Genomic DNA, 54,712 nt, shown 5'->3' on the forward strand with positions numbered 1-54,712 from the left:
TGCCCACCAGCGGCGGTTCGCGGGCGGGGCGGAACGAGCAGACATGATCACTCCTTCTTACCCCTAGGGGGTATCTGTGGAATGGGGCATACCCTAGGGGGGTATAGATCAAACCGCAACCCCCGGATCGCCGGAAATGATCCTCATCGTGTTGGTCGGGCGGCCCGCAGGCGCCTGCGCGACGCCCATCCGGAGTGCGTGCACGAGAGAGCCTCGACTCTCACGCCGTCAACGACGCTTTGACCGCCGTGCTCGGGGCGCAGCCGCCCATGGCGGATTCGCGGCGGGACCGATACCGATCCTCTACCTGCTGTCGAGCCAGGGTGTCGGAGCACTGCCGCGGCTGACGGCCGAGGCACCCTCATCAGTCTGGCGTTCATCACCAGCGCGGCACCCCTCTGGTCGGTCACCGAACGAGGAGTCGCCACCGAGCATCCAGGACCCTCGCCGAGCATGGCGCTGACCTTCAGGTTGCTCGTGCCCGCCGCACTCATCGCACGCCGCACTCTGGGAGGCGTCCGCTGACGCTGTGCGGCATCACCGCGACGAAGACGCCTGCATACCCGTACGGGGTATCTGTACGATGGGTGCATGACGACACCGAAGGCGCCCGCGCCGACTCGCGGGTACACGGCGACCAAGGAGCAACTTCAGGCCCGCCTGCGCCGAATCGAAGGGCAGGTGAGGGGGGTCCAGTCGATGGTGGAGGAAGACCGCTACTGCATCGACGTCCTCACCCAGATTTCCGCGATCCAGGCGGCGCTGGACAAGGTCGCGCTCGGACTCCTGGACGACCACGTCGGGCACTGCATGAGCCACGGACGGAACGAAGGGCGTGAAGACGAGGTCAGGACGGAGATGATGGCGGCCGTCGGTCGGCTCATGCGTAGGGGATAGCTCGCATCGCCGGCGCTTCTCCGCGCTCGTCGAGAAGATCAACCGTTCGATGGTGCGCCCTGCCGGAGTGTCTCCTACGACGTGTAGGTTCCCCTTGCACGGAACGGTCCGGGGGCTCGGAGCTCCCCGGGTCAGATTTGGACGGAGTACTCCATGAGCACGCACGACCAGCATTTTCCGCCGTCCGAGGTCGGGCGCCCAGGCGAGACCGGGCAGCACGGCCATGCGGGAGATCACCACATGGAGCACGATCACCATGCCGAGCACGGCGGAGGCGCAGGGCACGGTCACGGTGGGACGGTGTCCTGGGGCATGGCCGCGCAGGCGACCCTGCACTGCCTGACGGGCTGCGCGATCGGCGAGGTGCTCGGCATGGTGATCGGAACGGCGCTCGGCTGGCCGAATCTCCCCACGATCACCCTGGCCGTGGCGCTCGCGTTCTTCTTCGGCTACGCGCTCACCATGCGCGGCGTCCTCAAAGCCGGGCTCACGCTGCGCGCGGCGTTCAAGGTCGCGCTGGCCGCGGACACCGTCTCGATCGCGATCATGGAAATCCTGGACAACGGGGTCATGCTGGTCGTGCCGGGGGCGATGCACGCCGGGTTGGCCAGCCCTCTCTTCTGGGGTGCGCTGGCGTTCGCCTTCCTCGTGGCGTTCGTGCTCACGACGCCCATCAACCGCTGGATGATCGGCCGCGGCAAGGGACACGCCGTGGTGCACCGGTACCACCACTGAACGTGCGAACCGGCGGGTTCGGGCCCGACGCATCGGCCGCTCTCCTCCTCGCTCATTCGGCAGAATGGCAGCGAGATCGAGGTGATCGTGTGGAGGGACTCGGCGGCTCGCTCGAGCGCGCCATCATGGACGTCCTGTGGGCCGAACCGGAGCCCCTGCGCGTCCGGGAACTGCTGACGAGGCTGAATGAGAACCAGCGGAGGCCGCTCGCCTACAACACCGTCCAGACGGTGGCGGAGCGGCTCGCGCGCAAGAACATGCTGGCGAAGATCCCGGACGGCCAAGCGTTCCGCTACGGCCCGACGCGCACACGGGAGGACTACGTGGCCGAGGTGATGATCGACGCCCTGACCGGGACGACGTCCGACCACGGCGCCGTCCTGACCCGCTTCGCCGAAGGCGTGCCGCCCGAGGACGCGCGGCGCCTCCTGGAGGTGCTGCGCCGCCGCGCGGCCGGCGAGCCCGGCTCCTGACCTGATGCCGGTCCTCCTCGGTGCCCTGCTCGCCACCGCGCTCCTCCTCGGCTGGGGACCCGGTTCCGTCTTGGACCGGCTCTCTTCGGGGAGCGACCCGGGCACCGCGATCGTCGGTTGGCTGGGCGCTGTGGCCGGAACCTTCGTCGCAGCCACCGGGGCGGTGATGATCGCCCTGCTGTGGCCGCCGACTCCGGGACACGGATTCGTCGAATGGCTGCACGGCTGCCTGCCGCATCACCGGACGGCGGCCACGGTTCTGGCCGGTGTTATGAGCGTGCCGCTGCTCTACCTGTGCGGATTCCGGCTGATGCGCACGGTCCCTCGTCTTCGGGAAACGCTGCGGCGACGACGCGACCACCGCGAGATGCTCCACATGGTGGCGCACGAAGACGAACGCCACGCAGACGTTCTCCTTCTGGACCACCCGATACCGGTCGCGTACTGCCTGCCGTCCCGTGGACGGCCTATCGTCCTGTCGACCGGTGCTCAACGCAGGCTCACCACGCGCCAGTTGTCGGCCGTGCTCGAGCACGAACGGGCACATCTGCGCCGGCGCCACCACCTAGTTCTGCTCCTGCTCGACGCCGCCCACGCGCTGCTGCCGTGGTCGCCGACCGTTCGACGAGCCGAGTCGCGCGTGCCGCTCCTGCTCGAGATGGCCGCCGACGACGCAGCCGCACATACGGCGGGACGCCGGACGCTCGCCAACGCCCTGCGCCAGGTCGGCGGCGCACCGGAGTTCGCGGGCGCGCTCGCCGCCTCCGGCCCGAACGGCGGAACGCTGACGAAGCGGCTGGCCCGGCTGGAGGGGCAGACGCACCGTCCTGGCCGGGCGGGACGCCCCTTGGCGTGGGCACTTTCGGTCTGCGCGACCATCGTGCCCCTGTTCACGGCGGCCGCGGCCGTGGGGCAGCTCATCCTCCCCTGCTGACCGAGGGTCGCGGTGGTGCGGGTCCGGACGTTCGTGCGGCGGGTCAGTGCGCCGTAGCAGGCGTTCGACATCCACGGCGGGACCCCACCGGCACGTGGGCCGTGAGGCGATCGTGCGTCGGCTCGCCGGACGTCCGGAGACCGCCGGTCATGGCCAATGCCGGATTGGTGTTAGATCTGATCAACGTGGACATTCAGCGGATCAGGCCGTTGCCATCGCGCTCGCCGAAGGCAAGACGGCGGTGGCCGAGGTCTCGCCTCGTCCTCGCGGCTCTCGCCGGCGCGGGCACCGGTTCGAGACCGACTCCGACACCGAGGTCGTGCTGCGCGGATACCTGGAGTGGGGCGCGGCCGTCGCCGAGCGTCTCAACGGCATGTACGCGTTCGCCATCTGGGACTCCCGCGAACGCAAACTGGTGATGATCCGGGACCGGATGGGCATCAAGCCGTTCTACTACTACCCGACCGAGGACGGCGTGCTCTTCGGCTCGGAGCCGAAGGCCATCCTCGCCAACCCGATGGTGGAGCGGACGGTCACCCTGGAGGGGCTGCGCGAGCTGCTCGCGTTCATCAAGCCCCCGGGCAGCGCCTTCTGGGAAGGCATGCGCGAGGTGCGGCCGGGCACGGTCGTCACGGTGGACGCCGGCGGCGTGCGCGAAACCGTCTACTGGAGCCTGCGGACCCGGGAGCACCACGACTCCCGGGAGGACACCGTCGCACACGTCCGCGAGCTGCTCGACGACATCGTGCGCCGCCAGCTCGTGGCCGACGTGCCGCGCTGCACTCTGCTGTCCGGCGGCCTGGACTCGTCCGCGATGACCGCGATCGCAGCCCGGCAGCTCGAACGGGCGGGCGAGACGGTGCGCAGCTTCGCGGTCGACTTCGTCGGCCGCACCCAGAACTTCGTCCCCGACGAGATCCGCGAGACGCCGGACGCGCCGTTCGTCCACGACGTGGTGGAGAAGTCGAAGACCGAGCACCGCGACATCGTCGTGTCGTCCGCCGACCTCGCCGACCCGGGCCTGCGCGCCGCGGTGGTCCGCGCCCGCGAACTGCCCGCGGGCTACGGCGACATCGACACCTCGCTCTACCTGCTGTTCAAGTCGATCCGCCAGCACTCCACGGTCGCGTTGTCCGGCGAGTCCGCCGACGAGGTCTTCGGCGGCTACAAGTGGTTCTTCGACCCGCTGGTCCACGAGCTGCCCACGTTCCCGTGGCTGGTGCAGTACATCATGACCGCCGGAGACAGCAAGCCGATCCTGCGGCAGCCGGTACTCGACGCGATGGACCTGTCGACCTACATGTCCATAGCGGTCGGCCTGGAGGTCCGGGTGCCGTTCTGTGACCACCGCCTGGTGGAGTACGTGTACAACGCGCCGTGGGAGCAGAAGACCTACGACGGCAAGGAGAAGTCGCTGCTGCGCGGCGCGTCCCTGGACCTGCTGCCCACCTCGGTCGCCGAGCGCGTCAAGTCGCTCTACCCGTCCACCCAGGACCCGCGTTACGCGCAGGCGCTCCAGGTGCAGTGCAAAGACCTGCTGGCCGACCCGTCGCACCCGGTCTTCGAACTGATCGACAAGGACGTACTGCGCGCTTCCGCCACGGCGGACTCACCCCAGATCACCGAGGGCTCCCGCGGCATGGAACGCGCGCTGGACATGGCCGTCTGGCTGGACATCTACTCCCCGAACATCAAGGTGGCGTGACGTACCGGTGACGCGCCCGGCCGTCGCCCTCGAGCGCGGCGGGTCGCGATCGGTGAAGACCCTAACGCCGTCCGGTCACAACCGTGCAGGAGGAACATGCGCACCGGGCGGTTTCGCAAGGGGACCGCCCACGACAAGAACCGCCCCTGGAAGGCGGCGGCCCCTGCCGGTCGCCAATGCGCCGGGCACCTTCCAGGGCTTCCTGCGCCAACCCATCATCGTTGGGGCAGCAGACCACGCCCGGGGAGAAGCGAGCATCTCGCCAATGGACACCGCCCGCATCCCCACGGGTCATCTGATCGGTGGATGGCGCTTCCGAAGCTCCCCTCTGATCATTGATCATATGAACAAGAGCACCTGCCACCTCATTCTGGCGGTCATCACCGGCCTCTACCTCATGACGGTCCTGGCCCTGACCACCTTGAAGGTGGGCTTCCTGGACCTGTTCGCCGCCACCGGCGGCGTGGCGATCGGCACTCTGTGGGGCTCTGCGGCGATCGTGTACAACCGCGGCTCCCGGTGACCGGCCGAAGCAAGTCGTAACTTCAGGTGCGGAAGGATCTCGCAGGTGGCCAGCCGACCGGGTCAGGACCATGCCGACCGATCGCATGCGAACGCGGGGCACTCCCTTGCCTGCCGGATCCGTCGCCTTCAAGATGTCCGACCCGACGGTCACCATGGCCAATTGACCGGCACCACGAGTCGGCCGCGGACTTCGGAGGCGAGTCATGTTCTTTCCTGCACTTCCCACGCCGGTGGACGGCGAGGTGCTGCTGGTCTGCACCTGCTATAGGGACGGCAAGGCGCTGCGGGGCGGCCTGCTCGACGAGATCGGGGCGCGCCGCGACGGCGATGGGTTCGTCATCGAGGGCAGCGAGGTGCGGATCCGTTTGGTCGAGAACACCGGATGGGACTTCATGCACGGCGGGAATGTGCCGGCGCTCGTCCCGGCTGGTGGGTCGGCAGCGTCGGTCGTCGTGTTGGTGGACAGTTCGGTGGCGTACGGCGGTGGCGGCCCGCTGCTCGTGGATCTGGCGGTGATACCCGGCCGCGGTGTCCGGGTCCCGTCGGCCCGTCTCGGCGAGATCCTGGCCGCGGTGCTGGGCGGCGAACTCACCTTCGACCATCTGGTGCAGGACATGGATGTGGACGGGATGTATCAGGGCGATGGGGGCCGACCGGCCTTCCCGGCGCCGGTGCGGCTTCCGCGCCGGACCTTCCCGGCATTGCCCTCCACGGTTGCTCCTCTGCTCGTCCGTACCTCCTTCGACGATGAGGAAGCCTGGCAGGCCCTGCTCGCCGAGTTGGACGCGGCTGGTGGATTGGACCCGGATGAGATCGATGTGGAGCACTACCCGCTGGACGCCCGGGCCGTCGACGACCGGGCCTTCGAAGACCTGCAGCCGGGCCAGGTCCCCGCACTGGTCCCTCCCGAGAAGCACACCACGCTGGTCGCGCTCGCCGACAGCAGAACCTTCACCGAGGCCGAACGGCCGCTGACCGTCGTGGACCTGTACGACACGCCGGGGCAGGCGGCCGTGCTTCCCTTCCGCATGGTCGGATCGATGGCCTGCAACCTGGAGATCGCCAACATGGACTTCCGCGAGTTCGTCGCCCACAAGGACACCCGGCCATGGTGGGAGGACTCCTGAAACAGGGGCCGTTTTCCCAGCACACGGTGCGCTGCAGCCCGACCGCACTTGGACACCGGGGCGATCGTTACGCCGAGAGGCTGTGCGAGCTTTCGCGGTGTTGTGCGGGGCCGCGGTCATGCGGGGGCTCCGAGGTCGAGCCGGTCACCGAGTGCGGCGGTCTGCCGTCCCCAGCGAGGTGGCGCCGAGCTATCACGGGTTCCGCTCTTCGGCGGACCGGTGTCGCCGCCAGGTGTTACGCAGCGCCTGGAGTTCGGTGTGGGGGAAGGGGGATCCCCAACGGGCCTGGTATGCGCTCTCGCCGTACCTGGTCATGGTCTCGTCGAAGCCTCGGATGATCGATCGGGCCAGGGCGTCGATGGTCTGCCGACTGGACCAGATCTCCACACCGGCCTCGTCGGGCTCTCCGCTGTCGGCGAGGTGGAGGAGTTGGAGCCGTACCTCGTCGTCCTCACGATGGAAGATCCATCTGTAGCCGTTCGGCTCCGCCTCGAACTGGGCTCGCGTCTGCTTCTCACCGGCGATCAGCCGGGCGACGGCGGTCAGTAACTCTTCCGGCGCGGCGGCTATATAGGACGCGATGGCTTTTGCCTGCGCCGTGGCGTCGGCAATGGTGCAGGTGACCCATCCGTGTCCCGACAGGATCCAAGTGAAGGACATCCCGGTCGCGGACTCGTTCTGATCGCCGTGGCCGAGGCCGGGTTGCGACTCGCCGTTGTTGTGGAGGGTTGCCCGGTATTCGCCGTACTCGTCACACGCAAGGCCATGGTTCGTCCACTTGGCGGGGTCGGCGCCGAGTTCGCGTTCGGCGACTTCGATGGCTTGCTCCGGGGCCGTGACCACGGTGACCAGGCCCCAGGTCTCATCATCAGGGTCCAGGGGAGGGAACTCGGTAAGGTCCCAGAAGGTGGCGGTGCCGATGTCTTCGACCTCGTGCAGGTAGACACCGATCCCTTTGTGGCCGGGGCTCAGGGAGATCCAGCGGATGCCCTGGCGTTCCTCTGTCCGGATGCCCCCGAGGAACTGCTCGATTTGTCTACCGCGGCGCAGGGCCGTGATGGCGAACCGTGGGGTCAGATAGCGCACGTCAGCTCCGCTTCGGTTGTTCGGGCAGGCGAGGTAGATCATGACGCTTTTGGCGGACATCCCGAAGACGGCGGCGACGAAGCAAAGTGACACCACGGAGGGCGTGCTGAACATCGGAGAGGGGGCTGGGAATGCGGCTGGAGGACGAGTCTCAACCGGCGAGCGAACACCGGGCTGGGACTCGTACCCACAGCCTACGGATTAAGCGAAGCTCCGCGGGTCGTTCGTCGCCACGACCTCACGGCCCAGCGGTGTCAGCGAGACGGGGATCAGCTTGAAGTTCGCGATGCCCAGCGGGATGCCGATGATCGTGATGCACAGCGCGATGCCGGTGAAGATGTGCCCCAGTGCCAGCCACCATCCGGCGAAGATCACCCAGATGATGTTGCCGATGGTCGACGCTACGCCCGCGTCCGTGCGCCGGACCAGCGTCCTGCCGAACGGCCAGAGCGCGTAGTTGGCGATCCGGAACGACGCGATGCCGAAGGGGATCGTGATGATCAGGATGCAGCAGATGATGCCAGCGATGACGTAAGAGGCGGCCATCCAGATTCCGGCCAGCACCAGCCAGATGACATTGAGTAGGGTGCGCATCGACATACCGTAGCGAACTTGACGCACACAGGTGTGTCTCGACGTGAGGGGCCGGCCCGGTGGTATCGGGCATTGAACGGCTCGGGAATCGGCGTGGGCGGGGCGGCATAACCGTAGAAAGCACTCGTTGTTCTGGTCGACAATGTCGTCGGTTCTGGCTGCTCTACCGGGCCGCGCCGCTCCTGAACGGCCGTTACTCGACGGCGTTGCGCCTGGGGGACGCACCGGCGTTCCCGACCTAGCTGGGAGACCAGCTCCACGTCCGCTACGGCCACTCGCGAACGCGAGCTCTGCCGGCTCCTCGGACGGGTAGCGGCGGGGCTTCGGCCGCCGCCACCCGTGTGAGTCGCCCGGCATGTCGGGGGCGGGCGCCGGCTCACCCGGTTCACACCGGATCAGCCATCGGTGGCTTTACTTTCCCTTCCAGTCCGGGGCGCGCTTTTCCATGAACGCTGCCGCGCCTTCCTTGGCGTCTTCGCTGGAGAAGACCAGGGCCTGCAACTTCTTGTTGCGGTCGGCGGCCCGGGCGGCGTCGGTGGCACCGAGCCGGACCAGTTCCTTGATCGCCGCCAGCGCCAGCGGGGCGTTCCCGGCGATCCGGCCCGCGAGGTCCATGGCGGTGTCCAGGACTTTGTCCGGTGGGACGACGGCGTTGACGAGGCCGAGTTCGTAGGCGCGGCGGGCGTCGACGGGGTCGCCGGTCATCGTCATTTCGAGTGCGATCGCGAGGGGGATGTGCGGGTGCCGAGGTCGAGGCTGGCGTTGGGCGGGTACAGGCCGCGTTTGACCTCCGGGAGTCCGAACCGGGCGTTTTCGGACGCCACGATGAGGTCGCAGCCGAGCAGCAGTTCGAAGCCGCCGCCGACCGCGGTGCCACTCGCGGCGCCGATCACCGGCACGGTCAGCTCGCCCTTCGAGAGCCGGGCGAAGCCCGCCATGCCCTCGTCCGAGGCGTGACCGGCGCCGCCGTCGGCGAACTCCCGCAGGTCCATCCCGGCGCAGAACACGCGGTCGCCGGTGGCGGTCAGCACCACGGCCCTGATCCGCGGGTCGTTCTCGGCGTCGGTCACCGCGCGGCCCAGCCCGTCGACCAGCGCGGCGTTGAGGGCGTTGCGGGCCTCCGGGCGGTTCAGCCGCAGGACCAGCACCGTGCCGTGTTGTTGTTCGACCAGTTCTTCTGTCATGACCTGTATCCGCTCGTTTCGGCCAGTTCGGCGGCGCCCTTCATCAGGTCCAGCACGATCGGGCCGAACGCCTGCAGGGTCTCGTCGTCGCCGGCGCGCTGGTAGCCCTGTTCGAGCACGACGGCGAGTTTCCATCTGGCGAGGACGATGTAGTAGTCGATGTCGTCGACCTGCCGTCCCGACACCTCGGCGTAGTGCGCCAGGAGCCGGTCGCGGGAGGGCATTCCGCGCAGGTCGACGTAGCCGGCCTCGGACGCCTCGGGGGCGTCGGTGTCGTCGGGCCAGCTCTGGATCATCCAGGCCAGGTCGAGCTTGGGGTCGCCGACGGTGCCCATCTCCCAGTCGACGAGCGCGGCCAGCCGCGCGGGCGCGCCGTCCCGGTACATGACGTTGGCGAACTGGTAGTCGCCGTGCATGATGCCGGGAATGTAGTCGAGGGGGCGGCGCGCGCGCAGCCAGGCGGCGGCCTCGTCGAAGCCGGGGAGTTCGCGGCCCTTGATCCGGTTCAGGAAGCGTGTCCAGCGGTCGACCTGGCGGTCGTGGAATCCGTCTGGACGGCCGAGGTCGTGCAGCCCCCTGGCCCGCCAGTCCACTTTCGACAGGAGCGCGATGCCTTCGGCGAGCTGATGGCCGAGTCCCGCCCGCGCTCGAAGGTCGGTGTCGAAGGGGGCGGGCCAGGTCGTGCGTCCCATCGGGGACCAGCCTTCGACGAACCCCATGAGGTAGAACGGACGGCCGAGCACCGAGGCGTCCGGGCAGACGGCGACGGCCTCGGTGTGCGGGACGTCCGTTCCGTCGAGCGCCTCGATGATGCGCCACTCGCGCAGGATGCCCTCGTCTCGGTCGGCGGGCGCCTCCGGCGGGGGGATGCGGATGACGCAGCGTTCGTCGCCGCGGACGATCTCGTAGATCTCGTTCTGGGTTCCGCCGGACAGGAAGCGGTGCTCGATCGGGGCACCCTTGCCGGGCAGCCCGGTGTCGTCCATCCAGCGGGCGAGCCGTTGAAAATCGATCACAGGTTCCCCACCTCGTGTTCGATGTGGTCGGCGAACTTCTCCCTGGCCGCCTCGATCTTCCGCGGGATCCATTCGGTCGGCCACACGTCGTCGCTGGGCCGGTGGTCGCGCAGCACCTGCTTGGCGACGGTGACCTTGTGCACCTCGGTCGGACCGTCCGCGAGACCCATCACGCCCGCCCCGTGGATCATCTGGAAGAACGGCATCTCGTTCGTGGTGCCGAGCGCGCCGTGGACCTGCATGGCCCGCCAGGCGATGTCGTGCAGCACGGTCGGCATGACGACCTTGGCCGTGGCGATGTCCTTGCGGACCTTCTTGTAGTCGTCGTACTTGTCGATCTCCACGCGGTGTAGAGCACGAACAGCCGGAACTGGACCAGCTGTGCGTAGGAGTCGGCGATGTAGCCCTGGACGAACTGCTTGTCCGCCAGGCGGCCGCCCTGGGTCTCGCGGGACAGTGCGCGCTCGCACATCATGTCCAGGGCCTTCTGCGCGAGCCCGATGGTGCGCATCGCGTGGTGGATGCGGCCGCCGCCGAGCCGGGTTTGCGCCACGGCGAACGCCCGGCCCTCCCCGCCGAGCAGCGACGCGGCGGGCACGCGGACGTCGTCGTAGCGGATGAGGGCGTGAAAGCCCTCGTTCATCGGCTCGCCGTACAGGCCGACGTTGCGCTCGATCTCGATGCCGGGTGTGTCGGTGGGCACCAGGAACATCGACATGCCCTCGTACCGGCTCACCTCGGTGTCGGTCACCGCCATCACGATGAGGAAGGAGGCCGTCTTGGCGTTGGACGAGAAGTACTTCCGGCCGTTGATGACCCACTCGTCGCCGTCCTTGACGGCCCGGCAGGTGAACCGGGTCGGGTCGGCCCCGGCGTGCGGCTCGGTCATCGAGTAGCTGGAGAAGATCTCGCCTTCCAGCAGCGGCCGCAGGTAGCGCTCCTTCTGCTCCTCCGTGCCGTAGTGCGCGATGATCTCCGCGTTGCCGGTGTCCGGTGCCTGGCACCCGAACACGTGCGAGGCCCACGGCGAACGACCGAGAATCTCGTTCAGCAGTGCGAGCTTGAGCTGACCGAACCCCTGCCCGCCCAGCTCCGGGCCTAGATGCGTCGCCCACAGACCCTGGGCGCCGGACCTCCGCCTTGAGCGGCTCGAGGATCTTGCGCTTGGACTCGTCCCGCGGCACGAAGGTCTCGTTGCCCCATAGCTGGTCGAGTGGCTCCACCTCCTCCCGCACGAACTCATCGGCCCAGCTCAGCTTTCTCTGGTACTCGGGATCCGTCTCGAAGTCCCACCCCCTTGTTCCTCCTCTCGTGAGGTGAGAATAAGCTTCTTGTGATAAAGAATGCAATTCTGAATCTGGTGCGGACGATCGCGCCGCCGCTCGCCTGCCGAGGCGAACGATGATCGTGAGCACCGAACGACGGGATGCCGTCACCGTCGTGACCCTCGACCGGCCCGAGCGGCGCAACGCCGTCACGATCGAACTGTGCGAAGAGCTGCATCGCACGCTGCTGGACGTGGCCGCGAGCGACGCCCGCGCGGTGGTGCTCCGCGGGGCGGGCGACCACTTCTCGGTCGGTGCCGACCTGGACGGTCCGCACTCGGATGCGGGAACGCTCGAACGGCTGGGGCCCGTCTACCACGCCGCGACGCTTCTGCACACGATGCCGCAGGTCACCATCGCGGCCGTCCACGGCGGATGCGCCGGCGCCGCGATGGGGTGGGCCTGCGCCTGCGACTTCCGCTTCGCGTCGACCGGTGCCCGCTTCAACACGGCGTTCCTGCGCGTGGGCGTCTCCGGAGACATGGGGCTGGTGTGGTCGCTGAGCCGCCTGGTCGGCGGTGCGCGGGCGCGCGAACTGCTGTTCTTCCCGGAGAAGATCGGTGCCGGCGAGGCGTTGCGCCACGACCTCGTCACCCGCGTTTTCGAGCCGGACGCGCTGCACGCCGATGTGCTGGCCATCGCCCACCGGCTGGCCGCCCACGACTCCTTCCCGTTGCGGATGATGAAGGCGAACGTGGTGTCGGCGGAGACGAGCGCGATGGCCGAGTACGTGGAGATCGAGTCGGCCCGGCACCTGCACGTGATCGCCGATTCCGCCCGCGGCGGGTTCGCGAACGCTACGGGTCGCTCCCATGCACGGTGAGGACAAGGTCCGCCGGTGAGGCGAGGGCGTGCTCTGCCAGACGCGCGAGGAGATCGGCACGAACACGCGCGGCATCCAGTGGAACGCGGGCGCGGTGAGCGAGCTCCACGCCGCCCATCGCCGGCAAGCGTCTCGCCGAGCCGTTCGGCGGCCTCGGCGGCGCCGACCCGCGGGCCGACCGCACGTCATGAACCTCGCGCCGCGCCAGATTGCGAAAGGGCGGCGCGGCGTGCACGTTCCGCTGCACGGCGACAGACGTGGCCGTGGAAGAGAGGAGGCGCCGATGACCGGGCCGCTCGAAGGGGTTTGGGTTCTCGAGGTGTCGATGTACGGGTTCGTCCCGTCGGCCGGCGCGGTGCTGGCCGAGTGGGGCGCCGAGATGATCAAGATCGAGCACGCGGTCCGCGGCGACCCGCAGCGGGGTCTGCGGCAGATCGGCACGATCAAGGTCGAAGGCCTCCCGAACCCGAACGTCGACCACGCGAATCGCGGCAAGCGCAGTGTCGGGCTCGACATCTCGGTTCCCGCGGGCCGGGAACTGCTGCTCGAACTGGCGGAACACGCCGACGTGTTCCTGACCAGCTTCCTGCCGCCGCACAGGCGGAGATTCGGCATCGATGTGGACGACGTCAGGGCGGTGAACCCGCGGATCGTCTACGCGCGCGGCAGCGGGATGGGCCCGCGCGGTCAGGAGGCCGACAAGGGCGGCTACGACATGACGGCCTTCTGGTGCCGGGCGGCGGTCTCGGCCAGCATCACCCCGCCGGGCAATGCCGGCGTGGTCCCGCCGCCTGGGCCCGCGTTCGGCGACACCGTCTCGGGGACGAACCTGGCGGGCGGCATCGCGGCCGCGCTGTTCAAACGGAAGGAAACCGGCGAATCGTCCGTCGTGGACGTGTCGCTCCTGTCCAGCGGAGTTTGGGCGATGGGTCACGGAATCGGGCTGTCCCTGCATGTCGGGGAACCTCTGGTCGCGCCGCCGTTCGGTTCGCACGGCTCGCTCGCGAACCCGCTGTCGGGCATGTACCGGACCGCCGACGACCGCCACATCGCCTTCACGATGCTCCAGCCGGGAAAGTTCTGGGCCGACGTGTGCCGGCACATCGACCGTCCGGAACTGGCGGACGACCCGCGGTTCGCCGATGCGCCGAAGATCTCTGAGAACACCGAGGCCGCGGTGGAGATCCTGCGGGACGCCATCAGTGCGCGCACACTCGCCGAATGGACGGCGAAGTTCGCGACCCTCGCCGGACCGTGGGCGCCCGTCCAGGACACCCTGCAGGTCGGCGACGACGCTCAGGTGCGCGCCAACGAGTACTTGATCCGTGCGGGCGAACTGGAACTGGCGGCCAACCCGGTGCAGTTCGACGTCACCGCCCCGGAACCGGGAGCCGCCCCGGAGTTCGCGCCGACACCGAGGAGGTCCTCCTCGAACTCGGTCTGGACTGGGAACGGATCATCGCGCTCAAGGAAGCCGGTACGGTCACCTGATCGAACCGGCGCTCTCCGGAGCGAGTCGCGGATTCGGGCGGCACGATCCCATGCCGCCCGAATCCGGGCGACCGCCGCGTCGCCCCGCAATCCGAGTACGTGCCGTTCCGCACGGCGCGCACCCCCGAACGTCCGCGGAGAAGTCCCCGCGGCATACAACGCTGATTGTGGCCCATGGTGAAACCATTTCCACTGGTCGGAGTGCATCCGACGGCGACCGACCTGTCAATGCCGATCATCGAACTCGCCCGCGAAGCCGAAGCTCGCGGTTTGCGCGCGATCAGCCTGCCCGAGCACACCCATATGCCGGTCGTCTCCGCGGCCCTTGTGCCGGGATGGCCGATCGCCCGGCAGTATCAGCGCACCCTCGATCCGTACATCGCGTGCGCGTTCATCGCCGCGACGACTTCCCTGGAAGTCGGCACCGCGGTGTCCCTGCCGGCCCAGCACGACGCCATCGCTCTGGCGAAGGCCATAGCGACGTTGGACCATCTCGCGCAAGGCCGGGTGATCCTGGGGTTCGGTTTCGGGTACAACAAGCAAGAGATCATCGACCACGGGATCGTCCCGGACCGGCGCTTCGGCGTGGTCGAGGAAGCCGTCGCCCTGATGCGCGCCCTGTGGACGGATGAGATCGCCGAGTTCGACGGACGCCATCACCGGCTGTCGCGCTCTTGGGCGTGGCCGAAGCCCCTCCGTCCGGGCGGACCGCCGGTACTGCTCGGCGGCCGGGCGACCGAGCGCAATCTGGAACGCATCGTCACCTGGGCGGACGGATGGCTACCGGCGGGGATCGGCGCAACGGCCCACGATCTCCCTTCGTCACTGGCCGAGCTCCGCGTCCGCTGGCGGGACGCGGGACGCGAGCGGCCACCGGAGATCTGCTGCTTCTTCGGCCCGGGTTCCCGGGGCGACATGGGCCGCGAACTCGAACGTGCGGCGGAACTCGGGATACAGCGGCTGCACCTACGCCTGGAGGACCGGCCGAGGGATCTCGTCCTGCCCGTCCTCGACGACCTCGCGGCCGTGCCCCGTCCTGAGGCGCGTGGCCGCGCGGCCGCCGGGCCCGAACGTTCGAGCCCGGCGGCCGGCGCCGGTCGTCAGCCGAAGCGCACGGCCAGCCGGTCGATCCATGCCTCGTAGTCGGTGGACTTGGATCCCAATGACTCCTGCCCGACCGGCGAGTCGACAATGAGAAAGTGTTCCTGATCGATCGCCTGAACGAGTTGATCGGCCACCTGCCCGGGTGTTCGCGCCCGCTGGATGACGGGGTGGTCGTCCGGGTAATCCTCGGCCCTGAGCATCGAGGTCAGCATGGGGCCGGGGCAGAAACACGATACTTTGCTGCCCTTGCGGCGATAGTTGACCGCCAGCCATTCGGCGAGCGCGAGCGCCGCGTGCTTGGTCACCGAGTAAGCCGCCTTGTCCGCCTCCGTGGCCATCGCGATCAAGGAGGCGGTCTGCAGGAGATAGCCGTCACCGCGTCTCAGCATGGCGGGCAGCACCTCGCGCACCGCGTACACATGACTCATCACATGCACGCCCCATAGCGATTCCCACAGTGCGTTGTCCGCCAGGTCGGCGGGCAGCGAGGGGCCGGTCCTGCCCGCATTGCTGAACCACAGATCGATCTCGCCGTAAGCGTCGCGGGCGAGGGCGGCGACCTCGCGCACGTTGTTCTCCACGGAGATGTCCATCCGCGAGGCCGACCGCGTCGAGCTCCGCGCGGACACGTTCCACGCCCGCCGGACCGATATCGGTGACGACGACTTTCGCGCCCTCGGCGGCGAACCGGCGTGCGCACGCCTCTCCGAGACCGCTTCCCGTGCTGGTACGGCCGGGCGGGACGGGCGAGCTCCAGCCGGTCCTCGACGCGCTCCGGCCGCGCGCGATGATCAGCTTCGGTGAGATGTACGCCGACGGCAACGCCTTCGACGGAGGGTGGGTCGACGGGCTCGCCGCGCACATCGAGGTCCAGATCCGGCACCTGGTCGGCCGGGGCCACCGGGAGATCGCGCTGGCGCTGCCCGACGACGGTCCGCTCACCGGCGTCCACCGCCGCCACGTGACCGAGGTGGCCGCCATGCTGGGGATCCCCGCGCTCCGGCCCGTGCTCGTGCCGCCCGCCCGAGCCGGGGCTACCGCCGCGCTCCGCGCGTTGCTGGCCGAGCACCCGGACGTGACGGCCGTCGGCGCGTTCGGGGACGAGGCGGCACTGCGCGTCCTCGCGGCCGCCCACGACCTAGGCATTCCCGTGCCGGACCGGCTCGCCGTCATCGGCCTGGACGACAGCCCGCAAGCACAGCTGGCCGTACCGGCGCTGACGAGCGTGCACATCGACGCACCCGCCTACGGGCGCCGCGCGGCCCGGCAGGCGCTCGGGCTCCGGACCGACGACACGACACCCGAGCCTTCCCGCGTCGTGCTGCGGGAATCCACCTGATACCGAGAGTTCTGCAGGCGCCGGGTGCCCGGCTGGTGGGGCACCCGCGAGAGCCGGGAGCCGAAGCTAGGCGATCGCGGGCATGATTTCTTCGGCGACCCATTGGGTGTAGTCGAAGTACTCCTGGATGTGCTGGATCTGGGGAATGGGGACGGAACTGATCGTCACGCCCAGTTCGGAGAACCAGCCGAGGCGGTCGATGATCTCCTGCTTGGTCATGCCCGGCCGGGCGCGTGGGTCGTCCCGCACGGCATGCCCTTCCCCGACCCGCGAGGTGGCGAAACCGTAGAAGACTTCCGTCAGTCTGCCTGCGTAGTCGGGCTGGGATCTGATGAACTCCAGCCGGGCGGGAATGTCCTCGGGTTCGGTCAGGAACGGCCACCAGCCCGATGCGTAGCGGCCGACGCGCTTGAGCACGGGATCGGCGTCGCCGCCGAACCACACCGGCACGTGCGGAGACTGGACGGGCTTGGGTTCGAACGCCACATCGCGGAAGGAGACGTACCGGCCCTCGAACTGCGGCTCCTCCTTGGTCCACAACTCGATGATCGCCTGGATGTACTCCTCGCTCATCGCGCCGCGCTCGTGGAAGGGCACGCCGAGCAGGTCGAACTCTTCTTTCAGCCACCCGACCCCGAAGGTGACCGTGACCCGGCCGCCCGACAACCAGTCGATGCTGGACAGTGCCTTGGCCGTGACGATGGGGTGCTGCGCCGGCAGGATCGCGATGCAGGAGTTGACCCGGATCCGCTCGGTCGCCCCGGCCAGATATGCCATCGTCGGATAGGCGCTGAAATAGTGAGGGCCGGACAGTTCGAGGTGGGCCCGCGGAATGATGTGGTGCTCGGGTACGCTGATCATGGCGTAGCCCAGCTTCTCGGCCCACTTCGCCAGGCGTGTCTGGTCGGCGCCGGTCACCGCGGCCTCCCACGGTTGGCAGGTCGCCTTCAGCCGCAGCAGATGCGGCATCGCGAACCCCAACTTCACGTTGCCTCCTTTCGTCGCCGGTCGTGTTCACGGCACGAGGGCGGTGGCGTCGCGAAGCACCGCGGTAATCGGCTCGACCGAGCCCACGTGTCTCTCCCGCTTCACAACCCGGACGTTGAAGGCGGGCGCCCACGCCCTTCCGCCGTAGGGGCGGCCGGTCGGCGGCGCTGTGACGTTCACCCGACCTCCGCTCTCGAATATTGGATGAGATTAGCATTCTCCAAATTAAGAATGCTACTTCCGGCAAGGTGGCGTGCTCACCGCCCCGGTGGCGGCCTGGAGCGCCTACGTCCGCGCCGTCGACTGTTCAGGATCTGCGGAATGCTGGGTGATCGTTCTGCTTCCGCGTTCGAGGAGATGACATGGCCGGGCCTGTCGCCGACGTGTTGTTGCGCGCCACTCTGACCGGTGGGGAGGCGACGGCCTTCGACGCCTGGCGGGGGGAGGCGTTCGAGTCGTTCGGGGACGACCTGTGGGGCCTCCGGGAGCCCGCCATGATCGGTGCGCCGCCGGACGCTCTCGTCTCGGGCTCGTTCGGCATCGACCGCGAGCCCTGGACGGACGACCCCGACTCCCCGGAGCTGCCCCGCGTGATCGGCTACCGGCCCGCCGAGGTGATCAGCATCTATGCGATGGCCAATGGGGACGGCGACCACCTCGTCCTGGGCCGCCTGTGCCTGACGCTGGCCCGCCGATTCGATGCGCTCATCGACTTCTGCGGGGCCCTGATAGCGGGCCCCCTCCCGTCCGGCGTGCCCTACCTCGAACCCGACGCGGGACAGAGCGAGGTACTGCTGGCGTCCATCGATACCGCGATCGGCGCACTCCCCGGAACCCTGCACGGGCTGCGCTACCAGACGGCGCGGGAGACGCCCTGGGTGCAGCACATCGGCGACGCCGAGTTCCTCGCCGCCTGGCTGGAGCATCCCCGCTTCCGCATGATCAAGTAGCTGCCGGAGCGGTGATCGGCGTTTCGCGCCGTAAGGCAGCGGGCCTTACCTGCGGTGACGCCCATATCGGAGGACGACCGTCCCGGAGCTCACCTGGTCTCAGGTGGATTCGCGCGGCACGATCCGGGGGTCGAGCTTCGTGCTTTCGATGACCTCTCGGCCGCCGGAGAGCTCGGCCACGATGGCCATGGCCCGACGCTCGACCGCCTGGTCCATGTCGAAGGCGACCGTGGTGAGCGGGGGCGAGGTCAGGCGCGCCGTGGGGATGTCGTCGGCGCCGACGACCGCGATGTCCGCGGGGACGGCCAGGCCGTGTTCGCGCATCCCGGCCAGGACCGCGATCGCGGTCTCGTCGTTGAACGCGCACACACCCGTCACCGAGTGCTCGCGCCACTGCGCGACGGCGCGGGCCGCGCTGTCGGCGTCCAGGCTCGTGCCGAGTGCGAGGGGCGGGTGGACGCCGGCGTCGGTGCAGGCCGCGGCGACTCCCTGCAGGCGTTCCTCGGCCATGGGGAGCAGCCCCTCGTGGGCGGGCAGGGCGTAGCCGATGCGCCGGTGGCCGCGGGCGATGAGGTGTTCGGCCTGGACGCGGCCGACCGGATGCATCACCGGGGCGCCCGCGGGGAGGGACGGCAGGACCACGTGGGCTCCCGCCCGGTGCAGCGCCTGGACGGTGTCGGAGTCGAAGGCGTCGAAACCGACGACGGCGGAGGCGCCGACCGAGGCGCACACGTCGCCAGGGGGCGCCCGCGTACTCCGGCGAGGTGGGTGACCAGGGTGAGCCCGTGGTCGGCGAGCGCCGCGGCCAGTCCCTCGACGAAGCGGCTGATGCCCTGGCCGATGGGCAGGTCGGGAATGGACAGCAGGACGATGTCGCTGCGTCCGGCGGCCAGGGCGCGGGCGGAGGCGTGCGGACGGTAGTCCAGACGCCGCGCCGCGTCCAGGACACGGCGTCTGGTCTCCTCGGGGATCGACTGCCCCGGCCTGTTGTTGAGCACGAAGCTCACCGTGGTCTGGGACACTCCGGCGGCTCGTGCGACATCGGAGCTGGTGGGGCGTTGGCAGGTCGCGTCATGGTCTCTCGTCGCTGGGACGCCGATCTCTCCGACGTCGTCCCATGGTAGGACGTCCCGCTTCACGGCTGATCGCCCTCAGGCGTTATGCGCAGCCGGTGTCTCGCCGGTCACGGATCCTTCGTCTTGTGTGTTCCGAGGGACGGATCTACTCTACTAATTCGCATTACTAATGTGCATTAGCTCCTCTGCCCGGCCCACCCCAGGCCACCCCACAGGGAGTTCCATGTCCATCGCCCTCAAACCGCTCCGACGACGGCCCGGATGCTCGCCGCAACCAGGCGCTGCGGCCGTACTGCCGCTGACGGCGGCGTGCACCGACGGAGCGTCCGACGGGTCGCAGGGCACCGAGAAGCTCGCGATCGCCGTCCAGTCGGCCCCCGGCTCCTTCGAGCGCGTCCACAGCGAGCTGGTCTGCGCCGACCTCACCGCGGACCACACGGACACGACCGGCTACTACTCCACGCACTTCCCGCGGCCGCGCCCGCCGTTCGTCCGCGAGGCACCGGCCCACTTCCGCCGCGGTGCCAAGCACTACCTGTTCACCTTTGGCACCTCCGGCTACGTCCCCAACCCGAGCGAGGTCGCGGTCGCCGACACCTACCACGGCCCCTGGACGCTCCTGGGCGACGCGCACCCCGGCGACGGCACCGGCACGTCCTACCGGTCTCAGATCTCGAAGGACCTCTACATCGCGCTGGCCGACCGGTGGCTGCCGGACGTTCCGGCCGAGGTCTGCGCGCAGGTTCTGGAGCATCTGACGGCCGCCCCCGTCGCCCTCGGCGGGGAGCGTGCCCAGGCAGAACCCGGGACGAGCGAGGAGCGGGCGAAAGCGCGCGCGTCCCTCACGGACCCGAACACGTTGAACGCGGCCGGAAACCCCGGCGCGGGCCCGGCGACCCGAGAAAGACGAGCTCTCATGATCCGCAATTCGTTCAACGACGGCTGGCAGACCCGGCCGAAGGTCAACCCCTTCGCCGAACTGTCCGGCGCCTCCGCCGAGTACCGGCCGGTGACGCTGCCGCAGGACGCGATGATCGAACAGGACCGGGTCGCGCCGCAGGGTGCGGCCACCATGGAGAACGGGGCCGGGGCCTACTTCCCCGGCGGCGCGTTCGAATACCGCAAGACATTCTTCGTGCCGGAGGAGCACCGGGACGGGCGGATCTTCTTCGAGTTCGAAGGCGTCTACCGCGACGCGACCGTCCACATCAACGGCGACTACGCGGGGCAGCGCCCCTACGGCTACTCCCACTTCCACATCGACGCCGACCGGTTCCTCCGCTTCGGGCAGGACAACGAGATCCGGGTCGAAGCGCGCGCCCACCGCGACTCCCGCTGGTACACCGGCGCGGGAATCTACCGCGACGTCTGGATGCTCGTCGGCGGCACGGCGCGGTTCGCGCTCGACGGCGTCCGCGTCACCACGCCCGACATCGACCGCGACCGGGCCGTGGTGGAGGTCGCGGTCACGGTCGAGAACGACGCGCGGACGATCCGTACCCTCGACCTGGTCACCGAGATCCGGGACGCGACCGGCGCCGCCGTCGCCACCGACGTCTCGAAGGTCACGGTGCTTCCGGGCGAGCCGGCGACCGCCCGTCCGCGCCTGTACGTCTTCGACCCGGCGCTGTGGAGCACCGAGTCGCCGTCCCTCTACACCTGCCGGTCGAGCCTGCGGGAGGGAGCGGCGGAGGTCGACGCCGAGGAGGTCGTCTTCGGCGTCCGGACGCTGCAGCTCGATCCGCGGTACGGGGTGCGCGTCAACGGCCGGACGGTCAAGCTGCGCGGCGCGTGCGTCCACCACGACGACGGGGTGCTCGGCGCGGCCACGTTCGCCCGCGCCGAGGAACGGCGGGTGGAACTGCTGAAGGACGCGGGGTTCAACGCGATCCGCATGTCACACCATCCGATGAGCAAGGCGATGCTGGACGCCTGCGACCGGCTCGGCGTCCTGGTGATGGACGAGGCGTTCGACATGTGGACGTCGGGCAAGTCCGAGTTCGACTACAGCCTGCACTTCCCCGAGTGGTGGGAACGCGACATCGAGGCGATGGTCGCCAAGGACGTCAACCATCCCAGCGTCGTCATGTACTCGATCGGCAACGAGATCCCCGAGACCGGGTCGGCCGTCGGGGCCGTGTGGGGGCGCAGGCTCGCCGAGAAGGTCCGTGAGCTGGACGGCACCCGGTTCGTCACCAACGGCGTGAACAACATGCTGGCCGTGCTGCCCGAGGTTCTGAAGACGCGGCGAGCGGCCCGGGAAGAGGAGGCGCCCGGGCCCGGTGCCGAGGAGGCGGGCATCAACACCGTCATGGCCGACGCGGGCGACATAATGAACAGGGTCGCCGTCTCGGACCTGGTGACCGAGCGCACCGCCGAGACGTACTCCGTGCTGGACGTCGCCGGGATGAACTACTCCGAGAGCCGCTACGCGATGGACCGGGAACTTTCCCCAACCGGATCATCGTGGGCTCGGAGACCTTCCCCACCCGGATCGACGGCAACTGGAAGCTGGTCGAGCAGTACGACCACGTCATCGGCGACTTCACCTGGACCGGCTGGGACTACCTGGGCGAGGTCGGCCTCGGACGTCCGCAGTACCTCACACCCGAGTCGCCCCGGCCGTCCCACGTGGCGCCCTACCCCGGCCTGCTGGCCGGTTGCGGCGATCTGGACATCACCGGCCACCGGCGTCCCGTCTCCTACTACCGCCAGATCGTCTTCGGCCTGCGCCGCGCTCCCTACGTCGCCGTCCGGCGCCCGGAACACCACGGGAAGACCTGGGGCGGAAGCCCGTGGGCGTGGAGCGACACCGTTTCCAGTTGGACGTGGCCCGGTTTCGAAGGCTCGCCCATCACCGTCGAGGTCTACAGCGACGCGGACGAGGTGGAGCTCCTCGTCAACGGCGCCTCGCTCGGACGACGGCCCGCCGGAGCCGGACGGCGGTTCCGCGCCGAGTTCGAGACGGTCTACGCGCCGGGCGAACTGGTGGCCGTCGCCTACCGGAACGGCGCCGAGTCCGGACGCCACGTCCTGCGCACCGCCGAGGGGCCGCTGCGACTGCGCGTCGAGGCCGACCGTCCGGCCGTCACGACCGCCGACGGCGATCTGGCGTTCGTGACGTTCACGCTGACCGACGAATACGGAACGGTCCATCCGGCGGCCGACCGGACGGTGCGCGTGGACGTCTCCGGCGCGGGCGTCCTCGCCGGGTTCGGCAGCGCCGCCCCGGCGACCGAGGAACGGTTCGACGCGACCGAGCACACCACCTACGAGGGACGAGCGCTGGCCGTCCTGCGTCCGACCGGCCCAGGAAAGATCCGCCTGCTGGCCACCGCACCGGAATGCGAACCGGTCGAGATCGCGGTCGCCGTCGAATAACGGACGCGGCCGCCCAACGCTCCACCAGGCCCCCACCGAAAGACGACGATGATCGACCGACAGGCGGTGGTGCGCCGCCACACCGTGGAACTGGCGGAACCCGACCCCGCGCAGGCGCTGACGGTCGGCAACGGCGACTTCGCCTACACCGCCGACATCACCGGCATGCAGACCTTCACCGCCTTCCACGACCAGGCCGCCGCCCAAGCCGCGGGACGGACGGCGGTGAACACAGCGACGATGTCAACCTGGGGATGGCACTCGATGCCGAACCCCGACGGGTTCGTCCTCGACGACGCCATGTCGACCTACGAGTCCGCGCGCGGGCCCGTGCAGTACCCGTTCATGTTCGGCGTTGTCTTCAACACCACCTTCCTGGCGTTCTTCCTGGCCGGCCGCTTGGTACGTGAGCGTCGAGGAGGCCGCGGGCGCGGTCGCCGTCGTGGCCGGGGGCGGCATCTTCGCCACGATGCTCGGCGCCCTCGGCGGCGGTTTCCTGTCCGACCGGCTGCGCCGCCGCCGCGTCTTCGTCCTGGCGGGCGGGTGCGCGTTCGCCGCGGGGGCCACGGTCATGGCCTTCGCCGCGGGCCTGCCGCTCAACGTGGCCGGCGCGGTCCTGGGCAACCTGGGCCTCGGCCTGTTCGCGGCGGTCGACCAGGCGCTCATGCTGGACGTGCTGCCCGAACGGGAGACCGACGCGGGCCGCTTCACCGGCATCTACGGCTTCTCGACGTCGATGGCGCAGGGGCCGGCTCCCCTCGTCGCACCGCTCTTCCTGGCGGTCGGGGCGTCCCGCGGCGAGAAGAACTACACCCTGCTCTACCTCACGGCGGCGGCCCTCACCCTGCTCAGCGGCGTGGTGGTCGCCACCCGCATCAAGTCCGTCCGCTGATCGGGCCGACATCACCCGGAAGGATCCTCTGTGCAGAGCGACACGAACACGGCCGACGTCCTCACGGCCCTGACCCTGCCCGAGAAGGCCATGCTGCTTTCAGGCAGGAATGCCTGGGAGACCGCGGCCGTCGAACGCCGCGGGATTTCCCCGATCACGCTGACCGACGGCCCGCACGGCGTGCGGAAACTCCCTCCGGACGTCGAGGCGTTCGCCTTCGACGCGGGCGTCGCGGGCACGTGCTTCCCCACGGCGGCGGCCCTCGGTTCGTCCTGGGACGCGACCTGCTCGACCGGATCGGACGGGCGCTCGGCGCCGAAGCGCGAGCCGCCGGGGTCGCGGTGCTGCTGGGGCCGGGCGTCAACATCAAGAGGTCGCCCCTGTGCGGGCGCAACTTCGAGTACTTCTCCGAAGACCCGTGCCTGAGCGGACACCTGGGAGCGGCCTGGGTACGCGGCGTGCAGAGCAGGGGCGTGGGCGCCTCGGTGAAGCACTTCGCCGCCAACAACCAGGAGACCGACCGGATGCTCGTCAGCGCCGAAGTCGACGAGCGCACGCTCCGCGAGATCTACCTCGCCGCGTTCGAGCACATCGTCGCCACGGCCCGTCCATGGACGGTGATGGCGGCCTACAACCGGATCAACGGCGTCTCCGCGTCCGAGAACCACTGGCTGCTCACCGAGGTGCTGCGCGGGGAGTGGGGATTCGACGGCGCGGTGGTGTCGGACTGGGGCGCCGTCGCCGACCCGGTCGCCGCCGTCGCCGCCGGCCTCGACCTGGAGATGCCCACCACGAACGGTTCCAGCGCGGCACGGCTGGTCGAAGCGGTCGAATCCGGGCGGCTCGACGAGGCCGTGCTCGACCGTGCCGCCGCGCGCGTCCTGGAACTCCTCGACCGCGCGGAGCCGACCGCCCCGGCCGGGCCCGTCGACTTCGACCGTCACCACCTCCTCGCCAGGACGGCCGCCGCCGAGTCGGCCGTCCTGCTGAAGAACGACGACGCGGTCCTGCCGCTGGACCCCGCCGCCCGCATGAGCGTGGCGGTCATCGGCGAGTTCGCCCGCACGCCGCGCTTCCAGGGGGCGGGCAGCTCCCAGGTCAACCCCACCCGGGTCGACCGCGCCCTCGACGCCCTGACCGAGGCCGCCGGTGCGGACCTTCGCCTGTCATTCTCGCCCGGATTCACCCTGAGCGGGGACGACGACGTGACCCTGTTCGACGACGCGGTGTCCGCGGCCGCCGCGGCGGACGTCGCCGTCATGTTCCTCGGGCTGCCCGAGGGAGAGGAGAGCGAAGGTCTCGACCGAGAGCACATCGGCCTCCCCGACGTCCAGCTCCGCCTGCTGGAGGCCGTGGCGAGGACGGGACGCGACGTGGTGGTCGTCCTCGCTAACGGCGGAGCGGTCGAGGCCGCGTCCTGGCGGCACCACGCCGAGGCCGTGCTGGCGGGCTGGCTGAACGGCCAGGCGGGCGGCGGCGCGATCGCCGACCTGCTGTTCGGCCGCGCCAACCCGTGCGGCCGGCTGGCCGAGAGCATCCCGATGCGCCTGCAGGACAACCCGTCCTACCTGGACTTCCCCGGCGCCGACGGCACCGTCGCCTACGGCGAACGCATCTACGTCGGGTATCGCTACTACGACGCGCGAGAGATGAGCGTCGTCTACCCCTTCGGGCACGGCCTGTCCTACACCGCCTTCGCCTACTCCGGCCTGCACGCGACGGTCGAGGGACGCGGCGACGACGTCGCCGTCCGGGTGCGCCTCACCGTGACCAACACCGGATCGATGACCGGCAAGGAAGTGGTGCAGGTGTACGTCGGCGATGCCGAAAGCTCCGTCGACCGTCCCGTCCGGGAGCTCAAGGCGTTCACCAAGATCGAGCTCGCGCCCGGCGCGTCCGCGCCCGTCGAGTTCGAGCTGCACGCCCGCGACCTGTCCTTCTACCACCCCCTCCACAGCCGCTGGGTGCTGGAGGCGGGCGACTTCGAGATCGCCGTCGGTGCGTCGTCGCGCGACCTGCGGCTCACGGCCAGGTTCACGGTGGACGCTCCCGCGCTTCCCCGGCCGCTCCGGAGCGACTCGCCCGTCAAGGACTGGCTGGCCCACCCCGAGGGCGGCCCCGTCCTGCTCCGGACCCTGAGCACGATGAAGGGATCGGCCGTCGCCGCCGACCCCACCGTCCTGCGCATGGTCGAGTCCCTGCCGCTGAACCGCCTGATCGCGATGAGCGGAGACCGCATGGACACCACGGACGTCGACCGGCTGCTCGACCGCCTCGACCCGGCTTTCACGCGGGTCCGCACGGGCGGCGCCTGACTCGGTTCGTCCGGACGCCTTGCGTGTGTCGCGCCGTGCCCCCGGTACCGTCCGGGGGCACGACGCGCCGTCACGCGGCTAGGGTCGGCGGGCCGGTCACGGCTGGGTGAAGTCGTAGGCGGCGCTGATCGTCACCGAGGACGGGCACAGGAAGCCGCTGGTCCGGGTGGCGGGCTGGTCGGTGAAGGACGCGGTCCCGGGGATGTCGGTGGCGTTGTAGGTGCCGGTGAGGTCGCCCCGGTAGGTGCAGCCGATGGCGCTCATGGTGAAGCCGGTGAAGACGGCGGTGCCGTCGGCGATGCTGCCGGTCCAGGGCAGGCCGGTGGGGGTGACCTGGACGCCGCAGCCGTCGACGCCGGCCGCCGTGATGGTGAGGTCGCCGTCGCTGTCCACGGTGCCCGAGAGGGTGGAGTCGGTGCAGGTGGCGGGGATGCCGGCGTCGATGACCACGTCGCCGTTCAGGGTGGCGGTGAAGGGGCCCGGGGTCCAGGCGAGGGCGGGGGTGGCCGTCGCGGTGACGGTGAACGCGGCCGCGGCGAACGTCGCGGCGATGGCGGTGATCTTGGTGCGGTAGGACATGGGAGTCCTCTTTCCAAGGATGGGCGTTGGCGCCCGGGGGAGGGGGTCGCCAATTCGCGTATCGTCACACTCGGGAGGAGCCCGATACGAGAATCGGAGGTGGAAGCAGGAACCGCCTGTTCCGGGAAAAGGATGTTCCGGCCTCTATGGCAACGCGTCGCACATTGAACATAAGCATCGGACTTCGGCCCGTCAATACCTGTTCAGAAATCCCTTGATGATTCACGGGGCGCGCAACTTTAGGGCGCTATTAAATCGCGGACGCCGAAAAAGGTCCGCTTCCGTGTTCTTATTGCAGAGTTCGTTCCGTGAAGTGCGTATCGACGAGAGGGGCGATCAGATCAGGTAGATGACGAGCAGGGTGAGCCAGAGGACGGCGAGCCAGGCGTCGGTGGCGAGCCGAAGCGGGCGGGGGGCGTGGCGGACTTCCATGAAGTAGTGGATGATCAGGCGGCATTTGATGAGGCCGAGGACGACGATGGCGGCGACGAGCTCCTTGCCGACGGTCGTTCGGGCCTGGGATTCGCCGGGGGAAAGGAGCCAGGCGAGGACGGTCGTGGCCGACAGGGCCGCCCAGGCGACCAGGATCGCCCGCCTGTCACGTCGGGTCTGCGCGGTCACGGGTCACCTCATCAGGTAGAGGAGGGCGAAGATGACGACCCACAGCAGGTCGATCATGTGCCAGAACAGGACGCTCTGCTCGACGATGGCGGGTCGTCGCCTGTGGGGCGCGCGCAGCTCGCGTACCGCGATGCCCAGGGCGAGGAGACCGAACGCCACGTGGACGAGGTGGACGCCGGTGAGGACGTAGTAGAAGCTGAAGAACTCGTCATGGATCGTGTGGCCCTGGCTGAGCTTGGCGTACCACTCGTAGACCTTGACCAGGGAGAACAGGACGCCGCACGCGCCGGCGGTCACGAGCAGCCGCCGGGCGTCCCGCAACGCCTCTTCCCGGACGGCGAGCACGGCCAGGGCGGCGAACAGGGAACTGGTGAGCAGGATGACGGTGTTGACGACGCCGATGCCGACGTTCAGGTGCTGCTGGGAGGCGGTGAACTCTTCGGTGGACATGGCGCGGAAGACCATGTAGGTGACGAAGTAGCAGCCGAAGAAGAACAGGTCGCCAAGGACCATCACCCACATGTCCACGTCGCCGGGCAGACGCCGTTGCCGGGCCGGGGTGCGCGCGATGGTCATCGGGTGCCCTCCAGTTCGTAGAGGGCGGGGGTGTCCGCGGTTTCGCGACGGGCGGCTTTGCGGAGCAGGGCCAGGAAGCAGACGATCCACAGGCCGAAGATGACGATGGCGATGTAAAGGGTGATCGCGCCGTTCCAGGCGAAGGCGCCGGAATGGTACAGCCACATCTGGCTGGCGAGAAGTTCGGTGACGATCTGCCAGACGGTCACGTAGGCGAACCATTTGGGGAAGATCTTGTTCTTGTCGTAGATGATGGCGATGGCCAGGACGGTGTACGCGGCGGTGAAGCAGCCCAGAGACCCGTTGTAGGACAGCATCCCCAGGTCATAGAGCAGGTAGAGGATGTCAGGGGAGCGGTCGGGGCGGAACGACGCGGTCAGCCAGCAGACCAGCAGGACCTGGAACCCGGGGATGGCCCCCACGCCCATGGCGGCGATGTACGCGTAGGCGAGCATCCTGCCCGACGACATGCGCTTCATGAAGTAGCCGATGATGCCATTGGAGAACGCGGCGCCTCCGGCGATCACCAGCAGGAACACGAAGCCGACCTGGATGCCCAGTTGGTGCTTGTCGAACCACGCCTCGGCCTGCAGGGCGGTGACGTCCGGACGGGGCGGCGGGGTGGCCCGCCCGAGGAGGCAGATCCCGACCGTCAGGGCGGTGTAGAAGACCGAGAACGCCCAGTAGGCGAGCCACACCTCCCGCTTGCCCGCGCGGCGGTGTTCCGCGGGTCCGCCGGGGCCCTCCCGGGCAGGGGCGGCGGCCGTGTCCGTCATGACGTCACCCCCTCCTGCTCGGCCTGGCGGCGCAGCGCGGTGCGCACGACGAAGAACATCACCACGACGAAGAGCGCGAAGGCGCCGTTGCGCAGCCAGAACGACACCAGTCCGTCCCAGGCCAGCGGACCGTGGCGCACCACCGCCGCACCCGCCGAGGGCGCCATGGCCAGCGCGGTCGCCAGGGCGTAGTGCGCCACCCAGCGGGGGAAGATCGGCGCGCGGCGGTCGTCGGCGTAGACGGCGAGCGCCAGCAGGACGAACTGGGCGACCAGCATGCCGATCGGCGCGATGAAGATGATCCACGCCAGGTCGTTGAGCACCTGGATCAGTTCGTCGCCCCGTCCGGGCCGGAACGCGGCGACGGCGAAGAAGATGTTCGACAGCGCGAACAGCGTCGCGCCCGCCACGACGGAGGTCAGGTAGGAGAAGGCGTAGACGTGGCTCTCGCTGCGCATCCGCTGCATCTGCACCATGATCAGCACGAAGAACGGGACGATCAGGATGCCGAACAGGTTGAAGCCGACCTGGCTGAACTGGATCAGTCCGGTGTTGTCCCGGTAGAACGCGCCGACCTCGGCGGCGCTCATGTTCGGAGACATGGGCGGGAAGAAGCCAGGGAAGGCGACGAACAGCACCAGCAGGACGAGCGCGAGCACGGGCGCGGACCACAGGATCACCTGCTGGGCCCGCAGCGCCGAGAAGGCCGACTCCTCTTTTTCGGTGAGGACCTGCATACCTTCCTCTTCTCTTCAGATGGAAAGCACGTTCTCTTCACGCGTGAGGGGGCTTGTCACAGCTGGAGCATGCACGACTTCCTGACGATGGTCAATAATCTGGGTGCGCTAGGATCCGCTGCCATGGCACGAGTCACTCCCGGTTCGAAGGTTGACCATGGTCAGGGACGGGCGGTCCCGGTGCGCGCGCGTTCGCAGGCCAGCCGGGACGCGATCGTCCAGGCGGCACTCGCCCTCTGGCGCACCAAGGGCTTCGCCGACACCACCGTCACCGACATCTGCAAGGCCGCCGGTGTCTCCAAAGCACTGTTCTACGTCTACTTCGCCCGCCGGGAGGACGTGCTCATGGAGATCGAGATCTTCACCATGCGCGACGCCCATCGCGCCGCCCGGGCCGTCGCGGCGCGCCCCTACGAACTCGTCGACCTGATCCGCGCCGTCATCGACGTCCTGGAACGGGGCATGCGCCGCTACCCTCCGGACCTCGTCTTCGAAGCCGTCATCGAGACCTACCGGATCGAACAGCGCACTCTGACCGACGCCGGCGGCGACGCCGACCTCGCTTTCCTCTTCCGCGAACCTTTCGAGCAGGCCCGGCGCGACGGCCGACTGCCCCCGGACGTCGATGTGGAGCGCACCGCCCGGATCGCCCAGACCATGGTCGGGGACGGCATCAGGTCGTGGACCGCCCGACGATGCGAGCCGTCCCTGGCCGACGACCTCGCCAAGGAGATCAGCGTGCTGATCGGCGGAACCCCGGCGCCCTGAACAGGTTCGCGTCAGAGCAGCAGGAAGCCGATGAGCGGAAAGAGCCCACCGAGCAGAAGCACCGCTCCGATCAGGCTCGCCATGACCACCGCGAGACGCGCGGGTCCGGTGAGCACACTGGCGCTGTGCTCCGGATCGAGTGGATCGTAGGTGATCTCGATGCGGTCCGGTCCGGTACCGATGCGTTCGGCGTCCCTGTAATCCGACCTGTCGAGCCGTACTTCGCGTTCGCCGCCCTCGGCGTCGGTGAACTCGAACACCGTGCCGAGTTCACCGACCCGCGTCGCCACGACCGTGATGCCCCGGCGCCGCAGGACTCGACGCTTGCTCACCTCCGAGTTCACAAAGCCGAACAGGATCGCGCCCCCGAGCGTTGGCGCGGGGCTGCCCACGCCCCACAAGAGCGCCCATCCCGTCCCGCCGGCAACGATCATGAGGGTGAGCACGGCCACGTAGAACGCCGCGAACACGGCCGCCTTCAACGGCAGACCTCCCCGAACGCGCCGGGGCCGAGAACGAAGGTCGGCGACCACCTGCACCAGCGCTTCACCGTCTCGGCCGGTGGCCGCATCCTTTGCGGGCAGCGCACGGTTGACCACGTCCGCGAAGGTACTCACCGAAGCCTGGGAACCGCGGACGTTCAGGCGGTACACGGTGCTCGGCGAACCCCCGGCCGAGTGCAACGTGATCTCCACCGAACGCCGGTCACCGCCTGCCACGCGAACCATCTCTATGGCCTCGACCGGTATCCGCCTCCGAGTCCCGTCCTGGTCGAGAAGGAGCGCGTCCCCGTCCAGCCAGACCGCGTCAGAACGCCCGCGAAGGCGAATGGCGGGCATGGAGGCGGGAGGCCGTGTGGTCATGGGCGGACCTCCGGTGTGTCTAGAGGAGAAGAGACGGCCGAGGACGAACGCGGATCGGTGAGGCTACCGCAATGATCTTCCCTCGCCCCGCGCCTCGTGGTGACCGGAGGAAAGGAGGCAATCCGCAGCAGACCTAACGCGCCGAAGGATCAGCTCGAAGCCGCCGCCGAAGGTGAGGGCGATGGATGCGCGCCGAGCGGCACGGAACATCGAGCCCCGGTACATTCGCCCCGCCTGGTCGGGCGGCTGCCCATGGCGGCGCACCCGGTGATCACCTGACCGGGCTATCTCACCTCCGACGGCGCTTCGGCCGCCGGTGCTTGGAGGCGGGACGCTGTTGCGGTGGCTTCTTACGGGCAGGCTGTTGCTGGGGATTGCGGCCACGGGAGCTGTTGGGGGTGCGGCCGCGGACGATGCCGATCAGTTCCTCCATGAGGTCGGTCGTCACGGCCTCCAGCCAGGCCAGGCCGATCTGGGATTGAGGAGCATCGGTCACGGTTCGGTAGGTGAGGTCTTTGCGGTGGTGGAGGCGGGCCAGAGACTGCGGGAGCAGCAGGACGCCGGTTCCCGATGCCACCAACTCGATCGCGCCGGCGGTGCTCTCAGGACGGGTGAAGGCCGGTTGCCCGGGGCGCTCGTCCCAGGTCAGGACCTCGTCGAGCGGCTCGAACACGTCCTCGTCGGCGAGATCGGCGAGCTCCACTTCCTCCACCGCGGCCACCGCGTGATCCTTCGGCACCACGACCACGGTCGTCTCCAGGTACAGCGGGATCACATGGAGGCCCTCGCGGTCGACGGGCAGGCGCACGAACGCCGCGTCCACGCCACCGTTCCGCAGCAGGGGGACGACCTCGGTCGCCGGCATCTGCAGCAGGCGAAGCGGCACCTCCCGAACCCGCTCGGCCCACACCCCCGCCCACTTCCCGGGCGTCACGCCCGCACGTAGGCCAGCCGGAACTCAGCATCGGTCACTCCGCCACCCTAGTCACGTCCAGACAGTTCCCTCCCGCTGGCTACCCTTGAGGTCATGGGCACTTCCAAAGCAAAGACCCCGCAGACCATGAAATCCGCGACCGCGGCCAAGAAGCTGGGGATCCTGCTATCGGCAGCACCCGCCGAGTTCCAGGAAGGTCCTGTCTCCCGGGACGAGTTGAACGCGCTCCAAGCCGATCCGCCCACGTGGCTGGCGAACCTGCGCCGTGAGGGCCCCCACCCCCGCCAGGTCGTCGCCGCCAAGCTTCGCATCTCCGTCTCGGGTCTGGCCCGCGCCGGCATCACGGGCCCCCTCACCACAGCCGAGATCGAGAACCTGAAAGCCGAAAGGCCCGACTGGCTGGAGCGCGAGCAAGCCGTCCAAACCGAAGTTCGCAAAGAGGAACTCCGCCTCAAGCAGCAGCGCGCCAAGGCCTGACCCGCGGGACGCCCGGCCGCACGCACCGCTGTTCTCGATGTAGGCCGTATTGCTCAAGGCACCCTGCAAGGACGTGATTCACAGTGCCCGAAGGGCGCCTTTTAGAGGCTGAGATCCTGTGTTTCGCGGTCACGCCGCCCGCCGCGGTGGTTGAGGAGCAGGGCGAGGTTGTCGGCGGCGCCGGACCAGGGGGCGCGGGCGATGCCGTCCAGCAATAACAGGGAGAGCGGTCGCGGCTGGTCAGCGGGAAATTCGTCGGTGGTCGTCGCTACCGTCGCCAAGCATGACTGATGCGCATGTTGCTGAGGGGGCGACGGCTCTATGGAGTCGATCGAGCGGGGGGCCAGGCTGACAGATCCACGTTCAGGTGCTTATGATGGCCGAGATGAAGAACAACTCCTCGTATAGATCGGGGGAATCGTTCGCGCAAGGTGAGTGCTGATGGCACCCCACTTCGCGAACATTCCGGCCCATCTGCTGATGTGGCAGCGCGTGCGTGAGTACGCCGTACCACTGTCCATGATCGAGACTGCGACCGCACGGCGTGCGGTCGGTGACTGGGCGGGGGCCTGCGCTTCCGCTCGGGTCGACATCGATTTCGATCTGCGCGCCGTACGCGACCGCTACGGCACCGAGTTCGTCACCCGCCTCAGAGCGGATCTGCGTCGGCTGGCACCGGATCTGCTTCGCTGGCACATGCCCCGCATTGCTCCCCATGGGCGGATCCGACCCGGCCTGACCATCTCCCTCAGCCGTTACGGCGGTTCCGGCACCACGCCGTTGCAGTTGGTGGTGCGAACACCACCGGCTTGGGCGGACGCCGGTCAACGGATGTCCTTGGCCCTCTGGGACGAGCGCGGTGACGACGTACCGAGGCACCATCCGCACCCGCATCCCGCCCGGCGTTTCCGGCTCGACCTGCACCGGCATCTGTGGGACTCCAGCCGGTGCGGCGAACTGGCGTCGCGCTGCGGTGCGGACGCCGCGCCGGTCCCGGCACCGCTCGACCGGCCCGACCCGCTCGCCTGGCTGAACGGGCCGGTCCGGCCCGACCCCTCCGACGTCAACGATCACTCGTGGGCGTCGGCGCGGTGGGCCGCCGAGGCCGAGCTGTTGCTGGGGGCGGACGGCGACTCTGGCGGGGTCTTCACCGTGCGGCTCGGCGCACGGGACCGTAGGGCGTTCGAACTCGTCGCCCCCGATGACCACCACGTCCCGACGTTCCGGCCGCTTCGAGAGGCGCTGCCGCCTCAGGCGGTCGCGGCGCTGCCGGTGCTACCGGAGGCGGCGCCCGGGTCCTTCCGGATCTGGCGTTGCTGCGGGCCGGGCTGGTCGCCGCCGATCGGCTGCATCCACTTGTGGCCGAGGCGTTGTCGGCGTCCGGAGCAGAACCCGCGCCCGGGCCTGAGCATCAGCCCGGTGATCCCCACAGAGTGCAGTGCCGGGGCGAGGTCCACCGGATCGCCCTGCGGGACGGGGTGCTGACGGCGGTCGACCACGACCCGGCACAACTGCGCCGGGAAGAGCTGCTGGTGGCACTCGGTGGACCTGCGCTGCCGTGCCTTCGCGCGATCGACGCGGTGCACCGCGACCCGCAGGCGCTCCCCGCCGTCCGGGAGCGGCTCTGCCACGGCGATGTCTCCGGGGCGCTGGACGTGGTCGAAGGCCTGCTCGGTCCTGGTGCGGTCCTGCGCGACGGGCCGCTGCGCGAGACGCTGGAGTCGTCCGCGGCCCGCCGTCTCGACCACGGACTCTTCCGCTCCGGGCTGCGCCCCGTGCACCCTCCCGCAACGGGGCCCGCACGGCGCGGTCGGGCGCGACGCCGTACCAGTCCGGCACGGGCGAGCTGACCGTCCCGCAAAATCCTACGGCCCGGCCGCCCTACCGTCCTGCGGCCATGCCGTCCATTTCGAATACCCCCAGGTGATGCCCATGATCTCCACTGCCCTTCCGTCCACCTCGGTCCTGGCGACCGGGATGTCCGCCGACGCGTCCGGAACCGACGCGCAACTCGTTCTCGCCGACGACCTCTTGGCCCTGCTACGCGCCACCACAACCGAGGCACGCCCCGACGAGCAGCTCGAAGCGCTCACCCTGGCCGTGGCAGCCGACCTGCCCGTGCTGCTGTGGGGCGAACCGGGCATCGGCAAGACCGCGGCGCTGACGCAGCTCGCCGCCTCGCTCGACCTGCCGCTGACGACCGTGATCGCCAGCGTCCACGAGCCGACGGACTTCTCCGGGCTGCCCATCCTCGGCGACGACGCGGCGACGCAAGGAGTGCCCATGGCGCCGCCGCAGTGGGCCGTGGACCTCGTACGCGCCGGACGGGGATTGCTTTTCCTGGACGAACTGTCCACCGCCACTCCGGCCGTCCAGGCCGCGCTGCTCAGGGTCGTCCTGGAGCGGAGGGTCGGTGCGCTGCGACTGCGCCGGGCGTGCGGATCGTGGCCGCCGCCAACCCGCGGGCATCGGCGGCGGACGGATGGGAGCTGAGCCCGCCGCTGGCCAATCGGTTCGTGCACCTGTACTGGGTCCACGACCGGGACACGGTGGTGCGCGGGCTGGGCGGGGTCTGGCCCCGGGCGCAACTGCCCCGGCTGGTGCCGGAGAAGCTGCCGGAGGCGGTGGCGTACGCCCGGCGGGCGGTCTGCGGATTCCTGCAGGCACGGCCGACACTGATCCACCGGCTGCCGAGCACCGAGACACGCCGCGGCGGGGCCTGGCCTTCACCCCGGAGCTGGGAAGCCGCGCTGACACTGCTTGCCTTCGGTACGGCCGCGTCGGTCTCCCGGGAGGTGCTGGCGTCGCTGGTGCGGGGCGCGGTGGGGGACGGGCCGGGACTCGAACTTCTCGCCCACCTGGACCGGATGGACCTGCCGGACCCCGAGTCGCTGCTGGCCGACCCCGCATCCGCCGAGCTGCCGACGCGGGGAGATCTACGCCAGGCGACCTTGGAGGCGGTAGTGGCCGCCGTGGGTGCACGGCCACAGCGGGAGCGCTGGGAGGCGGGCTGGATGGTCCTGGTCCGGGCGTTGGAGACCGGTGCCGCGGACCTGCTGGTCGACCCGGCGAGGGTCTTGGCCTCGCTGCGGCGTGACGACTGGGAGGTGCCGGAGTCGGTGGAACGGCTGGCCGGAGTGATCGGTCTCGCCCGGCGGGCGGATCAGTCGGTACTGCGGGCCACGGGGACGGCCGACGCCGCGCGTACGGCCGGGGCGGGCCGATGACCAGGACCTCGAAATCTCCGACGGCCCGGCCCGCACCGCCGCGCCGAGTGCGGGCCGCCGTTCCGACACGCCCGACCGGCTCCGGCGAGCCGTACGGACCGTCCGGCCTCCCACTGGACCTGGACAAGTTGCTGGCCGCTCGACTGCACGCGGTGAAGGTCCGCCCCTATCTGGCGAGCGCGCTCTTCGCGCTGCACGTCGTGGCGGACCGTTCGGTACCGACGATGGCGGTGGACGCGCACTGGCGCTGCTACGTCTCTCCCGGTTTCGTCGCGCGCACCCCGGTGGAGGAGCTGGCGGGCGTCTGGGTGCACGAGGTCTCCCATCTGCTCCGAGACCATCACGGACGGGGCGAGCGGTACGCCGAAGACCACGGCGAGAACGGGCCGGGCGAGCGGCTGCGGCGCAACATCGCCGCCGACTTCGAGATCAACGACGACATCTACGGTGACGGTCTTCCCCGGCCCGCCGGGGCGGTCCTGCCGTCGATGCTGAGGCTGCCCGACGGGATGCTCATGGAGGAGTACCTGCGGACGACCTCTCTGTCCGGGCTCACGCCGGACCTGGCCTGGCTGGACTGCGGCAGCGGCGCCGACGGACAGGACCGTCCGTGGGAGTTGGGGCCCGATGGGGCGCACGGCCTGACCCGGCAGCAGCGGGACGCGGTGCGCTTCCGGGTCGCCGAGGGAATCAAGGGACGGCCGGGCGACGCGCCGGAAGGCTGGCGCCGCTGGGCGGACGAAGCGTTCCACCCGCCTCAGCCGTGGCGGCAGTTGCTGGGGGCGGCGGTCCGCTCGGCGGCGGGAGCCCCCGGGGCAGGAGAGGACCACAGCTACCGGCGCCCGTCCCGGCGCGCGGCCGCCGTCCCCGGTGTGCTCCTGCCGAGCCTGCGCCGTAAGCCGCCCCAGGTCTGCGTGGTGATCGACACGTCCGGATCGGTCAGCGATGCCGAACTGGGCAGCGCGCTGCTGGAGGTGGCGGCGATCACGCGGGCGGTGGGCGGCCGGCGCGACCTGGTGTCGGTGATCTCCTGCGACGCGGCGGCCCGGGTCGCCGTCCCGCTCTGCCGAGCCGAGAACCTCGAGCTGATCGGTGGCGGCGGAACGGATCTGCGCTCGGGGTTCACCCGCGCGCTCCGTTCTCGGCCCCGCCCGGACGTGATCGTCGCCCTGACCGACGGCCAGACCCCCTGGCCCGCCGAGCAGCCCCCTTGCCGCACCGTAGTGGGACTTTTTCCTCGCCCAGCGAGCGCGGTCGACGAGGAAGACCCCGACTATGCGCCGGACACCCCGCCGCATTGGGCCCGCGTTGTCACGATCAGCTGAGAAAGCGCGATGTGCGCGGCTCGATTTCAGGAAGGAACCGGTCGGCTCAGCGAGATCTCTGCGGACGAGCCCCGGCGAGCCGCCGCAGCAGCGACCGCTGCTTCACGATCTCGCCGCAGCCGCCGACGCTCCCCGATCTTGCCCCGGCGTGGTCAGTTCGGAGGCGACGGTAACAGGGCCCCGGCTATGCAGATCCGCCGTGGCGGCGAAGACGAACGACCTGGTTCAAAGGGGCGAACTGTCACCCATCGTCCGCCGGGTCAGCAGTTCTCCTGGTCGAGCCGCACCAGCAGGTGATCCACCGTGGCGACGAACCCTTCCAGGTCGGACGCCGGGATCCCGTCGAACAGCCGGGCCGCGCCCTGGTCGTACTCGCCGCGCAGGCCGCCCATGGTCGCGGTGCCCTTGTCGGTGAGCGCGACGAGCGTGGCCCGGCGGTCGTCCGGATGACGGCCGCGCGCCACGAACCCGTCGGCTTCCAGGGCGTCCACCAGCCCGGTCACGTTCCGCGGTGACACACCGATCGCGTCGGCCAGCGCCCGCTGCGTCATCGGCCCCCGCTCGTTGAGGTTCCACAGCACCGTCGCGCGGGCCCGCGACAGTCCCCGCGCGGCCATGCCCGCCTCCATGTACCGGTGGGTCACCACCGCCAGCGAGAACAGCTTCTCCAACGCCGCACCCGCAGGGGCGGCCTCCGCACCCAAAGATGCGGAACCATCATCATTGTGTAGTGACTTCACTATGTCGTAACCTCCGGAATGAGGGTAGCGCCCGCACCCTGGCGGGCAGAAGGAGGCGACAGCGATGAGCCGCACCACCGACCGGACCGTCCACAAGGCCGACAGGCGGGGACATCCGCTGTTCGCCCGGTTCTACGCCCGCGTCGCCCCGGCCATGGACGAAGGCGGCGTCACCGAACACCGCCGGACCCTGCTGGCCGACACCGGCGGGCGCGTCCTCGAAGTCGGTGCGGGCACCGGCGCGAACTTCCCCCACTACCCGCCCGGGGTCACTCAGGTCATCGCCGTCGAACCCGAACCGCACCTGCGGCGTCTGGCCGAGGCCGCCGCCGCGACCGCCCCGGTCCCGGTCACCGTCACCGACGGCGTCGCCGAACACCTGGCCGTGCCCGACCGCGCCGTCGACGCCGTGGTCGCCTGCCTGATGTTGTGCTCGGTCCGCGACCGCGACGCCGCCCTCGCCGAGATGCTGCGCGTGCTGCGGCCCGGCGGACGGCTGCACTTCTTCGAGCACGTCCGCGCCGGACAACCCGGACTGCGCCGCGCCCAGCGCGTCCTGGACGCCACGGTATGGCCGCGGCTCAACGGCGGCTGCCACCTCGCCACCGACACCGCCGCCGCGATCGACCGCGCCGGCTTCACCGACGTCCGGTCACGGAAGGTGAACTGGCCCGAAACCCGGCCGACACTCCCGTTCGCCCCGCACATCCTCGGCACCGCCGTCCGTCCCGAAGCATGACCACTGCCGCCCTCACTACCCTCGGCACCGCCGTGGCGACGGGCTCCGGCGGCGTGCCGGTGGGCGCGCAGGACTCATCTCAATTCGAAACAGGCCCTAACCGGGGGGCGAAAACGGCTCAAGTAGGGAGCAATGCTTGAGACCTGTGGATCGGTCGGGAAGGGGTGTACCTTCCCGGTGATCGTCTGAAGGTCTCACGCATGGCCGACACGCCAACGTCGGTCGGGACGGAACACCCATACTCACCGTAGTCCCAGACCCTGCCGACGGCGACCGTTCCGATGCTGTACCTGCACGGGCTTTCGTCAGGCGACCGCGTGCCCGCGCCGGGGCAGTTCCTCGGCTCGGGCAACGGCCCGTCGAGCTCGGTCATCACCAAGCTCACCGAGCAGTGGAAGGCCGACCGGCGCGGAATGCGCGCCCAGCCCTGGCGGTCGGCGGCCTAGGGTTCTGGGGCGCGCTACGGGAGGTGTTCCCGCAGGCCAGAGAACAACGCTGCTGGTTTCACAAGATCGGCAACGTGCTCGGTGCGATACCCGAGTCGGCGCACCCGGGAGGACAAGGACCACGCCCTGGCCACGGCGCGGGCGTTCGAGGCCGCCTACGGGCCCAAGTTCGGTAAGGTCGTCGACGACCTGGACGAACTGCCGGCGTTCTACGACTTCCCTGCCGAGCACCGGGGGCACCCGCGTACCACGAACCCGATCGAAAGCACCTTCGCCATGGTCAGGCACCAGACCAAGGTCACCAAGGAGCCCGGCTCACGTGCCGCCGACCCGGCCATGGCGTTCAAGCTCATCGAATCCGCCCAGACCCGCCGGCGGGCGGTGAACGCACCCCCTGGTCGCCCTCATCCGCGCAGGCGCACCGTTCACCAGCGGCAAGCTCGTCGAACGATCCGACGACCAAGCAGCCTGACCCAGCAGCCTACGGAAGGATCAAACGATGACCGCGACCATCGACAAAATCGCCTGGATCCACCTGGACAACGGCAAGATCCTCAGCACCCGTTCACACGGCAAGGACGTCTACTACATCCCCGGCGGCAAACGCGAAGAAGGCGAAACCGACCTTGACACCCTGATCAGAGAAATCGACGAAGAACTCGCCATCGCCATCGTCCCGACCACCGCCACGCACGTGGGCACCTTCCGTGCGCAAGCCCACGGCCACGCCGCCGGCATCACCGTGCAGATGACCTGCTACACCGCCGACCACCAGGGCGAGCCGACCCCCAGCAGTGAAATCGCAGAACTCGTCTGGCTCACCCACGCCGACCGCGACCGGGTATCCCCCGTCGACCAGATCATCTTCGACCACCTACATCAGGCCGGCCAACTCCACTGACACGAAAGACCCGATCCACAGGTATTGACTATTCCTCTGAAGTAGGGACGGGATCGGCAAGGCCGCAGCGAGGTCGCTCATGTTGCCTGCCGGGGCGGTGTGATCTAGGTAGCGTAGCGGCGCGTGACGCTTCCTCCGGCGGAGTACTACGCCAGCCTGCCCACGCATATCGCGGGCACGGGAGCGATCCTGCACGATCCGCAGGGACGGATCCTGCTCGTCCAGCCCTCCTACCGCACCGACACTTGGGAGATTCCCGGCGGCGCGATGGACGTTGGCGAATATCCCTGGGAGACCGCGCGGCGGGAGGTCAAGGAAGAACTCGGGCGCGGCCTTTCGCCCGGCCGCTTGCTCGTCGTCGACTGGGTGCCGCCCCAGCCCGACGGCCGCCCGGCCCTGGTGAACTTTTTGTTCGACGGCGGGCGGCTCACGCAGGCCGAGGCCGAGGAACTGCACCTGCAGCCCGAGGAGTTGATCGCGTGGCGGCTGGCGGGCCCCGCGGAATGGGGGCATTTGCTGGCCCCGCACATGGCGCGGCGCATCGCCGCATGCGCCGACGCGCTCAGCACCGGCAGTACCTTCTAACTGCAGCACGGCCGCCGTCTGACCGACGCCACAAGTTGACCTCTCGGGCAGGCGACGTCGCGTCCGGACACCTCAGGCGTTGGCGTTCGGTGAGGCGTTCGCCCACTGGGCGGCTTCCGTGCACTGTCGATGTCCGAGTGCTCTGCACGGCCGACCTGCACCGATGGATCGGATTGCAGCGGAGTACGGGTTGTCGTGCTGTCCGTGCTCCTGTGCGCGGTGGGGCGATCTCGTTCGTGCTCGTGTGCGCGCCCCGCCGATTCTGGCCTTGGTCGGGGTCCGTTTGGGACACCGAACGAGCCCCTGTCCGGCGCCAGCGTCAAGACAGCCGCCTTGCGGGAACGCCGTCTCATATAGGTAGTTCACAAAACTGTCCGGCGAAGGGGATCAAACGGTACGTTGGCCGGGTGGGTGAACTCATCGGCTACGGCAGATGCTCCACCGTCCCGAAAGACCGTGCCGCGCTCACCGAGCAGGGTTCAGGCGTGGGCGCGTCATGACCGCGGGACTGCGCGTCATCGAGTTCACCGTTCGACGGCGGCCCGGCTCGCAGGTCCGCGAGGTGGTACCCACGATCGACGGTCGGTTGCTGCTCGACCTGATCGACCGGTTCGAGGTCGGCTCGGGCATGCGGCCGGCCGGTGGTGCCTACGGCGGCATCATTCCCGCGTACTACCGGTACGGGCCGCTCGACGAGCACTTCCTGGGCAAGGCGAACCCCGGGCTCGGCCCCAAAACCGCGGTGCTGGGCTGCGAGTGCGGCGAAGTCGGCTGCTGGCCCCTCATGACCCGCATCACGCCGACCGGGAACCTCGTCGTATGGGACGGCTTTGAGCAGATTCACCTCCCGACCCGCGACTACACGGCGTTCGGGCCCTTCCTGTTCGACCGTGCGCAGTACGACCAGGCGCTCGACGCCCTGCTCCGCATCGACGTACTCGAGCGAGAAGACTGAGGTCAAACCCGACCGCTTGCAGAGACTTCTGCCCGAACGACGTTTGATGAGCGGAGGGCGCGCCTGGTGAGCTCATTGGTCTGGTCCGGGTCAGCGCCGACAATTAAAAGACCCGGCGGCGGCAGCATGATGACCTCGCCCCGATCTGTTGGAAGGTGTTCGCGCAGAGGATGAGCGGCAGACTGTCCACCGAGGATCGGCCCGCGCTGCCGGAGGCGCTGTCGTACATTCGCGACGGCGACATGTTGACCGTTCAGGAGGTCGACCGGCTCGGCCGTAATCTCCTGGAGGGCATCACGGCCGGGGAGCGCACCGAACGCTCGTTGATCCTGGTCCGCCGCGAGCGCGGGGAGTCCATCCGCACCAGCGCCGGAGGTGAAGGTCTCGGTCGGCGTCGCGCACAGGACCCTGACCGAACAGGCTTGGCCGCACACGGATTGATCGGGACCGGCGAGTGGGCCTGCGGGAGGCGTGAGTGGAAGCGTTGCGCGATGACGACCCGCGAAGCGCGGGACATACCGATTGGAGGCCCGCCTGGGTGGCGGCGGGATGGGACAGGTGTTTCTGGGGCGCTCCCCGGGCGAGCGGCCGGTAGTGATAAAAATGATCAGGCCGCACCTGCCCCGGGATCCGGAGTTCCAGCGCCGCTTCGCGCAGGAGGTCCGCGCGGCCGTCCCTGGAGAGCATGCTTGCGCGGCTGGCCGCCCCCATCGTCCCGCTGGGGACGCCGGGCCAGGGACTGGCCGTCAGCGACCTGGGGCTGCTTCCCGACGATCCAAGTGTTCGGGGTGGGTGTGAGGTCGTGCTCGACTACCTGCGCGAAAAGATCACCTATGAGAACGAGTAGTGGATGTTCGACGACGACGTGATCATGTTCGCTGTGGCAGGGCTGAAGCACGAAGACCCCCAGTGGATCCGGGCTCAGACCCAAACCTCTGCCTGGCCCCAAGATCTCATCTTCGACCTGTTGGTCATGCTGAGTGACCCCCCGGACAAGATCGAGACACTCTTTCCAGGCCGCAGACACGAACGCCACTTCGGGTTCTGGTTTCCGAACTCGCCGACACCACCTGCCGCAGCACAAGATTGACCGCCGTCCGGTTCAGCGGTGTGATGAGTAGCAATCCCTGAGTTCGCTGCGTTCTCCGTAGCCGCTGTAGTCCCAGGACCTGGGCTCCTTTGTGGAACAGGTGCCGAGACCGGCCATCGGACCATGGTTCTGGACTCCGCAGTGGTCACGTTGGCGGGATCCGCCGGGCGCAAGCCGTGTGGCCTCGGTCCGTTGATGAGCGGGGGAGGCCATAATGGGGGTGTGCCTTCAGTTCTCGTGATTGGTGTAGATCCCCATTCGGTTCCCGGGATGGACGGAGACTTGGTCCTATCCCTGCTCGACAAGGACTTGGAGCGTCTTCACGGAGAGGGCATCGAAGCCGTCTCGGCCCTGGTTCGGATTGACGAGCCGCCTGAGGCCGCCGTGGTCACGCCTTTGTCCGAACAGGAGTGGGATGTCGTTGTCATCGGCGGCGGCATTCGTAAGCCGGAGCCTCTCCTGGCCTTGTTCGAACAGGTCGTGAATCTTACTCGCCGATACGCTCCAGGCGCTGCGATCGCCTTCAACGCCAGCATCGACGACACCTACGAAGCCGCCAGACGCCGCCTGTGATGGCTGAACCGTGGGCCCGGCGGCGGATCTAGGAGCTTCGTGAGCGGATCGCCGAGTTGAGCGGGCTGTTGGAGGTCGCGCAGGACCGGCTGTCTCGGCTGGTGATCTCGCGGGAGGCGGTGCAGGAGGTCCTGGGCGAGACCGCCCGGCCGGTAGGGAAACCGTTGTCCGGGGCGGCCTGCGTGACCCGTCGAGGCGGCGGGCAACAGCGGCTTGAACAGCCCGATCGTCGCTGCCTCTGGAGGATCCTTCCGCGCGTGGTGGTCGTCGGCCTGTCGGCGAGTGTCACGGGTCGGACGGCCGGGACGAACCCGTTGAGGCGTGCGAAGACCGTGCCGAGATTGGTGCCCGCCGGTCGGTGCGGAGAAGTGGTTCATGACCGCTCCAAGATCGTCGGGATGAATGGAGCCGTGATCAAACCGACGTCACCCTGGGAAGGGGGCGGTCGAAACACGGCATGGTGGCAAGTGATCAACGAACTGATCGGGCAGCTACCTGCTTCATGTCCGCCGAAAGCGCTGTGGAGATGGTACTTCCGCAACTCGACCGGCTCGTCGCCTCGCGGTGACGAGTAGCGCTCAATGACGCGAAACGCTCACCTCGACCGGTGACGTAGGCGACCGTTGTCATTACTCTCTGTGTCCGGAGGTGGGTGATGAGTCCCGAGGCGGGAGAGACGGCGACGAAGCTTTTGAAGGACATCGTCGACGATGAGGTGCTCTGTTCCTACAAGGAACTGGTCGTGCGCGGGGGCTGCCCGAGCAGCGAGGCCGCCGAACTCCTCGGCGGCCCGCGGATGGTCGCGACGCTCACCGAGGCGGGGATGGCCTACGTTGAGCCCGCCGGCCCGGCTCTCGAACCGCGATTCGTCGCGGTCTCTCCCGAACTGGCCTTGCAGGGCAGTCTCGCCGCGCTCTCGCGCAGGCTCGTCGCGCGGCAGGAGCGGCTACTGGAGGGGCACCGCCGTATGGCTGAGGCACACCCGTTCCCAGGGGTTTTCGAGGCCGTCGAGAACCGGTCGGTTCGGGTCCTGACCGACCGGGCCGAGATCAGCGACGTCTCACGCGCGCTTCTCAGCACCGCGCGGCACCACTGGCTGACTCTCGAGAACTTCGTGATGGAACGGCCGCTGGAAGAGCTGGTCGCGATGCCGCCGCTGCCCACGTTCGAGAACGACGTCAAGTGCCGCTGCATCTACCAGGCGTCCTGCGCCGAATCGTCGGTCGGTGCGCGGATCATCGAGATCCACACGAAGGGCGGCGAGGAGGCTCGGATCCTTCCGCGGATCGTCATGAAGATGAAGCTCGCCGATGAGGCGGTGGCGCTGCTGCCGACCGGTGTCTCCGGGGCGCTGCTCGTGTGTTCTCCCCTCATCGTCGGGGGCCTGCGGCAGTACTTCGAGTTGCTGTGGGAGCGGGCGGTCCCGATCGGCGCGGAGCAGGCCGAACCGCCCTTGAGCGCCGTCCAGCAGAAGATCCTGCAACTTCTGGCAGAGGACATGACGGACGAGCGGATCGCGCGGCTGCTCGGCATCACGTCCACCAGCGTGGGCCGGCACGTCGCCGCCATCTGTAAGGAACTCGGGGCCGCCAGCCGTGTGGCCGCCGGTGCCGCAGCCGCCCGGCGCGGCTGGATCAAGTGATGTCCAGAGAGTGGAGAGTTCCGTGTCCGAGTACCTCGACTTCGTGCCCCGGGAACGCTTCCGTTCCACCCTGGCCGTTTCTCCGGACGGGACGGCGGTGGCGTACTCCAGCAACGCCGCCGGAACCTACGACCTTTGGACGATCCCCCTCGTAGGAGGACGGCCGCGTCGGCTCACGCACTTGACGAGTCAGGCGGTCTCGCAGATCGCCTGGTCGCCGGACGGCAAGAGCCTGGTGTTCACCGCCGACCGGGAAGGCGACGAGCAGTACCGGATCTACACGATCACCGCCGACGGCGAGGACCTCACCGAGCTCGGCTCCGGTCCCGACTGCCAGCGCGTCCTCGCCGACGACCCGTTCGACGCGGACGGACGGACCCTCATCTACGCGGCGAACGACCGCGACGCGACCGTCCAGGACATCATCGTCCGGGACCTGTCCGACGACTCCGAACGCCGCATCAGCCCGCCCACCGGCGTGATCTTCACCCCCGTGCGGATCTCTCCCGACGGACGGTGGCTGACGATCGCCGGTAGCCGCTCGAACACCGACGTCGCCGCGTATCTGATCGGTCTCGGCGACGACCGTTCCGATCCCGTATGCCTCACCGTCGAGAACGAGGGAGCCTTCTTTTCTCCGGGGCCATGGACGCCGGACTCGTCCGGTTTCTACTTGCTCACCGACCTGTGGGGTGAGTTCACCGCAGTCGGCCTGTACTCCCTCCGCGACGCATCGCTGAACCAGATCACCACCGACGACTGGGACGTCGAGTTGGTCGAATCCACCGACGACACGTTGCTGTGGGCGGTGAACGAGAACGGACGGTCGACCCTTCACGCACGCAGAAAGGGCGGCATCGCTCAACTCCCGGAGATCCCTCACGGCGTGGTCGACGTCCTGACGCCGGTGCCCTCCACCGGCCAGGTCGTCCTGCAGATCGACTCACCGTCCCGCCCCAAGGACATCGGGGTATTCGACCTCGGCACCGGCTTCCGGTACCTCACCGATACGCGTCCGCCCGCGCTCCGGACGTCCTCCGGCGTCGAGCCCGACATGGTCAGCTATCCCGCGTCCGACGGACGGAACGTGCGCGCACTCCTCTACCGTCCGACGACACCCGGACCGCACCCCGTGCTGCTGTCGATCCACGGCGGCCCCGAAGCGCAGGAACGTCCCCGATACGCGTACACGGGCCTGTACCAGCACCTCCTCGCCAACGGCGTAGCGATCTTCGCGCCCAATATCGCCGGCTCCACCGGCTACGGCCTCGCCCACCGCATGCTGATCTACCGCGACTGGGGCGGCGTCGACCTGGACGACCTCGACCACGCCGTCCGCCACCTGCAGTCGCTCCCCGGCCTCGACACCGACCGCATCGCCGTGATGGGCGCCTCCTACGGGGGATTCGCCGCGCTGTCCTGCCTCTCCCGCCTCCGCCACCACTGGACGGCCGGAGTGTCGATCTGCGGCCCCACGAACCTCCTCACCCTCGCCCAGGCATGCCCGCCGACCTGGAAGACGATGGTCGCCAGCGTCCTCGGCGACCCGGACACCGACGCCGAACACCTCCTCCGGCGCTCACCCGTCACCTACTCGGCCGCGATCGACGCACCGCTGTTCGTCGTCCAGGGAGCCCGCGACCCGCGCGTCCCGCAGGACGAGTCCGACCAGATCGTCTCGGCGGGCTGTTCCGCGTCCTGCAGTGCGTGCTGGACGGGCGCTCGTTCGTCCTGCTGCCCCGCTTCGAGGTCGCCGCGTGGGCGGCGGCCGTCCGTCGGCACCGGCCCAGACGGCGAGCCTGGTCCCGGCGGCGCTGCGCATGGTGCTGGCCTCCGACCTGACCCGCGACGACCTGGTGTCCCTGCTGTCGGTGGTGCCGGGGACGGCGCCGCTGGACCCCGCCGACGCAGACGCGTTCACCGCACGCTTCGGCGTGCCGGTGCTGCGCTCGTACGGGGCCACGGAGTTCTGCGGCGGCGTCGCCGGGTAGAACCTGGCCGACCATCGCCGGTACGCGGCGGCCAAGCGCGGCAGCGTCGGACCCGGGCTGCGGCCTGCGGGCGATCGGCCCGGACGGCGCGGAACCGCCCGCGGGGGAGGTCGGCGTGCTGGAGGTGCGCCCCGCCCAGTTCGGCGACGACGCGCCGTGGACGCGCACCACCGACCCGGCCCGCATCGACGCCGACGGTTTCCTCTACATCGTCGGACGTGCTGACCAGACCATCATCCGCGGCAGATTCAAGATCCACCCCGGGCACGTCGCGTCGGTCCTGGAACGGCACCCGTCGGTGCGGGCCGCCGCGGTCCTGGCCGTACCGGACGCGCGGCTCGGCGAGGTCCCGGTCGCGGTGGTCGAACCGCGCCCCGGACGGACGCCGCGCCGCGCGGACCTGCTCGATCACGCGAGTGGCGAACTGGCTCGGTACGAGATTCCGGTGCGGGTCCTGTTTGTCGACGTCCTGCCCCGGACCGCGTCGGGCAAGGTCGACCTTTCGGCGGCGCGGAGACTCGCCGTTCCGGAGGAGGGCACCGAATGACCTTCCGGTCGGCCGCGACCGACGAGGTGTTCCGGGCGGAGCTGTGCGTGTGGCCGGCGGACGCGGTGGCCGCGCAGGGACCCCGCCGGGAGGTCATGCCGACTGGGCCGACCGGCGCGCCTACGACGCGTCCCGGCAGCGGCGCCTGTTCGACGCCGGATACGCCGGGATGGGGCGGCCGAAGGAGTACGGTGGCCGTTTCCCAAGCACGATCATGTTCACCTCCGGCAGCCGCGGTACGCGGAAGGGGATCGTGCACACCCACGGCAACGCGCTGCGGGCGGTCGCCGCCGGCCTGCCGGCCCGGTGAGCGGCTCTACATACCGATGCCGTTCTTCTGGATGGGCGGCTTCGGCGGTGGCCTTCTCACCGTGCTCGTCGTCGGCGCGACGCTGCCGACCGAGGCGATCCCGGTTTCCGAGCGGACGCTCGACCTGCTCGGCCGGGAACGCGCGACCCTGTTCCGGGGCTGGCCCGACCAGGCGCTGCGGCTGGCGTCCCATCCGGCCGCTGCCGAAGCGGACCTGTCGTCCCTGCGCCCCGGCAGCCTCGAAGCGATACTGGCGCCGGACCTGCGCAGTCGGCCCGGCGCGCGCGAACCTGTTCGGGATGACGGAGACCTTCGGTCCCTACTGCGGCGACCCGCTCGACCGCGACATGCCGCCCGGGACGTGGGGCAGCTGCGGCCACCGTGTACCCGTCGGAAGTCGAGTCCGCCCTGCGGACAGTCCCGGACGTCGAGCAGGCTTGCGTGACCGGCCTCGCGGAGGCGGATGGCGCCCCCGCGTCGCGGCGCCGGACGAGGCGGACGTACTGGAGGCGGTGCGGGCGCGGCTGAGCGCGTTCAAAGTGCCTTCCGTGCTGAGAATCCTGCCGCCCGGCGGTGACGTCCCGCGCATGGCCAGCGGGAAGGTGGACGAGGCGGGGCTCCAGCGCATGCTCGCGGACTGAGACGGGTCAGTGTCGTTCCGGGGAACGCCCTTCGCGCCCGGGGGAAGTAAACGTCATCGTCAGTCGGCCCGGGCGACCGCCGCGGCGCGGATCGTCGTGGATTCGGCCCAGGCCACCGTCTTGTCGCGGGCGATCGACAGATGTGCCGAGGCGACTTCCTCGGCACGTTCCCGGTCGCCCGCCTCGGTCGCCTCCAGCAGGCTCTCGTGTGCCCGCAGCGCCTCATGCCGCACGCGTGCGACATGGGCGCGTTCGCGTCGTCCGGGTGGGACCCCTCGGCCGCGGCGGGCCCCGGCGCCCCGCGACGGTCGCCGGGCGCATGGCGCCAGACCGAGGACTCGTGGGACGACCAGATGGTCTCGAGCGCGCCGATCACCACGATCATGGTGTCGCTGCCGCACAGCTCGACTACCGCCTCGTGGAACCGCCGCGCGTTGGACGACCCGGCCCTGTGCGACGGGCATATCGGTGCCCGGCGCGGCGCAGTCACCGCAGCGTGACCGGGAGGTGCTCGATGCCTGCGATGAAACTGGAGGTGATGCGGGAGACGTCGCCGTCGATGCTCAGCCGGGGATATCTGGTGAGCAGCTCGGTGAGCATGGTCGAGATCTCCAGCTTGGCCAGCCGGGAGCCGAGGCAGAAGTGCGGTCCGGTGCCGAACGCCAGATGGGGGTTCGGGTCACGGGACAGGTCCAGGGAATGCGGGTTGCTGAAGATCGCGGGGTCCCGGTTCGCGGCGCCGTACCACATCACGACCTTGTCGCCGGCGCGGATCCGCTGCCCGCCGAGCTCGATGTCCTTGGTCGTGGTGCGGCGGAACTGCATGACGGGGGAGACGTACCGCACGAGTTCGTCGGTGCCCGTGGCCAGTTGTTCGGGATTACGGGCGAGTTCGCCCCACAGGCCGTGTTCCTGGAGCGCCACGACCGCCCCGGAAAGTGAATTCCGGGTGGTCTCGTTGCCGGCGATGACGAGGAGGATCCAGAACATGCAGAATTCGTCGTCGGTGAGCCGTTCACCGTCGACCTCGGCGTTCGCTATCGCGGACATGATGTCGTCGGTGGGACGCCTGCGGCGGTCCGCGGCCACCCGCCTGCCGTAGTCGACGGCCTCGGCGAACATCTCTGCGGCCGTCGCCGCGTCGCCGGTCAGCTCGGCGTCCTCGAAGCCGATCATTCCGTCGGTCCAGCGGATGATGAGATGGCGGTCCTCCGGCGGCACCCCGAGCAGGTCCGCCAGTACCCGGGCCGGGAGCTCCTTCGCCACGGTCGCGACGAAGTCCACCGACCCGGCGTCGGCGAGGTCGTCGGCGATCTCGCCGGACCGCCGGTCCACGGCGGTGCGCAGCGCCTCGATCGCGCGCGGCGCGAACGCGGGCGAGATGATCTTGCGGAGCCGGGAATGCTCCGGCGGGTCCATGAAGAGCATCATCAGCCGCAGACCGGCCAGGGTCAGCTCGTCGGCGGTGAACATCTGGACGCCGCCCAGATAGTTCGAGTAGTCGGCGGGCCGCCGGGACATCTCGTGCACGAGCCCATGGCTCGTCACCGCCCAGAATCCGGGGGACGGCGGCGCGGGAAGCCCGCTCGACGACTCGCTCGCCCGGTTCGCGACCGGGCGCTCGTCCTGCCAGGCGACCGGTGCCTGCGCGCGGAGCGCGTCGAACGCCGCGTGCGGTGGCCCGGAGACGAAGGTGCGGGGGTCCGACAAATCGACGTCACACAAATCCGCGACCTGCGGGGCGTCCGGTGGGGCGGTCTGGGGCTGCTGAATCTCCTGCATTTCACGTCCAAGGGGTACGGGCCTGCGCGTCGTCGGGCCTGCGCGTTTTCGGGACGGTGCAGCCGACTTCGTCGGCGGTTTGACCATACACATCTTCTTTTGTGTCTTGTCAAGGACGGGCACTATCCTGGACCGCGTGCGGACACACGGATGGGGCGGGTCGCCGCCCGCCAGCGACGATGAGGCGGTCGCCCGGATCAAGGCCGCGACGCACGCGTGCGTCCAGAGCCTCGGCGGCGCCACCACGATCGCGCACGTGGCGACGGCCCTCGGGGTCAGCCGGCAGACCGTCTACCGTTACTTTCCGAGCACCGAGGCGATGCTGATGGCCGCTGCCATGGACGGCACCGGCGCCTTCCTGGCGAGACTGTCGCGCCGCCTCCGTGCCATCACCGGTCCGGGCGAAGTTCTGGTCGAATGCGTGGGCTACACGCTCCAGCAGGTTCCGCACGAGCCGTATCTGCGGCTGCTCCTGGACAACGCGAGCGGCGCCGCCCTGCTTCAGGGCGTCACCTCTGCCTCCGCGCGAGAGATCGGCTCGTCCTTGCTGGACCAGAGCGCGGTGGACTGGGACGCGTGCGGAATCGGTACCGAGCGGCGCGACGAACTGATCGAATGGACGCTGCGGGTCGTGCAGGTTCCTGCTCGACCCGGGCGATCCGGCCCGCTCACCGGCTGAACTCCGTGCCTATCTGCGGCGTTGGCTCGCCCCCGCTGTCGAAGTGGCCGCGGCCCCGGACGGGGGGCAGGCCATCACCTCGGCCTAGGGTCGTCCTCTCCCGGCCCGGCCGCTGGTGGCGTACCGCTTGACGAACAGGCCGATCGAACGCGGATCGTCGGCCTCGTTCGAGAGCGGAACCTGGAAGATCGTGAACGAGAGCAGGACACTTTCGAGCCACTCGCTCGCATCCCTGGTGTCCAGGTCCACACGGATCTCCCCGCAGTTACGGGCCGACTCTATGTAGGGCCGGAGGAACGCGTCGAGAAGCGCGTGCCGGGACTCGAAGTACCTGCACAGGGTCCCCCGCGCGACCCCGGCGGTACGGGCCACATCGGACATGCTCGGCCCATGGCCGGAACCCGTCGACGGCTGTATCGGGACGCGTGAAGTCGGAGGACGACGATGCGCTTCACATTCCATTACCCCGAGACGGCCGGGCCGGAGGGCGATGTCCTCGACGCCGCGTCACCGCGCGCGGCGGCGACCGGGCGCCTTTCGCCGGGGCTTGCCGGAGCCGTCACCGAGGTTCGTGAGCAGGCGACTGTGGCCGGACGCTCCCGCTCGTCACCCCGTGGAACGGGTACTACTGGACGGCCGGTGCGGAGGACGGGCGTCTGCGCGTCCAGGAGTGCGGGTCGTGCGCGAGGTGTCGGGGACGGCGATTCTGTTCGGCTTCACCGTCAGCCATCGGTTCGCGTTGCCCGGGCTGCCGTCCCCCGACATCGTTGCGCAGGTCGCGCTCGACGAGGGGCCGCGGGTCCGGCCGACCCCCCGGCCGGTGGACTGCGAAGAGACGGACCTGCGGCTCGGAATGCGGATGGAGGTGACGTTCGAGCAGGTCGAGGATGTCCGTCCGCCGGACGGCACCGTCCGGCCGCAAGTTCGAGGACGACGTCGTCCTGTCCGGCACCGGGCATGCATCGATCGGACGGCGGCAGCTGCGCGATCCGCTCGCCCTCACCGTGGAGGCGTGCCGGGCGGCGGTCGACGACGCGGGCCTGACGATGGACGACATCGAGCACGGCACGGGCGAGGGCGACGTGACGGCGCTGGAGGCGGCGCCGCGGATCCGGGCGGGCCGGTTCAACGGCGGCGGAGCGACGCGTTGTGGCCTGGGGGCCGGGCCTGCGGCTGGCTAACATCGGGGGAGCCGGACGGGACGGAGGGGTGTGTGGCCAACGGCAACGACGGCGGGGGCGGGAGCCCGCCCCGGGAGAAGCCGCATCGGATCGCCGACGAGCTGCGGGCGCTGATCGCGTCGGGCCAGCTGGGCGAGGGCGACCGGCTGGGCCGCGAGCCGGAGCTGGTCGAGCGGTTCGGGGTGTCGCGGCCGTCGCTGCGCGAGGCGCTGCGCATCCTGGAGGCCGAAGGCCTCGTCACCGTCGTGCGGGGGGTGCGGGGCGGCGTCGTCGTGCACGAGCCGGGCGAGCGGATGGCGGCCCGGACGGCCGCGCTGGTGCTGCAGGCCAACGACGTGCCGCTCGGTGACGTGTTCGAGGCCCGTGCGCTGCTCGAACCGCTCGCGGCCCGGATCGTCGCGGGGAGCCCCGGCCGGTGGGACGCGGTGGACGAGCTGCGCCCGGTGGTGGAGTGGCAGCGCTCGTGCCTCGACGACCCCGAGCGGTTCTACCGGGCCAGCGCCGTGTTCCACGAGCGGCTGGTGGAGTTGTCCGGCAATCGGACGATGAGTCTCGTGGCCGAGATGGTCACCGAGATCCTCTTCCGCACGGTCACGGCCGTCCGGTCGGACGGTCACACCGTCGGCTCGCTGTCGGGGCGGCGCCGCAGCATCCGGTCGCAGGAGCGTCTGCTGGCACTGATCGACGAGGGCGACGCGGAGGGCGCCGAGCGGCACTGGCGGGCGCACATGCAGGTCGCGAGACGGGTGCTGCTCGGCCACCTGGGCATGTCGCCCGTGGACGTGGAGCACCATGATCGGCCGGACGGCCGGGTATGATCAAGGTGAGAACCGGTATGCGCCGACGGATCGTCCGGCTGGGCCGGGTCGGAGACGGCGCCGGGGTGTTCTCTGCCCAACAGACCGGGACGGATCCAGGTGGTAGCCGACAAGCAGGATGAACGCCGTGCTCGGCGGAAGCCCCGGCAGATCGCCGACGAGGTCCGCGCCATGATCGTGAGCGGTCGGCTCGCGGAGGGCGAGTCGCTCGGCCGTGAGGCGGAACTGGTCGAGCGGTTCGGGGTGTCGCGGCCGTCGCTGCGCGAGGCGCTGCGCATCCTGGAGGCGGACGGGCTGGTCAGCGTGCTGCGCGGGGTGCGCGGCGGGGTCGTCGTGCACCGGCCCGACAAGCGGATGACGGCCCGCACCGGCTCGCTGGTGCTGCGTTCCCGCAACGTGTCCCTCGCCGACGCTTTCGAGGCCCGGTCGCTGCTCGAACCGCTCGCCGTGCGGACGCTCGCCGCCCGGCGCCACCGTCGGACGGCCATCGCCGAACTGGGGGTCCTGATCGACCGGCAGGAAGCGGCCATCGACGACCCGGAGTGCTTCGCCGTCGCCAACGCGCGTTTCCACGAGCGGCTGGCGGCGCTCGGCGGGAACCGGACCCTGGCCGTCATCATCGAGATGCTCAACGAGATCGTCGTCCGCTCGGTCGCGTCGGTGAGCGACAGCGGCGACGTGACGGGGTCGACGGCGATGCGGCGGCGCGGCTTGCGCTCCCAACGGCGGCTCCTGGAGCTCCTGGACGCGGGGGACCCCGCCGCCGAAGAGCACTGGCGGGCGCACATGGCCGTGGTCGGTCGCATCATGCTGGGGCAGGACGCATCGCGGGTGGTCGACCTGCTCGTCCGCGACGCCTGACCGTCGCGGGCGCCGCAAGCGCGGGGCGACAGGAGCGCGGGCCGGATGCCGCCAGGGAACACGCGTGGCCCCCGTCGCCCTGTCTTCGAGACTACGGCTCCGGGATCTCGAAATGCTCGTCGCGGAGTTGGAACGCCCGCTTCACGCCGTGTTCGGTACGGGCCTTCATAAAGTTGAACTCGTCGTCCTCGAACCGTAGGTTCGTGCCGAAAGCGTGGAAAAGGTAGCTCGCCACCTCTTCGCCTTGGTACGCCTGTGTCCGCTCGACCAGCCGGAACGCCTCCTTGGCCAGGACGATGCCGTCGGCGGGCATCCTGGACACCTTGCGCGCCCACCAGTCCGCGCGGTCCGCGACGCGGTCGTCGTCCAGGACCTCGGTGAAGACGCCCAGGTGCTCGACGTCCGACGCGGCGATCGTGTCGCCGGTGAGCAGCAGCCGCGGGGCGAGGACAGGCCCCAGCGAACATGTGCAGCGACCCCAGGGCGGGGCCGAGGAAACGCGTCGCGGGCATGCCGACCCGGGTGTCGCGCGCGACCACGGCGATGTCGGCCATGAGCGCCAACTCGAAGCCGCCGCCCAGGGCGTAGCCGCGGACCTCGGCGACCGTGGCCTTCGGGAACCCCATGAACTCGTGGTAGAAGCGGAAGGTCTTGCGGTCGACGGTCAGCCGCCGCCGCTGGCTCGGCCGTCGGCGGCTCTTGCCGCCGTTCTCTTCGGGGCCTTGGGCGCCGCGGGCCTTGTCTCCGTACCACGCGTAGGCGTTCCCCATGTCGGCCCCGGTACTGAACACCCCTCCGCGCCGCGCAGCAGGACGACCTTGACCGCGTCGTCCGTCGCGAGTTCGTCGAGGTGGTGGGCCAGGCGGAGGCGCATCTCGGCGTCGTAGGAGTTGCGTCGTGCGGGGTTGTTCAGCGTGATCCGCGCGACCCCCGTCTCCTCGTCACGTTCCAACAGGACTCGGTCGTCGGTCACGCGGTTCGTCCCTCCATATGCAGCGGACCCTTCGACTTTAGGCAATAACATCTAGATGTTTCTACCGTAAAAATTTAGCGCTTTAAGCATGGCAGAGCGTTTGGTGTGATGGCCGGCCTCCGACCTGGTAGGCGCGAGTCCGGACACGTTGACCGGGCCTTCGTGCGCGTCCGCCTCAGCGACGCCGGTTCCGGTCGGTGCCCGGGTTCACGGCCGCGGATCGTCCACGGCGGCGAGCCGCGATTTGAGTGCGCCGAGGTCGAGCTTGCCGCTCGACTTCAACGGCCCCTCGTCGTCGTGGAGGGATCGGCGGGTGGCCGGACGGGACGCGGACGGCGGCGGCCACGATCTGCCCCGGTCGGCGTCGTCGAGGCCGACGACGTGGGCGGTGAGCCCGGACGCGTCGAGGAAGGCGG

At 69.5% G+C, this 54,712-nt stretch carries 62 protein-coding genes and 7 pseudogenes (1 of these 69 cut by a window edge); 43 read left to right on the plus strand and 26 right to left on the minus strand.

Annotated elements, in window-relative coordinates:
• Positions 1-591 precede the first annotated feature (591 nt).
• The 7 genes from BJF79_RS31690 (at position 592) to BJF79_RS31720 (ending at position 6,396) form a co-directional block, all read left to right on the plus strand.
• Complete coding sequence (locus tag BJF79_RS31690) at positions 592-897, plus strand: metal-sensitive transcriptional regulator (protein ID WP_075902960.1); 306 nt, start codon at positions 592-594, stop codon at positions 895-897.
• A 153-nt stretch (positions 898-1,050) separates the two neighbouring features.
• The gene (locus BJF79_RS31695; RefSeq protein ID WP_143220472.1) at positions 1,051-1,632 is read left to right on the plus strand and encodes a DUF4396 domain-containing protein; all 582 of its coding nucleotides are present in this window, start codon (positions 1,051-1,053) and stop codon (positions 1,630-1,632) included.
• An 89-nt stretch (positions 1,633-1,721) separates the two neighbouring features.
• Complete coding sequence (locus BJF79_RS31700; RefSeq protein WP_075902964.1) at positions 1,722-2,105, plus strand: BlaI/MecI/CopY family transcriptional regulator; 384 nt, start codon at positions 1,722-1,724, stop codon at positions 2,103-2,105.
• 4 nt (positions 2,106-2,109) lie between these two features.
• Complete coding sequence (locus BJF79_RS31705) at positions 2,110-3,039, plus strand: M48 family metalloprotease (protein ID WP_075902966.1); 930 nt, start codon at positions 2,110-2,112, stop codon at positions 3,037-3,039.
• A gap of 241 nt (positions 3,040-3,280) precedes the next feature.
• Positions 3,281-4,744, plus strand: a complete 1,464-nt coding sequence (gene asnB, locus BJF79_RS31710; protein ID WP_075902968.1) for an asparagine synthase (glutamine-hydrolyzing) — start codon at positions 3,281-3,283, stop codon at positions 4,742-4,744.
• Between the two features lie 265 nt (positions 4,745-5,009).
• Positions 5,010-5,267 carry a hypothetical protein gene (locus BJF79_RS31715; protein ID WP_262402815.1) on the plus strand — a complete coding sequence of 86 codons (258 nt, stop codon included), beginning with the start codon at positions 5,010-5,012 and terminating at the stop codon, positions 5,265-5,267.
• Positions 5,268-5,499: 232 nt separating this feature from the next.
• Positions 5,500-6,396: a DUF6924 domain-containing protein gene (locus tag BJF79_RS31720; RefSeq protein ID WP_262402816.1), complete on the plus strand. Its 897-nt coding sequence runs from the start codon at positions 5,500-5,502 to the stop codon at positions 6,394-6,396.
• A gap of 192 nt (positions 6,397-6,588) precedes the next feature.
• Here the strand turns inward: BJF79_RS31720 and BJF79_RS62430 are convergent, their stop codons facing one another.
• The 7 genes from BJF79_RS62430 to BJF79_RS62450 all read right to left on the minus strand — a co-directional run bounded on the left by BJF79_RS62430 (position 6,589) and on the right by BJF79_RS62450 (position 11,519).
• The gene (locus tag BJF79_RS62430) at positions 6,589-7,596 is read right to left on the minus strand and encodes a hypothetical protein (protein WP_262402817.1); all 1,008 of its coding nucleotides are present in this window, start codon (positions 7,594-7,596) and stop codon (positions 6,589-6,591) included.
• An 87-nt stretch (positions 7,597-7,683) separates the two neighbouring features.
• The gene (locus tag BJF79_RS31730; protein ID WP_075903111.1) at positions 7,684-8,076 is read right to left on the minus strand and encodes a YccF domain-containing protein; all 393 of its coding nucleotides are present in this window, start codon (positions 8,074-8,076) and stop codon (positions 7,684-7,686) included.
• Positions 8,077-8,487: 411 nt separating this feature from the next.
• The gene (locus BJF79_RS62435; protein ID WP_262402819.1) at positions 8,488-8,781 is read right to left on the minus strand and encodes an enoyl-CoA hydratase-related protein; all 294 of its coding nucleotides are present in this window, start codon (positions 8,779-8,781) and stop codon (positions 8,488-8,490) included.
• Between the two features lie 2 nt (positions 8,782-8,783).
• Positions 8,784-9,260 carry an enoyl-CoA hydratase/isomerase family protein gene (locus BJF79_RS62440; RefSeq protein WP_262402820.1) on the minus strand — a complete coding sequence of 159 codons (477 nt, stop codon included), beginning with the start codon at positions 9,258-9,260 and terminating at the stop codon, positions 8,784-8,786.
• A complete protein-coding gene (locus tag BJF79_RS31740) occupies positions 9,257-10,276 on the minus strand; it encodes a phosphotransferase family protein (RefSeq protein ID WP_262402821.1) in 1,020 nt (339 codons plus the stop codon). Before BJF79_RS31740 ends, BJF79_RS62440 begins: the two co-directional genes overlap by 4 nt.
• Positions 10,273-10,554: an acyl-CoA dehydrogenase family protein gene (locus tag BJF79_RS67500; protein ID WP_410050164.1), complete on the minus strand. Its 282-nt coding sequence runs from the start codon at positions 10,552-10,554 to the stop codon at positions 10,273-10,275. The genes BJF79_RS31740 and BJF79_RS67500 overlap by 4 nt, the downstream gene beginning before the upstream one ends.
• On the minus strand, positions 10,464-11,519 hold the full coding sequence (locus BJF79_RS62450) for an acyl-CoA dehydrogenase family protein (protein WP_410050165.1): 1,056 nt from the start codon (positions 11,517-11,519) through the stop codon (positions 10,464-10,466). Before BJF79_RS62450 ends, BJF79_RS67500 begins: the two co-directional genes overlap by 91 nt.
• A gap of 164 nt (positions 11,520-11,683) precedes the next feature.
• On the opposite strand from BJF79_RS62450, the gene BJF79_RS31750 reads away from it, so the two are divergent.
• The 3 genes from BJF79_RS31750 to BJF79_RS31760 all read left to right on the plus strand — a co-directional run bounded on the left by BJF79_RS31750 (position 11,684) and on the right by BJF79_RS31760 (position 15,058).
• Positions 11,684-12,424 carry an enoyl-CoA hydratase/isomerase family protein gene (locus BJF79_RS31750; protein ID WP_262402823.1) on the plus strand — a complete coding sequence of 247 codons (741 nt, stop codon included), beginning with the start codon at positions 11,684-11,686 and terminating at the stop codon, positions 12,422-12,424.
• A 283-nt stretch (positions 12,425-12,707) separates the two neighbouring features.
• The gene (locus tag BJF79_RS31755) at positions 12,708-14,096 is read left to right on the plus strand and encodes a CaiB/BaiF CoA transferase family protein (RefSeq protein WP_262402824.1); all 1,389 of its coding nucleotides are present in this window, start codon (positions 12,708-12,710) and stop codon (positions 14,094-14,096) included.
• A gap of 47 nt (positions 14,097-14,143) precedes the next feature.
• Positions 14,144-15,058, plus strand: a complete 915-nt coding sequence (locus BJF79_RS31760) for a TIGR03619 family F420-dependent LLM class oxidoreductase (protein WP_158079348.1) — start codon at positions 14,144-14,146, stop codon at positions 15,056-15,058.
• Here BJF79_RS31760 and BJF79_RS31765 read toward each other — a convergent pair.
• Positions 15,016-15,648 carry an SDR family NAD(P)-dependent oxidoreductase gene (locus BJF79_RS31765; RefSeq protein WP_262402825.1) on the minus strand — a complete coding sequence of 211 codons (633 nt, stop codon included), beginning with the start codon at positions 15,646-15,648 and terminating at the stop codon, positions 15,016-15,018. The two genes, BJF79_RS31760 and BJF79_RS31765, sit on opposite strands and share 43 nt — an antisense overlap.
• A gap of 92 nt (positions 15,649-15,740) precedes the next feature.
• Between BJF79_RS31765 and BJF79_RS31770 the strand changes: the two genes are divergently transcribed.
• Positions 15,741-16,358 carry a substrate-binding domain-containing protein gene (locus tag BJF79_RS31770; RefSeq protein ID WP_083734296.1) on the plus strand — a complete coding sequence of 206 codons (618 nt, stop codon included), beginning with the start codon at positions 15,741-15,743 and terminating at the stop codon, positions 16,356-16,358.
• A 66-nt stretch (positions 16,359-16,424) separates the two neighbouring features.
• Here BJF79_RS31770 and BJF79_RS31775 read toward each other — a convergent pair whose 3' ends face one another.
• A complete protein-coding gene (locus tag BJF79_RS31775; RefSeq protein ID WP_075902982.1) occupies positions 16,425-17,345 on the minus strand; it encodes a TIGR03619 family F420-dependent LLM class oxidoreductase in 921 nt (306 codons plus the stop codon).
• Positions 17,346-17,707: 362 nt separating this feature from the next.
• Here BJF79_RS31775 and BJF79_RS31780 point away from each other — a divergent pair, with 362 nt between their 5' ends.
• Positions 17,708-18,295 (plus strand): DUF6368 family protein, encoded by a 588-nt coding sequence (locus BJF79_RS31780; RefSeq protein ID WP_075902984.1) that lies wholly within the window; start codon positions 17,708-17,710, stop codon positions 18,293-18,295.
• 99 nt (positions 18,296-18,394) lie between these two features.
• Here BJF79_RS31780 and BJF79_RS51755 read toward each other — a convergent pair whose 3' ends face one another.
• Positions 18,395-18,937, minus strand: a complete 543-nt coding sequence (locus BJF79_RS51755; RefSeq protein ID WP_083734299.1) for a LacI family DNA-binding transcriptional regulator — start codon at positions 18,935-18,937, stop codon at positions 18,395-18,397.
• Positions 18,901-19,434 carry a LacI family DNA-binding transcriptional regulator gene (locus BJF79_RS51760; protein ID WP_083734302.1) on the minus strand — a complete coding sequence of 178 codons (534 nt, stop codon included), beginning with the start codon at positions 19,432-19,434 and terminating at the stop codon, positions 18,901-18,903. Before BJF79_RS51760 ends, BJF79_RS51755 begins: the two co-directional genes overlap by 37 nt.
• A 1,009-nt stretch (positions 19,435-20,443) precedes the next feature.
• Between BJF79_RS51760 and BJF79_RS62455 the strand changes: the two are divergent.
• The 5 genes and pseudogenes from BJF79_RS62455 to BJF79_RS31800 all read left to right on the plus strand — a co-directional run.
• Positions 20,444-21,511, plus strand: a pseudogene (locus BJF79_RS62455) (glycoside hydrolase family 2 protein); the annotation flags it as partial.
• A 746-nt stretch (positions 21,512-22,257) separates the two neighbouring features.
• Positions 22,258-22,329, plus strand: a pseudogene (locus tag BJF79_RS62460) (hypothetical protein); the annotation flags it as partial.
• A 159-nt stretch (positions 22,330-22,488) separates the two neighbouring features.
• Complete coding sequence (locus BJF79_RS62465; protein ID WP_262402854.1) at positions 22,489-22,752, plus strand: hypothetical protein; 264 nt, start codon at positions 22,489-22,491, stop codon at positions 22,750-22,752.
• A gap of 406 nt (positions 22,753-23,158) precedes the next feature.
• Positions 23,159-23,644 carry an MFS transporter gene (locus tag BJF79_RS62470; RefSeq protein WP_075902986.1) on the plus strand — a complete coding sequence of 162 codons (486 nt, stop codon included), beginning with the start codon at positions 23,159-23,161 and terminating at the stop codon, positions 23,642-23,644.
• 239 nt (positions 23,645-23,883) lie between these two features.
• On the plus strand, positions 23,884-25,959 hold the full coding sequence (locus tag BJF79_RS31800; protein WP_262402826.1) for a glycoside hydrolase family 3 C-terminal domain-containing protein: 2,076 nt from the start codon (positions 23,884-23,886) through the stop codon (positions 25,957-25,959).
• 96 nt (positions 25,960-26,055) lie between these two features.
• Here BJF79_RS31800 and BJF79_RS31805 read toward each other — a convergent pair whose 3' ends face one another.
• From BJF79_RS31805 to BJF79_RS31825, 5 genes are all read right to left on the minus strand, one after another.
• A complete protein-coding gene (locus tag BJF79_RS31805) occupies positions 26,056-26,538 on the minus strand; it encodes a hypothetical protein (RefSeq protein ID WP_075902989.1) in 483 nt (160 codons plus the stop codon).
• Between the two features lie 336 nt (positions 26,539-26,874).
• Entirely contained in the window at positions 26,875-27,159 is a 285-nt protein-coding gene (locus tag BJF79_RS31810) for a cytochrome C oxidase subunit IV family protein (RefSeq protein WP_075902991.1), read from the minus strand.
• Positions 27,160-27,162: 3 nt separating this feature from the next.
• Positions 27,163-27,735 (minus strand): cytochrome c oxidase subunit 3, encoded by a 573-nt coding sequence (locus BJF79_RS31815; RefSeq protein WP_075902993.1) that lies wholly within the window; start codon positions 27,733-27,735, stop codon positions 27,163-27,165.
• Positions 27,732-28,511, minus strand: a complete 780-nt coding sequence (locus BJF79_RS31820) for a hypothetical protein (protein WP_075902995.1) — start codon at positions 28,509-28,511, stop codon at positions 27,732-27,734. Before BJF79_RS31820 ends, BJF79_RS31815 begins: the two co-directional genes overlap by 4 nt.
• Complete coding sequence (locus BJF79_RS31825) at positions 28,508-29,248, minus strand: hypothetical protein (RefSeq protein ID WP_075902997.1); 741 nt, start codon at positions 29,246-29,248, stop codon at positions 28,508-28,510. Before BJF79_RS31825 ends, BJF79_RS31820 begins: the two co-directional genes overlap by 4 nt.
• Positions 29,249-29,371: 123 nt before the next feature.
• On the opposite strand from BJF79_RS31825, the gene BJF79_RS31830 reads away from it, so the two are divergent.
• Complete coding sequence (locus BJF79_RS31830; protein ID WP_075902999.1) at positions 29,372-30,016, plus strand: TetR/AcrR family transcriptional regulator; 645 nt, start codon at positions 29,372-29,374, stop codon at positions 30,014-30,016.
• 11 nt (positions 30,017-30,027) lie between these two features.
• Here the strand turns inward: BJF79_RS31830 and BJF79_RS31835 are convergent, their stop codons facing one another.
• Positions 30,028-30,735, minus strand: coding sequence for a hypothetical protein (locus BJF79_RS31835; protein ID WP_143220474.1), 708 nt, complete (start codon positions 30,733-30,735; stop codon positions 30,028-30,030).
• 433 nt (positions 30,736-31,168) lie between these two features.
• Positions 31,169-31,813: a LysR family transcriptional regulator substrate-binding protein gene (locus BJF79_RS31840; RefSeq protein WP_083734306.1), complete on the minus strand. Its 645-nt coding sequence runs from the start codon at positions 31,811-31,813 to the stop codon at positions 31,169-31,171.
• A 93-nt stretch (positions 31,814-31,906) separates the two neighbouring features.
• Between BJF79_RS31840 and BJF79_RS31845 the strand changes: the two genes are divergently transcribed.
• From BJF79_RS31845 to BJF79_RS31860, 6 genes are all read left to right on the plus strand, one after another.
• Positions 31,907-32,290, plus strand: a complete 384-nt coding sequence (locus BJF79_RS31845) for a DUF5997 family protein (RefSeq protein ID WP_075903003.1) — start codon at positions 31,907-31,909, stop codon at positions 32,288-32,290.
• 831 nt (positions 32,291-33,121) lie between these two features.
• Positions 33,122-33,775 (plus strand): hypothetical protein, encoded by a 654-nt coding sequence (locus tag BJF79_RS62475; RefSeq protein WP_262402827.1) that lies wholly within the window; start codon positions 33,122-33,124, stop codon positions 33,773-33,775.
• Entirely contained in the window at positions 33,724-34,140 is a 417-nt protein-coding gene (locus BJF79_RS62480) for a hypothetical protein (protein WP_262402828.1), read from the plus strand. The genes BJF79_RS62475 and BJF79_RS62480 overlap by 52 nt, the downstream gene beginning before the upstream one ends.
• Before the next feature lie 82 nt (positions 34,141-34,222).
• Positions 34,223-34,783, plus strand: a complete 561-nt coding sequence (locus tag BJF79_RS62485) for an AAA family ATPase (protein ID WP_262402829.1) — start codon at positions 34,223-34,225, stop codon at positions 34,781-34,783.
• Complete coding sequence (locus BJF79_RS62490) at positions 34,735-35,517, plus strand: hypothetical protein (protein ID WP_262402830.1); 783 nt, start codon at positions 34,735-34,737, stop codon at positions 35,515-35,517. Before BJF79_RS62485 ends, BJF79_RS62490 begins: the two co-directional genes overlap by 49 nt.
• A gap of 128 nt (positions 35,518-35,645) precedes the next feature.
• The gene (locus tag BJF79_RS31860) at positions 35,646-36,842 is read left to right on the plus strand and encodes a DUF2201 family putative metallopeptidase (protein WP_262402831.1); all 1,197 of its coding nucleotides are present in this window, start codon (positions 35,646-35,648) and stop codon (positions 36,840-36,842) included.
• Positions 36,843-37,102: 260 nt separating this feature from the next.
• Here the strand turns inward: BJF79_RS31860 and BJF79_RS31865 are convergent, their stop codons facing one another.
• Positions 37,103-37,513, minus strand: a complete 411-nt coding sequence (locus tag BJF79_RS31865) for a MarR family winged helix-turn-helix transcriptional regulator (RefSeq protein ID WP_083734310.1) — start codon at positions 37,511-37,513, stop codon at positions 37,103-37,105.
• Positions 37,514-37,646: 133 nt separating this feature from the next.
• On the opposite strand from BJF79_RS31865, the gene BJF79_RS31870 reads away from it, so the two are divergent.
• The 13 genes and pseudogenes from BJF79_RS31870 (at position 37,647) to BJF79_RS67510 (ending at position 47,051) form a co-directional block, all read left to right on the plus strand.
• Positions 37,647-38,321 (plus strand): class I SAM-dependent methyltransferase, encoded by a 675-nt coding sequence (locus BJF79_RS31870; RefSeq protein ID WP_075903007.1) that lies wholly within the window; start codon positions 37,647-37,649, stop codon positions 38,319-38,321.
• A 266-nt stretch (positions 38,322-38,587) separates the two neighbouring features.
• A pseudogene (locus BJF79_RS51770) lies at positions 38,588-39,239 on the plus strand (transposase); the annotation flags it as partial.
• A 27-nt stretch (positions 39,240-39,266) separates the two neighbouring features.
• Positions 39,267-39,668 carry an NUDIX hydrolase gene (locus BJF79_RS31880; RefSeq protein ID WP_075903011.1) on the plus strand — a complete coding sequence of 134 codons (402 nt, stop codon included), beginning with the start codon at positions 39,267-39,269 and terminating at the stop codon, positions 39,666-39,668.
• Positions 39,669-39,791: 123 nt separating this feature from the next.
• Positions 39,792-40,253 carry an NUDIX domain-containing protein gene (locus BJF79_RS31885; protein WP_075903013.1) on the plus strand — a complete coding sequence of 154 codons (462 nt, stop codon included), beginning with the start codon at positions 39,792-39,794 and terminating at the stop codon, positions 40,251-40,253.
• A 496-nt stretch (positions 40,254-40,749) separates the two neighbouring features.
• Positions 40,750-41,208: a hypothetical protein gene (locus BJF79_RS31890; protein WP_075903015.1), complete on the plus strand. Its 459-nt coding sequence runs from the start codon at positions 40,750-40,752 to the stop codon at positions 41,206-41,208.
• Positions 41,209-41,348: 140 nt separating this feature from the next.
• A pseudogene (locus BJF79_RS62495) lies at positions 41,349-41,510 on the plus strand (recombinase family protein); the annotation flags it as partial.
• Positions 41,511-41,893: 383 nt separating this feature from the next.
• Positions 41,894-42,055: a hypothetical protein gene (locus BJF79_RS56090; RefSeq protein ID WP_158079353.1), complete on the plus strand. Its 162-nt coding sequence runs from the start codon at positions 41,894-41,896 to the stop codon at positions 42,053-42,055.
• A gap of 3 nt (positions 42,056-42,058) precedes the next feature.
• Positions 42,059-42,298 (plus strand): hypothetical protein, encoded by a 240-nt coding sequence (locus tag BJF79_RS31900; RefSeq protein WP_075903019.1) that lies wholly within the window; start codon positions 42,059-42,061, stop codon positions 42,296-42,298.
• Between the two features lie 270 nt (positions 42,299-42,568).
• Complete coding sequence (locus BJF79_RS31905; protein WP_262402832.1) at positions 42,569-42,871, plus strand: hypothetical protein; 303 nt, start codon at positions 42,569-42,571, stop codon at positions 42,869-42,871.
• 56 nt (positions 42,872-42,927) lie between these two features.
• The gene (locus BJF79_RS62500; protein WP_262402833.1) at positions 42,928-43,446 is read left to right on the plus strand and encodes a hypothetical protein; all 519 of its coding nucleotides are present in this window, start codon (positions 42,928-42,930) and stop codon (positions 43,444-43,446) included.
• A 221-nt stretch (positions 43,447-43,667) separates the two neighbouring features.
• Complete coding sequence (locus tag BJF79_RS31910; protein ID WP_143220476.1) at positions 43,668-44,513, plus strand: LuxR C-terminal-related transcriptional regulator; 846 nt, start codon at positions 43,668-43,670, stop codon at positions 44,511-44,513.
• Between the two features lie 1,054 nt (positions 44,514-45,567).
• A pseudogene (locus BJF79_RS67505) lies at positions 45,568-46,182 on the plus strand (alpha/beta hydrolase family protein); the annotation flags it as partial.
• A 620-nt stretch (positions 46,183-46,802) separates the two neighbouring features.
• The gene (locus tag BJF79_RS67510; RefSeq protein ID WP_410050166.1) at positions 46,803-47,051 is read left to right on the plus strand and encodes an AMP-binding enzyme; all 249 of its coding nucleotides are present in this window, start codon (positions 46,803-46,805) and stop codon (positions 47,049-47,051) included.
• Positions 47,052-48,061: 1,010 nt separating this feature from the next.
• Here BJF79_RS67510 and BJF79_RS56105 read toward each other — a convergent pair.
• Positions 48,062-48,235, minus strand: a complete 174-nt coding sequence (locus tag BJF79_RS56105) for a hypothetical protein (RefSeq protein ID WP_158079354.1) — start codon at positions 48,233-48,235, stop codon at positions 48,062-48,064.
• Positions 48,236-48,244: 9 nt separating this feature from the next.
• Between BJF79_RS56105 and BJF79_RS62510 the strand changes: the two genes are divergently transcribed.
• Positions 48,245-48,502, plus strand: a complete 258-nt coding sequence (locus BJF79_RS62510) for a hypothetical protein (protein WP_262402835.1) — start codon at positions 48,245-48,247, stop codon at positions 48,500-48,502.
• Here the strand turns inward: BJF79_RS62510 and BJF79_RS31950 are convergent.
• A complete protein-coding gene (locus tag BJF79_RS31950; RefSeq protein WP_143220477.1) occupies positions 48,489-49,784 on the minus strand; it encodes a cytochrome P450 in 1,296 nt (431 codons plus the stop codon). The two genes, BJF79_RS62510 and BJF79_RS31950, sit on opposite strands and share 14 nt — an antisense overlap.
• A 136-nt stretch (positions 49,785-49,920) precedes the next feature.
• Between BJF79_RS31950 and BJF79_RS31955 the strand changes: the two genes are divergently transcribed.
• Positions 49,921-50,463 carry a TetR/AcrR family transcriptional regulator gene (locus tag BJF79_RS31955; protein ID WP_262402836.1) on the plus strand — a complete coding sequence of 181 codons (543 nt, stop codon included), beginning with the start codon at positions 49,921-49,923 and terminating at the stop codon, positions 50,461-50,463.
• 84 nt (positions 50,464-50,547) lie between these two features.
• On the opposite strand, the gene BJF79_RS31960 is transcribed toward BJF79_RS31955, so the two are convergent.
• A complete protein-coding gene (locus tag BJF79_RS31960) occupies positions 50,548-50,844 on the minus strand; it encodes a TetR/AcrR family transcriptional regulator (protein ID WP_075903033.1) in 297 nt (98 codons plus the stop codon).
• 109 nt (positions 50,845-50,953) lie between these two features.
• Here BJF79_RS31960 and BJF79_RS67515 point away from each other — a divergent pair.
• The 4 genes and pseudogenes from BJF79_RS67515 to BJF79_RS31975 form a co-directional block, all read left to right on the plus strand.
• Positions 50,954-51,328: pseudogene (locus BJF79_RS67515) on the plus strand (OB-fold domain-containing protein); the annotation flags it as partial.
• 22 nt (positions 51,329-51,350) lie between these two features.
• Positions 51,351-51,644 (plus strand): hypothetical protein, encoded by a 294-nt coding sequence (locus tag BJF79_RS62515; protein ID WP_262402837.1) that lies wholly within the window; start codon positions 51,351-51,353, stop codon positions 51,642-51,644.
• 32 nt (positions 51,645-51,676) lie between these two features.
• Entirely contained in the window at positions 51,677-52,462 is a 786-nt protein-coding gene (locus tag BJF79_RS31970; RefSeq protein WP_075903117.1) for a FadR/GntR family transcriptional regulator, read from the plus strand.
• A gap of 99 nt (positions 52,463-52,561) precedes the next feature.
• Positions 52,562-53,323, plus strand: a complete 762-nt coding sequence (locus tag BJF79_RS31975; RefSeq protein WP_075903035.1) for a FadR/GntR family transcriptional regulator — start codon at positions 52,562-52,564, stop codon at positions 53,321-53,323.
• Positions 53,324-53,414: 91 nt separating this feature from the next.
• Here the strand turns inward: BJF79_RS31975 and BJF79_RS62520 are convergent, their stop codons facing one another.
• The 4 genes and pseudogenes from BJF79_RS62520 to BJF79_RS31985 all read right to left on the minus strand — a co-directional run.
• Complete coding sequence (locus BJF79_RS62520; protein ID WP_262402838.1) at positions 53,415-53,636, minus strand: hypothetical protein; 222 nt, start codon at positions 53,634-53,636, stop codon at positions 53,415-53,417.
• Positions 53,637-53,829: 193 nt separating this feature from the next.
• Positions 53,830-54,093, minus strand: a pseudogene (locus BJF79_RS62525) (enoyl-CoA hydratase-related protein); the annotation flags it as partial.
• Positions 53,988-54,296: an enoyl-CoA hydratase-related protein gene (locus BJF79_RS62530; RefSeq protein WP_262402839.1), complete on the minus strand. Its 309-nt coding sequence runs from the start codon at positions 54,294-54,296 to the stop codon at positions 53,988-53,990. The pseudogene BJF79_RS62525 and the gene BJF79_RS62530, both read right to left, overlap by 106 nt.
• Positions 54,297-54,574: 278 nt before the next feature.
• Positions 54,575-54,712 carry the end of an ANL family adenylate-forming protein gene (locus tag BJF79_RS31985; RefSeq protein WP_262402855.1) on the minus strand. Its footprint extends 621 nt past the window's final position, so 138 of the gene's 759 nt are visible here — the last part of the coding sequence; the start codon falls outside the window, past its right edge; it ends in the stop codon at positions 54,575-54,577.

Origin of the sequence: Actinomadura sp. CNU-125 (assembly GCF_001942465.1) — a bacterium.
In the GTDB taxonomy this organism is placed as follows: domain Bacteria; phylum Actinomycetota; class Actinomycetes; order Streptosporangiales; family Streptosporangiaceae; genus Spirillospora.

Excerpts from the sequence above, each read along its gene's own strand:
- BJF79_RS62520 (WP_262402838.1), bottom strand. The coding sequence starts at position 53,636 with ATGCCCGCCGACGGCATCGTCCTGGCCAAGGAGGCGTTCCGGCTGGTC.
- BJF79_RS31690 (WP_075902960.1), top strand. The coding sequence starts at position 592 with ATGACGACACCGAAGGCGCCCGCGCCGACTCGCGGGTACACGGCGACC.
- BJF79_RS62450 (WP_410050165.1), bottom strand. The coding sequence starts at position 11,519 with ATGAGTTCGTGCGGGAGGAGGTGGAGCCACTCGACCAGCTATGGGGCA.
- BJF79_RS31705 (WP_075902966.1), top strand. The coding sequence starts at position 2,110 with ATGCCGGTCCTCCTCGGTGCCCTGCTCGCCACCGCGCTCCTCCTCGGC.
- BJF79_RS31715 (WP_262402815.1), top strand. The coding sequence starts at position 5,010 with ATGGACACCGCCCGCATCCCCACGGGTCATCTGATCGGTGGATGGCGC.
- BJF79_RS31880 (WP_075903011.1), top strand. The coding sequence starts at position 39,267 with ATGACCGCGACCATCGACAAAATCGCCTGGATCCACCTGGACAACGGC.
- BJF79_RS31820 (WP_075902995.1), bottom strand. The coding sequence starts at position 28,511 with ATGACGGACACGGCCGCCGCCCCTGCCCGGGAGGGCCCCGGCGGACCC.
- BJF79_RS31695 (WP_143220472.1), top strand. The coding sequence starts at position 1,051 with ATGAGCACGCACGACCAGCATTTTCCGCCGTCCGAGGTCGGGCGCCCA.
- BJF79_RS31755 (WP_262402824.1), top strand. The coding sequence starts at position 12,708 with ATGACCGGGCCGCTCGAAGGGGTTTGGGTTCTCGAGGTGTCGATGTAC.
- BJF79_RS62510 (WP_262402835.1), top strand. The coding sequence starts at position 48,245 with ATGGGCGCGTTCGCGTCGTCCGGGTGGGACCCCTCGGCCGCGGCGGGC.
- BJF79_RS31780 (WP_075902984.1), top strand. The coding sequence starts at position 17,708 with ATGGCCGGGCCTGTCGCCGACGTGTTGTTGCGCGCCACTCTGACCGGT.
- BJF79_RS31830 (WP_075902999.1), top strand. The coding sequence starts at position 29,372 with ATGGCACGAGTCACTCCCGGTTCGAAGGTTGACCATGGTCAGGGACGG.
- BJF79_RS31730 (WP_075903111.1), bottom strand. The coding sequence starts at position 8,076 with ATGCGCACCCTACTCAATGTCATCTGGCTGGTGCTGGCCGGAATCTGG.
- BJF79_RS31870 (WP_075903007.1), top strand. The coding sequence starts at position 37,647 with ATGAGCCGCACCACCGACCGGACCGTCCACAAGGCCGACAGGCGGGGA.
- BJF79_RS31890 (WP_075903015.1), top strand. The coding sequence starts at position 40,750 with ATGACCGCGGGACTGCGCGTCATCGAGTTCACCGTTCGACGGCGGCCC.
- BJF79_RS31805 (WP_075902989.1), bottom strand. The coding sequence starts at position 26,538 with ATGTCCTACCGCACCAAGATCACCGCCATCGCCGCGACGTTCGCCGCG.
- BJF79_RS62435 (WP_262402819.1), bottom strand. The coding sequence starts at position 8,781 with ATGACCGGCGACCCCGTCGACGCCCGCCGCGCCTACGAACTCGGCCTC.
- BJF79_RS62475 (WP_262402827.1), top strand. The coding sequence starts at position 33,122 with ATGTCCTTGGCCCTCTGGGACGAGCGCGGTGACGACGTACCGAGGCAC.
- BJF79_RS67500 (WP_410050164.1), bottom strand. The coding sequence starts at position 10,554 with ATGCCGACCGTGCTGCACGACATCGCCTGGCGGGCCATGCAGGTCCAC.
- BJF79_RS56090 (WP_158079353.1), top strand. The coding sequence starts at position 41,894 with ATGCTTGCGCGGCTGGCCGCCCCCATCGTCCCGCTGGGGACGCCGGGC.
- BJF79_RS31905 (WP_262402832.1), top strand. The coding sequence starts at position 42,569 with ATGGACGGAGACTTGGTCCTATCCCTGCTCGACAAGGACTTGGAGCGT.
- BJF79_RS31910 (WP_143220476.1), top strand. The coding sequence starts at position 43,668 with ATGGTCGCGACGCTCACCGAGGCGGGGATGGCCTACGTTGAGCCCGCC.
- BJF79_RS31960 (WP_075903033.1), bottom strand. The coding sequence starts at position 50,844 with ATGTCCGATGTGGCCCGTACCGCCGGGGTCGCGCGGGGGACCCTGTGC.
- BJF79_RS62485 (WP_262402829.1), top strand. The coding sequence starts at position 34,223 with ATGATCTCCACTGCCCTTCCGTCCACCTCGGTCCTGGCGACCGGGATG.
- BJF79_RS31825 (WP_075902997.1), bottom strand. The coding sequence starts at position 29,248 with ATGCAGGTCCTCACCGAAAAAGAGGAGTCGGCCTTCTCGGCGCTGCGG.
- BJF79_RS62515 (WP_262402837.1), top strand. The coding sequence starts at position 51,351 with ATGTCCGTCCGCCGGACGGCACCGTCCGGCCGCAAGTTCGAGGACGAC.
- BJF79_RS31760 (WP_158079348.1), top strand. The coding sequence starts at position 14,144 with ATGCCGATCATCGAACTCGCCCGCGAAGCCGAAGCTCGCGGTTTGCGC.
- BJF79_RS62440 (WP_262402820.1), bottom strand. The coding sequence starts at position 9,260 with ATGACAGAAGAACTGGTCGAACAACAACACGGCACGGTGCTGGTCCTG.
- BJF79_RS31950 (WP_143220477.1), bottom strand. The coding sequence starts at position 49,784 with ATGCAGGAGATTCAGCAGCCCCAGACCGCCCCACCGGACGCCCCGCAG.
- BJF79_RS31845 (WP_075903003.1), top strand. The coding sequence starts at position 31,907 with ATGGGCACTTCCAAAGCAAAGACCCCGCAGACCATGAAATCCGCGACC.
- BJF79_RS62430 (WP_262402817.1), bottom strand. The coding sequence starts at position 7,596 with ATGTTCAGCACGCCCTCCGTGGTGTCACTTTGCTTCGTCGCCGCCGTC.
- BJF79_RS31815 (WP_075902993.1), bottom strand. The coding sequence starts at position 27,735 with ATGACCATCGCGCGCACCCCGGCCCGGCAACGGCGTCTGCCCGGCGAC.
- BJF79_RS31900 (WP_075903019.1), top strand. The coding sequence starts at position 42,059 with ATGTTCGACGACGACGTGATCATGTTCGCTGTGGCAGGGCTGAAGCAC.